We start from the raw sequence: 49,437 nt of genomic DNA, 5'->3' as shown, positions 1-49,437 counted from the left end.
GCGTGGTGGACTGCGGCAGCACGGCGCGATGCGTCGCTGCCTCCACCGGCTTCATGGAAACCAGGTCTCGGCCATTGAGGATGACAGTGCCGGTATAGGAGAGCTCGCCCGTCAGCGCCTTGAGCAGCGTCGTCTTGCCCGAGCCATTGGGCCCGACGATTGCCGTTACCTCGCCCGGCCGCGCAGTGAAATCGACATGCGACACGATGCGCCTGGAGCCGATCGCTACGGAGATGTCCTGGGCTTCGATCATCGGCTGCTTACAGATCAATGACGCCGCGCTTGCGCAGCAGGATCCACAGGAAGAACGGCGCGCCGGCCACTGCCGTGACGATGCCGATCGGCAGTTCGGCCGGAGCGACGATGGTGCGGGCGACCGCGTCGGCAAGCAGAAGCAGCGAGGCGCCGAGCAAGGCCGAGGCCGGCAACAGGTAGCGGTTTTCCGGACCGATGGCGAGGCGCAACAGATGCGGCACGACGATGCCGATGAAGCCGATGCCGCCACCGACAGCGACGGACGCGCCAACCGCCGCCGACACGCCGACGATGGCCGTGTATTTCAGCCGTTGGACCGGAATGCCGAGATGGCCGGCGGTCGCCTCGCCGAGCGCCAGCGCATCGAGGCCGCGCGACAGGAACGGCATCGTCGCCAATGCCAGCAAGATCACCGGCCCGACCGTGCCGATTTTCGGCCAAGTGGCGCCGCCAAGCGAGCCGAGCTGCCAGAAGGTGAGGTCGCGCAATTGCCTGTCGTCGGCCACGAAGACCAGTATACCGGTGAGCGCCATGGCAAGGGCGGCGATCGCCAGGCCGGCGAGCAGCATCGTGGCGACTGACGTCCGGCCGTGGCGCGTCGCAATGGCATAGAGCAGCAGCGTCACCGCCAGGCCGCCGAAGAAGGCTGCCAGCGGCAGGGCAAGCGTGCCGAGGGCGAGCGTGACAGGCGCAAGCCAGGTTGTGCCGAGCACGATGATTGCCACCGCGCCAAGGCTCGATCCGGCCGAGACGCCGATCAGGCCGGGATCGGCGAGCGGATTGCGGAACAGTCCTTGCATCACCGCGCCGGAGACGGCGAGCGCGGCGCCGATCAGCACGCCGAGCAGCACGCGCGGCATGCGGATGTCATAGACGATCAGCCGGTCGCGCGCGGCGAGCGTATCGGCCGGCACGCCTTCGGTCAGCCAGTCGCGTATGACGCGAACGGCGGACGCGTCCGAAGCGCCCGAGGTCAGCGACAGGAATATGGACAGGGCAAGCGCGACAGACAAAAGCAGGATGACGATCCTTGCCCGCGCCGAGCGGTCGCCATCGGCTGCCATCACCCTGCGCGCCGGCCCCGCAATCGACTGTTCGGCCATCACCGCTCAGTCCGCGACCTGATTGCCGTAAAGCGAGACGGCGAGGTCGTGGATCGCCTCAGCCGTGCGCGGCCCGAAGCCCAGCAGGTAGCCGCCATCCATGCTGATCAGCTTGCGAGCAGCTCCCGCGGGCGTCGAGGCGATCGAGGGTTTGGCGAACAGCTCATCTTCCGAGATCGGCGGACCGGCGTTCTTCATCATCAGGAGCACATCGGGCCTTGCGGTGACGATCGCCTCATCGGACATCTGCTTGTAGCCCGAAAAACCCTCGACCGCGTTGACGGCGCCGGCAAGCCTGATGATGCCGTCGCCAGCCGTATCGCTGCCCGCGGCCAGGATCTTGCCGCCCTGCATCGACAGCACGAACAGGACGCGCTTGCGCTCCTTGATCGCGGCCGTCTGCTTTTCGGCCGACTTCAGCTTCGCGTCCGTCTCCGCAGCGAGCTTCTCCGCCTTGGCCTCGACCCCCAGCGCCCTCCCGACGGTGCGGATCTTTTCGAGGATGCCTTCATGGCTGTAGCGCTCTGGCACCTCGATAAAGGGCACGCTCGATTTCTTCAACACGTCGACGGTTTCCTTCGGGCCGCTGCCATGCAGGGCTAGAATCCCCGATGGATTGACCGACAGAACGCCCTCCGGCGACAGCGCGCGCATATAGCCCACATCGGGCAATTTCTGCGCGGCTTGCGGGAAAGAGCTGGTCGAATCACGGGCGACGAGGTGACCTTCCTCGCCGAGCGCATAGACGATCTCGGTGATCGAGCCGCCGATGGAGGCAATCCGCGAGGTGTCGGAGAAGACGGCCCTACCTTCATCGGCTCCGGCAGGCAGAGCGGCGGCGGCAAGCAGAACGCCGATCAGCGGCGCAAGCGTAGAGCGGAAACGGTGAACGACACGCATCGAGTCTCGCCTCATGCAGCGGTCGGGCTGGGGATACGGGGCAGGTTCTCGGCCAGGAAGCGCCAGTCTTCGCGCTCGCCCTCGCCTTCATGGCGCTTGCCGAAGAACTGTATGATCATGCCCCCCTTGGCGTCATAAGCCTCGAGCGACGTGACATGGCCATCCTTGGTCGGCTTGCGCACCGCCCAGACTTCATGGATGTGATCGGTCCTCAGATGCAGGTGGAAGGTCTCGTCGAGCACGTTGATCCACGGCCCCATCGGCTTGACCGACTTGATCGGGCCGGAATGGATCTGGATGCAGCCGCGGTTGCCGACGAAGCACATGATCGGCATCTCGCCTTCGGCCGCGTGGTGAAACATGGCGCTGACGGCATCATTGTCGAGCAGCCATGCATAGTCCTGGCCGACCATGCGCACCGCCTCACGGCGGCTGAGCTTCAGCGTCTTCAGCATGCCGAAGAACTGATGCACGTCGGTCATCCGGCTCCAGCGGTCGCGGAGGTCGTCGATGCTGGCTACCGAGGCTTGCACCTCCACTTCGCCTTCCGGCGCGCTTGAGGCGATTGCGATCGTCGGCTCCTGGTTCGACGATTCAAGGCTCGCCATCAGCTTCTGGTAAGCATAGAGGTTCGAGGCTGCCCGCAGATGCACCTTGTGAACGGCCTCGCCGGCCGCATCGAAGAACTGCAGGCTGCGGCGGATCTCGCCCCCGTCGCGTTTCTCGACGGCAAAGCCATGTGCCCACACTTTCGGGAAGATGCGCAGGTCGATGTTCTCGCCGAGCACCATGGCGTTGTGATTGCCAGTGACGACCTTGTCGTAGACGCCGATCTTTTCGTGCACGGCGCTTTCGTTGCGGGTCAGCGCCATCACTTCGCCGACCGCTTCGAGGCCGCTCAGCAGGTCATTGACGCGCGGCTCGACGCGCACGGCGCCATGGCCGCAATGTGCCGCGACCAGCTCTGCTTCCGAAATGCCGAGTTGGGCCGCCAAATCGCGCTCGCGCATCTTCGGATTGTCTTTCTGCGAACCCCGGATCTCGTCCGGCGACGGCTTCACGCGTTGGTCCATATCGTCCACCTGCCCACTTTTTGTCTGCCCTGTTCGTCTGCCGATCGTGCTTACTTGTTGAGGATCAGCTTGCCCTGGCGGGTGATCTTCAGACGGTAGAGAGCACCATGATGTTCGATGCCGATCTCATGCTCGCCCTGGAACAGCGCGTTGCTGGAGAGCGTGCGCACTGACATCGCCACGCGGTCAAAACGCGCGGGCACGTCGTCGGAGCGGCGGCCGCGGTAGCGAAAGTCGCTTGGGTTATGGCTGTTCATCTCATTCGGTCCCTTTTTCCTGTGCCGGCCACCGGGCCGGTCGCCTCGTCAAATGCCGATTAAATTCTTGACTCGATTTCTCATGTTTACTAGTCCTGAATTACCGGACTAAATGAGTCAACATTTAAGACGCCGGACGCGATCAAAAATGCGAGCGAGCCCCGCGCCAGCCAGCATCGAGCCTGAGAATCTGGAGTTGGGGCATGGGGTTGGTGAATTGGGGACGGCCGACAGATCGGCCGATGGCGAAGGAAATGGCGGCCTTGCTGGCTGGCGCGGCGGCAATCGCGCTCTGTATGCCGGCGGCCAAAGCGCAACAGGCCACCCAGCCGGCGGCTGACCAGCAGAGCGACCAGACAAAGAAGACTGACCAGAAAAGTGCAGGCGACTCGACGCTGCTCGACAAGATCCTCGTCATTAGCCGCACCGGCGAGACGGCGATCCAGTCGCTGGCCTCGGCCAGCCATGTCGACAAGGAACAGCTTGAGCGCCGCATGGCGACGACGCCGAACGAGATGCTGCTTGGCGTGCCGGGAGTTGCAGTGCAGGCCGACGCGCGACGCGTCAGCTCCAGCATCAACATCCGCGGCCTGCAGGATTTCGGCCGCGTGGCGGTGATCGTCGACGGCGCCAGGCAGGATTTCCAGCGCTCCGACCACGGCACGCAGTCGACCTTCTATGTCGATCCCGAGCTCATCAAATCGGTCGACGTGATCCGCGGCCCGGTCGCCAATACCTATGGCTCCGGCGCCATCGGCGGAGTGGTGTTCTTCGAAACCAAGGACGCCGGAGATTTCCTCAAGCCGGAAGAGACCTGGGCCGGATCGCTGACCGGTCGCTATGAAACGAATGGCAAGGGCTGGACCACCAGCGCTAGCGGCGCCTATCGCTTCAACGAGAACTGGGACGTTCTCGGCAACATCGTCTACCGCGACTCCGGCGACTACAAGAACGGTGGCGGCGACACCGTTGCCGGCACCGGCTTCGACGTGCTGAGCGGCCTGCTCAAGACCACCATTCGCCCGACCGAGAACAGCGGGTTGAAGCTCGGCTGGGTCGGCTCGAAGGACGGGTGGACGGAGACCAGTGGCGGCGTTCCGGCCAACGATGTCGACCTGAAATCGAATACCTTCACCGCCCGCTACAACATCACCGACGATGCCAAAAGCTGGCTCGATCTCCACATCAACGCCTCTTACAACAAGACGCTTCTCGATCTGGCGACGCTCGTCCCGCAGAACCGTTTCGATCCGACGACCGGCCTGCCCGTGGTGCTGCCCGCCGGGTCGCTGTCGACTTTCGATGTCGGGACGACCGGCATCGACATATGGAACACGTCGCGATTCGAGACCGCCGGCATCGCGCATGAGTTGACCTACGGCGGTGACTGGGTCGGCGACGACGTCGAAACCGGGGGCACAGCCGGCGGCGACAGCTTCTACACGCCGTCAGGTAAGCGCAACGTCTCCGGCGCCTATGTCCAGGACAAGCTGACCTGGGAATGGCTGGAGGTCATCACCGGCCTGCGCTACGACAGGTACAGCCTGAAGGACTCCGAGCACGAGACATCAGGCGACCGGCTGTCGCCGCGCATCACCATCGGCGTATCGCCCTTGGAAAGCGCTGACCTCGCCGGCCTGCAGTTTTACGGCACCTATGCGGAAGGCTACCGCTCACCCTCGCTGACGGAGACGCTGATCAGCGGTAACCATCCGGCCGGCGTCACCTTCCCCTTCCTGCCCAATCCAAATCTCAAGCCTGAGACCGGCAAGACCGTCGAGTTCGGCGTCAACTACAAGCAGAACGACATTTTCGAAGGCGGCGACGCTCTGCGGCTCAAGGCCGCCTATTTCAACAACAATGTCGAAGACTATATCGACGGCGTCACGCTGTCGGCCTTCGACCCGACCAGCGGCTGCCCGTTCGGCCCCGGCATCCCGATCTGCTTCCAGTACCAGAACTTCGCCAAGGCCAAGATCAACGGTTTTGAACTGGAAAGCGTCTATGACGCCGGCTGGGGCTATGCGGGCTTCTCGGCCTCGATCATCAACGGCCACACCATCTCGTATGAGGGCGAGCGGGCCGACCTTGCCACCATTCCCTCCTCGCAGGTGACGGCGCAGCTCGGACTTCGCTTCCTCGAGGACAGGCTCACCGTCGGCGGTGAAGTGCAATATAACGGCAAGCCCAAGGGCAATCCGGTGGCCAAGGACTATACGCTGGTCAATGCCTTTGCCAGTTACCAGGCGACCGACAACCTCAAGCTCGACGTCCGCGCCGACAATCTGTTCGATGTCAAATACACCAATCCGCTCAACGCAAGCACGACTGCCGTCCTCTATGAACCGGGCGTCACGCTGAAGCTTGCGGCAACCATGCGCTTTGGAGGCTGAGAACCATGAACTTGACGACATCGCTCCGTCTCTTGACCTCGGCGCTGGCGATGTCGCTCGGCCCGGTGCCGGCGCGCGGCCAGTCCGCGCCAGCGCCGGCCCTTAATCTCGAACTCAACGCCGTGCAGCCTTCGGACAAGGGCTGCCGGCTGACCTTCGTCGTCAACAACGCGCTCGGCGCCGACCTGTCGAAGTCCGCTTTCGAAATCGCGCTGTTCAATGAGTCCGGCGTTGTCGACCGCCTCACCGTGCTCGATTTCAAGGACCTGCCGGTCGGCAAGACGAAAGTCACGCGCTTCGATCTCGCGGGCGCCGACTGCGGCAAGCTCGGCCGCGTGCTGATCAACAGCGCGACGGAATGCGCTGGAACCGGCGTCGAGCCGACGGCCTGCATGCGCGACCTGAAGACCTCGACTAAAACCGCCATCGCCTTCGGCGTATAGAGGTGGGGATTGCATCCGGCCCGCCAGGAGACGCCATGGCGTGGGCCATGGGCGGCAACCGATCTTGATTTGACAATTTCTTATCGCGTACAGCAGGTCTCGGCGCGAGACATGCAGGACATCAATCACTCCTCCGATGCAGGCAGCGAACCGGCGATCACGCCGGCCGAGCCGCTCATGCAGCCGCGGCACTCGGCCGGGCATCGCAAATGGCCGGTGGCGATCATCGCTTCCGGCCTGCTCCATGGCGCTGCGGCGGCCGCGTTCCTGTTCGCGCCTGCCGGGATATTCGACTCCATGGACGCGATTCGGGCCGAGGGCGCAGATCAGTCCGGCGCCAACGTCACCGGCAGCGCCCTGGACGACCAGTCGTCCGGCGCCGTGGATGTCACCTTGGTGCCCGATCTGCAGCCGGTGAAACGCCAGGCCGCGCAGCCCGCACCGCCGGTCGAAGCGCAGGAACCAGCAAGCGAACCCTCGACGCCTCAGCTTCCGCCGCAAGCCGTCAAGGAAGCCGCTTCCGCGCCGGATATCGTGGCGGCCACCAGCCCACGCCAGGATGACCAGACTGTCCCCGACGACAGCAAACCTACGCCCGCGACCGAACTGCAAAGCGCTGAAGCGCCCCTTGCCGAGCCTCAACAGCCACCGGTCCCCAGTGCGACATCGAGCGCCCCAGCCCCATCGGCAGCGGCAGACCAGACCAATGCAACCGGCGGCACGGCGGATGGCGATACACGCGACGCGCCTGTTGCCGCCAGCAAGGGCAAGAAACAGGCCGCTGCCGGCAATGCCCTGGAATCCCACTACAGCGGTGAAATCCAGAAGAAACTTGCGCGCGCCAACCGTCGCGTTTCGAAATCGATCCAGGCCAAGGCTCGCAACAACGCCAGGGTGGTTTTCGTCGTCGCGGCCGACGGCAGCGTCAGCGACCTGCAGCTCACTGAAAGTTCAGGGTCCGCCGAGCTCGATCAGTTCGCTTTGACGCTGGTGCGCAAGCAAGCCCCGTTCCCTCCCATTCCACCCGAGACCGGCAAATCAAGTTGGGTGTTCAAGGCGCGGATCGGCCCTTTTTAAAGCCTCCGCGATTTCATCGCCTGGACGAAGTCGGAGAACTTCCGCGCCGCCCATCGCAACGCCGGCACCGCCAAGGTGCATTATCTTGGCCACCCCGAGTTCGAAGGGTTTTTGGTCGTCGAGGGCGCCTGACCGCCGCTAACGCGGCGGCCTTCCCGCACCTGATTAGGTTGCCGCGAGCAGGCTGGCATTGCCGCCGGCCGCCGTCGTGTCAACGCAGACCGCGCGCTCATGCGCATAAGCCGCCGGATTAAGCACTTCGCCGACCAGCGGCACGATCGGCCCGGCGCGCTCGGCAACCACCTTGCGCACGATGCGCGCCGCTTCCGGCGTGCCGGAGAAGGCAACGACGTCGACGCGCAGCGAGCGTGCCTCGACCGGGTCCGGCCGGCCGTCGATCGCCGCCAGCGGCAGGCCCTTGCCGGTCAGCGCCGACAGCGCCGCCGGCGCGCCTGGCGCCACTGCCAGAACGGCATTGCCGGCGGCTAAAGCCTGGATTGTCTGCGCAAGCAGCGTCTCGGCATCCGGCCCGAGGCAGAGCACCCGTCCGCGCGGCGCCAGCGACAGCGTGTTGGCCTCGCCGGTCGGGCCCGGCAGGTCGACCTGCCCGAAATCGAGGCTCGCTGCGGCGGCGATGGCCGCAGCCCCCTTGCCGCGCAGATGTTTTCTCAGAATCGCCACGCGATCTGGTCGCGTCGACCAGCCGCCAAGCGTCGGGTCCGGCAGATTGTCGGCGAGTTCCGTCGCCGTCACCTTGTGACCGTCGCCGACTTCCGTGCCGGCTTGGGGGCCCTTGCGGAAGCGGCGCAGATAATGCGGCCCGCCGGCCTTCGGCCCGGTGCCGGACAGACCCTCGCCGCCGAAGGGCTGCGAGCCGACGACGGCGCCGATCTGGTTTCGGTTGACATAGATGTTGCCGGCATGGATGCCGTCGACGAAATGCTGGACGCGGCCCTCGATGCGGGTGTGCAGGCCGAAGGTCAGGCCGTAGCCCTTGCGGTTGATGCCGGCAATCACCGCGTCGATGTCGTCGGCGTCGAAGGTGGCGACATGCAGCACCGGACCGAACACTTCGCGCTCCATCTCCTCGATGCCTTTGACCCGAAAGACATGCGGCGCGACGAAGCGGCCGGCAGCCGGCGCTTCGAGCTTGGCGATGAGGCGCCCCTCCAGCCCCTTTTTCTTGCAGTAGTCGCCGATCGAGGCCTGCGCCTCATCGTCGATGACCGGGCCGACATCGGTCGAGATCAGCCACGGATCGCCGACATTGAGGGCTTCCATCGCGCCCTTCAGCATGGCCAGCATCTTCTTCTCGACATCCTTCTGCACGTAGAGCACGCGCAGCGCCGAGCAGCGCTGCCCGGCGCTCTGGAAGGCGGAGGCGAGGATGTCGCGCACCGCCTGCTCGGGAAGCGCCGTGGAATCGACGATCATGGCGTTCAGCCCACCCGTCTCGGCAATCAGCATGGCATCGGGCGCCGCCGTTTCGGCCAGCTGTTTTTCGATCAGCTTGGCGACCTCGGTCGAGCCGGTAAAGCAGACACCTGCGACGCGCGGGTCGGCGGTGAGCGGCGCTCCGACCGACGCACCGTCACCCGGCAGGAGCTGGATGATATCCTCCGGCACGCCGGCCTCGCGCAGCATCTCGACGGCGCGGAAGGCGATCAGCGGCGTCTGCTCGGCGGGCTTCGCGATCACTGAATTGCCGGTGACGAGCGCCGCCGCGATCTGGCCGGTGAAGATGGCCAGCGGGAAATTCCACGGCGAGATGCAGACGATCGCGCCACGGGCTTCAGTGCCCGCTTCGGCATTCGCCGCCTCGGCCGCATAGTAACGCAGGAAATCGACCGCCTCGCGCACTTCGGCGACGCCGTCGGCCAACGACTTGCCGGCCTCTCGAGTGGCCAAAGCGAAGAACTCGGCGGCATTGGCCTCGTAGAGGTCGGCGGCGCGGTTGAGGATCGCGGCGCGCTCGGCAACCGGGCGTTTTGCCCAGGCCGGCTGCGCCTCCACAGCGATGCGAACGGCCGTCGCGACCTGCTTGGCCGCCGCCTCATGCACGGTGCCGACGACCTCATCGGGCTTGGCCGGGTTGACGATCTGGCGCGGCTTGCCGTAGCCGGCGGCGCGCGTGATCGGCTTGGCATGCCAGCGATCCGCTCCCGCGAATTCCGCCCGCGCCCTGTCGATGGCTGCAAGAGTCACCGCATCACTGATGTCGAACCCTTTTGAATTGCGCCGGTGGGCGCCGAAGATCGCGGCGGGCCGCGCGATCGCCGGATTGGCGGCGGGGCCTTGTTTCTCTACAGCTTCCAGCGGGTCGCGGGCGATTTCTTCCGGCTCGACCTCCTCGTCAGTCAACTGGTGGACGAAAGAGGAGTTGGCGCCGTTTTCCAAGAGCCGCCGCACCAGATAGGCGAGCAGGTCGGAATGCGCACCGACCGGCGCGTAGATGCGGCAGCGCGTCCTTTCGGCCTTGCGCACCGTCTCGTGCAGCGATTCGCCCATGCCGTGCAGACGCTGGAATTCGAAGGAGTCGCGATCCTTCGCCATCGACAGGATGGCAGCCACCGTGTGCGCGTTGTGGCTGGCGAATTGCGGGTAGATGCGGTCGGTCATCGACAGCAGTTTTCGCGCGCAGGCCAGATACGAGACGTCGGTGTTGGTCTTGCGGGTGAAGACCGGATAGCCGGCAAGCCCAAGCGTCTGTGCCCGCTTGATCTCGGTGTCCCAATAGGCGCCCTTCACCAGCCGCACCATCATCTTGCGGTCGTATTTTTTGGCAAGCGCATAGAGCCAGTCGATGACGAAGGCCGCGCGCGGGCCATAGGCCTGGACGACGACGCCGAAACCATCCCAACCGGCAAGCTCCGGTTCGGCGAGCACGCGTTCGATGACGTAGAGCGACAGATCGAGCCGGTCGGCCTCTTCGGCATCGATGTTGAGGCCCATGCGCGAATGCCGCGCGGCAAGCGCCAGCGACAACAGCCGCTCGGCCATTACCGGCAGCATCTTCTCCTTCTGCGCCACCTCATAGCGCGGATGCAGTGCCGAAAGCTTGACCGAAATGCCGTGGTTGTAGCGAATGTCCGGGCCATTGGACCCCGCGTCGAGCGAGGAAATCGCATCCGCATAGGCGCGGTGATAGCGCAGCGCATCAGCCTCGGTGCGGGCCGCCTCACCCAGCATGTCGAAGGAATAGAGATAGCCCTTCTGCGTCATCGGACGGCCGCGCTTGACCGCTTCGGCGATGGTGCGGCCGAGCACGAACTGCTCGCCCATTTCGCGCATCGCCGCCGCCACGGCCTTGCGGATGACCGGCTCGCCGAGCCTGCGCACCATGGCGCGCAGCGTGCCTTCGATACCGCCCTCGCCTTCATCGAGCACGCGGCCCGTCAGCATCAGCGCCCAGGTCGAGGCGTTGACGAAAATGGAACTCGAGCTGCCCGAATGCGCCGACCAGTCATGGGGCGCGATCTTGTCGGCGATGAGATCGTCCATCGTCTCGGCATCGGGAACGCGCAGCAGCGCCTCGGCGAGACACATCAGCGCCACGCCTTCCTTGGTCGACAGGCCATAGGCCGAAAGAAAAACCTCCATCAGCCGAGGGTCGCTCGAGCCGCGCACCGCGCGCACCAGATCGGCCGCACGCGCCGAGATCGCCTTGCGCTCTTCCGCCGAAAGCCCGGCAGCCGCGGACAGTCGCCTCACCGCCTCGTCTTCGTCGGGCAAATAGTTGGCGCGGATCTGCTGGCGGATGGCATCGAGCGGCATGTCGGATCCTGAGAGCAAGCGTTAGCGAGCGGGTCTGGCGGTCGCCGGACCGATTGGCGCAAGCTAGCACAGCTGGGAGCCCAGGTCGGTCCAAAGAAATCGACAAGATAGTCCATTCGAGCTATCGTAGCCGCTCAACTCCCGTCATTTTGACCATAAGATCGATGTACGAAGACCAATTGGACCGCATTGACCGCAACATCCTGGCCGCGCTCGGGCGCGACGGCCGGCTTTCAATGTCCGAGCTGGCTTTGAAGGTCGGGCTGTCGAAGACCCCGGTGCAGGCCCGTGTGAAGCGTCTTGAGAAGGAGGGCTACATCAGAGGCTATCGCGCGATCATCGACCGGGAGCGCATGGGCGAAGGCCATGTCGCCTTCGTCCAGGTGAAGCTGTCGGATACGCGCTCGGCGGCGCTCGACGCGTTCAACCGCGCGGTGCAGGGCGTGCCGGAGATCGAGCAATGCCACATGATGGCGTCGAGCTTCGACTATCTCCTGAAAGTCCGCACCACCGATATCGCCGCCTACCGCCGCGTGCTCGGCGAGCGCATTTCGGGCCTTCCCCACGTGGCACAGACTTCGACCTTCGTTGCGATGGAGACGGTGAAGGATCGCTAGCGCAACTCCAGGAAAGATGCCTAGCGGTTTTCCGTCCGGGATCGCGCAAAATTAAGGCTCTACTCCGACAGAGTCTTCAGAAACGCCACCAGAGCCGCGCGCTCGCGATCGGAAAGCTCGAGCGGGTGGATCTCCGAAACGCCGTCAACGCTGGGCGCCGCTTTCGAATAATGCGCCACCACCTCGTCGAGGGCCGAGAACTGCCCGGCATGCATGTAGGGCGCACGCGTAGCTGCCCCCCTGAGCGACGGCGTCTTGTAGGCGCGCACGAGTTGCTGCCCGTCCTTCACCATGAAGCGCAATTCGCGGCAGGCGCTTTCATCGCCGTCGCGGAACTTGCCGAAGCAGTTGAACGGGTCCGCCTGCACTTGAGCCACGGCATCGACCCGGCCGCGGTCGGGCGGCAGATCCTTGACCGGCGGCACGCCGGTGTTGTGGAACGAACTGTCGGTGAAGCGCGGCCCGTTATGGCAGGTCACGCAATTGGCTTTGCCGATGAACAGCTTCAGCCCGAGGATCTCTTCCGGCGAGAAGGCAGCATCGCCTTGCGGCTTGGTGCCGGTCGCGAGGTCGATCGCGAAGCGGTCGAAACGCGTCTGCCCAGGTTCGATCGAGCGCTCGAAGGCCGCGATTGCCTTGCCGATATTGGCAAAGACGCGGTTGACGTCTTCGGCCTGCCTGGCGGGCATGGCGTTCCATGCCGCCTTTTCGGCCTCGGTGCCGAGCGGGCTGGCATTGGCCGGCACGGTGGAAAGATCGGGCAGCGGCCCGAAAATGCGCTCATAGCGCTCGCCGAACCGCTCCTTGATGTAATGCGCGAAGGCCGCGCGGTTGCCGGCCTGCTCCAGCGGGTTTTCGAGCGGCGTCAGCGCTTGCGCCCACAAACTGTCGCGGCGTCCGTCCCAGAAGAACCAAGGATCGCGCGCCACGCCGGCCAGCGGCATGGTTCGGCGATTGGTGTGGCCGACGCCGACCGCCCGCGGCAGGTCGTCCTGGAACTGACGGTCGATCTTGTGGCAGGTCGAGCAGGACACGGTGCCGCCGCGGCTCATGCCGACATCGAAGAACAGCGTCGATCCGAGCGCTGCAGCGGCCGGCACATCGGCATACTGGTTCGTCGTGTCCGCTTTGAGCGCCGGCAGCGTGTTCAACGCCAGCGAGGCGATGGTCTTCTTCTCGGCGTCGCTGAACTCGGGCTCGCCGCAACCGCCAAGCAAAGCGAGCGCGACCAGAGCGGACAGGCTTGCGAGGCGGAGAAGACGCTTCATCGGCCGCTCACAACAGAATGTTGAAGACGACTGAATCGGAACCCGCCGCCGCGGAGATCGCGAAGCGCAATTGCCACCAGCCGCTCATGGTGAATTTCACGCCGTCGATGCGGTAGCGTCCCGACCCCATATAGTCGGTCGCCTGCGGGCTGGTCGGCAGGCCGTGATTGTGCTGCGGCATGCCGCCGGAAACGGTGATCGCGGCGCCCTCCACCGGAGCGCCGGCGGCGGTCTTCAGCGTCAGCAACCAGGATTGCAGCTCGCCCTGCCGAATGACGCCGCGCTCCGGCTCGAAGCTCGCAACGAACAGGCCGCTCGCCGTCTTTTTCGAACGCGACGTATCGGGGCCTGGTGCCGAATGCGGCGCCGTCAGATAGACGACTGTCAGGATGCCGACCAGCAGGGCAGCAAGACCGAGACCCGCAAGAATGTAACGCCATATCGATGCCAAACCGGCTCCTCTTCGGCTGATAACGTCACAGGCTGCGCGCAGCATCCCGTCCGCCTGTGGGAAATCGCTTCTGGCGCAAAAATCGGCCTGCGCCAAGCATGGCGCTGCCGGCTGCAAAAAGCTACAGCACCAAAGCTTTAGGAGGACAAGTCATATGGAAGCCAATGGTGTCACGTCGATCGGCGAATGCATGCTCGAACTGTCGGGCCAGGCAGGACCGAACTGGCGTATGGGCTTTGCCGGCGACACCTTCAATACGCTATGGGCGCTGCATGCGCTCAGCCCCGGCCGGCCCGCGACCTATGTCTCGGCCTTTGGCGACGACCCTTTTTCCCGCGATCAGATCGCGTTCTTAGCCCAGAACGGCATCGGTATCGGCAGCAGCCCTGTCATTGCCGGCGCAAGGCCGGGCCTTTACGCCATCACGCTCACCGGAGCCGAGCGCGCATTCACTTATTGGCGAAGCGATGCTGCCGCGCGCCAGCTTGCCTCCGATGCAGCGGCACTGGCAAAAAGCCTTGAGAACCAGGCGCTTGTCTATTTTTCCGGAATCACCTTGGCAATTCTGGATGATGCCGCGCGCAAAACCCTGCTTTCGGCCGTCGCGACAGCACGCGCGGCGGGTTCGCTGGTCGCCTTTGACCCGAATTACCGTCCCCGGCTGTGGCCGAGCCGTGAAACCGCTGAGGCTGCGATCTTGGAAGCGCTCGCCGTCGCGGATATCGCATTGCCCACTTTTCCGGATGAGCAGATGCTGTTTGGCGATGAGACGCCGCATGCGACGGCGGAGCGACTTGGGACGTTGGTCGGCGAGGTTGTCGTCAAGAACGGCGAGCAGCCGGCATTGATTGCCGTGGACGGCGCCTCGGCAACAATCGAGGCAGTGCATGTCGCCTCGCCTGTCGATACCACCGGCGCCGGCGATTCCTTCAACGGCGGCTATCTCGCCGCCCGGCTTGCCGGTCACGCCCCAGTCGACGCGGTTCGGCGCGCGCATCGGGTAGCTGCGGCCGTCGTACAGGTACGCGGCGCGCTCGCGCCGTTCGAGATTCTAAGAACAGCCTTTGAAACCTAGCTAGGGAGCCGGAACCTGTATTCCGTCACCTGATGGTAGATCTGGCCCGGCCAAAGCGTGGCCTGTGGGAAATAGGGCCGGTTCGGCGCGTCGGGCCAGGTCTGCGCTTCGAGGCAGAAGCCTGAAAAGGCTTTGTAGCCGCGCCCGTCCAGCCCAGGGGAGGACGGCGCGACATACTGGCCGATATAGAGCTGCAGGCCGGGCTCGGTGGTCCAGACCTCCATTTCGACGCCGGAACTGGCCCCCTGCACCCAGGCTGCCTGATGCAGCGGTCCACGGCCGGAGGCGAGGCAGTAATTCAGATCGTAGGGAAGCTGCTCGCCTTCCGATTCCATGCGCAGCGGCCGCGCCTGGCGGAAGTCATAGGCCGTGCCGTCGACGGGCTTCACCGCGCCGGTCGGGATCATCTCTGCGTCGACGGGCGTATAAGCGCCGGCATTGACCATCAGTCGGTGGTCGAGAATGTCGCCCGCGCCCCCGTCGTCGAGATTGAAGTAGGAGTGCTGCGCAAGATTACAAAGCGTCGGCTCCTCGCATGTGGCGGTCAGTTCCATGCTCAGCGTGCCGGGGATCTTCAGCCGGTAGGTGCATGTGACGTCCAGCGCGCCTGGAAAGCCCATCGTCCCGTCGGGATCGTGCAGTGTCAGCGTCACGAAATCGCGCCCGTGCAGCGAGACCGACCATGGCCGGTGGAAATAGCCCTCCGAGCCGCCATGCAGCGTGTGTTTCCCTAGAAAATTGCGCTCGGTCTGGTAGCGCTTGCCGGCGATGGTGAAGCGACCATCGCGAATGCGGTTGGCGAAGCGGCCGACGACGGCGCCGAAATAGGCGCGGTCGGTCTCATAGGGCTCGAACTGGTCGTAGCCCAACACCAGCGGCGCATCATGGCCGGCGAGCCGCAGATCCTGGATGATCGCGCCGAGCCCGATGATGTTGGCCGTGAGACCACCGCCACGGATGGTGAAGCGGCGAACGGCCTCGCCCGCATGCGTCGTGCCGAAGACCTCGCCGTCCTTCATCGCTGTGCCCGAAAACGTCAGTTCATTGATCTGTGGGCTACGCCGGCCGTCTCCGGCAAGGGCAGGCCTGATGCCTGCCCCACCAGTCGAGCGTCGTCAGAGGCCGAGGCCGCCGAGGCAGACATATTTGGTGTCGAGATAGTCCTCGATGCCCTGATGTCCGCCTTCCTTGCCGAGGCCCGATTCCTTGACGCCGCCGAACGGCGCCTCGGGCGTGGTGATCAGGCCTTCATTGACGCCGACCATGCCGTATTTCAGCCCTTCCATGACGCGGAAGGCGCGGCCGAGATCGCCGGTGTAGAAATAGCAGGCGAGGCCGAACTCGGTGTCGTTGGCCAATGCGATCGCTTCTTCCTCGGTCTCGAACTTGAACACCGGGGCGACCGGCCCGAAGATCTCTTCCTTCATGAAGCGCATCTTGGGCGTGGCGTCGGCGATGACCGTCGGCTGGAAGAACGAGCCGCCGAGCGCATGGCGATTGCCGCCGGCAACGACCTTGCCGCCCTTCGAGGTGGCATCGGCGATCAGTTCCTCGACCTTCTCGACCGCTTTCTCGTCGATCAGCGGCCCCTGCTGCACGCCTTCTTCCAGGCCGGAGCCGACCTTCAGACTGTTGCTGGCAGCGGCCAGCTTCTCGACGAACTTGTCATAGATACCCGCCTGGACGAGGAAGCGGTTGGTGCAGACGCAGGTCTGGCCGGAATTGCGGTACTTCGCGGTGATGGCGCCGGTGACGGCGCGATCGATGTCGGCATCGTCGAAGACCAGGAACGGAGCATTGCCGCCGAGTTCCATCGACACTTTCTTGACCGTCGTCGACGACTTCTGAATCAGGATCTTGCCGACCTCGGTCGAGCCGGTGAAGGTGATCTTCTTGACCAGCGGGTTGGCGCAGATCTCGTCGCCGATCTCGCCTGCCGAACCGGTCAGGATGTTGATGACGCCCTTGGGGAAGCCGACCTCTTCGGCGAGCGCGCCCCAGGCGAGGCCCGAATAAGGCGTCTGCGAGGCCGGTTTGACCACGGCCGTGCAGCCCGCGGCCAGCGCCGGTCCGACCTTGCGGGCGAGCATCGAGGACGGGAAGTTCCACGGCGTGATGGCGGCAATGACGCCGACCGGCTCCTTCGTCACCAGGATGCGGCGGTCGCCCCAGGGCGACGGCACGATGTCGCCATAGGTGCGGCGGCCTTCCTCGGCGAACCAGAGGATATAGCTCGCGGCCGAGCCGATCTCGCCCTTGGATTCGAACAGCGACTTGCCCTGCTCGATGGTGAGCAACTCGGCCAGGACGTCCTGATTGTCCATCATTGCGTCGTGCAGCTTGCGCAGAAGCTTCGAGCGCTCGAGCGCGGTAGTCTTGCGCCAGCTCTTGAATGCTTCATCGGCGGCCTCGATGGCGCGGCGGGTTTCGGCCTTGCCGGCCTTCGGCACGGTGCCGATCTTCAGGCCGGTCGCCGGATTGTTGACGTCGATGGTCTGCCCGCTGTCGGCCTGCACCCATTCGCCGTTGATGAGATTGGCCTGGCGCATGAAATGACTGGTTTTCTGAAGCATGGTCTGGCCTCCGTTTCGGCGCGCTGATCGGCCGTTTTTCTGGATATTCGGGGCGTGCAAGGCTGCACGCCGGCGCATTGCTCTTACCTAGGGAAAGCCCGGCAAGCAATCACAAGATGGCATATGGGGGTTGGGCCAGCAAAAACGAGCGCTAGCCGAACACGTGCAGGACCACCGTCAGCCAGAAGGATGTGGTGAGCACCGCGCTGGCCGTGGCGATCGTCATCTGGTTGGACGCCAGCGCCTGGCCGGTGTTGAATTGGACGGCGATGAGATAGGAATTGATGCCGGAAGGCAGTGCCGCCACGACGACGGCGACCTTTGCCGTCAGCGGCGGCAGGCCGAGCAGCCAGACCGCGAGCAGCACCAAGGCCGGCATCAGGAAGAGTTTCAGCGCCGACAGCGCGAGCGCCGGGCGGATGTTGCCGGATATGCCGAAGCGGCACAGGCTGAGCCCCATCGCAAACAGCGCCACCGGCCCGGCCGTATCGGCCAGCGCGTCGACCAGCCGCCCGATCAGCGGCGGCATCGGCGCGCCGGTGAAGCGCCAGGCGAGCCCCGCGAGAATGCCAATGATGAGCGGGTTGACGAACAGCCGCCTGAGGAAATTCCGGATGACGCGCAGCGGATGCACGGACTCTTCGTCTTGACGGCCGAACATCTCGAACAGCACGATTGACGCCATCATCATGACAGGCAGGTGGATCGAGACCAGCAGCGACAGCACCTCGAAGCCGCTGGTGCCGAATATGCCGAGGATGAAGGGCGCGCCAAGCAGCACGACATTGGAATAGGCCGAGGACACGCCGCCGACGATGCCGGCACGGGCATCGCGGCCGAAGAGGCGCGTCATGACCAGGTGCCCGGCGGACCAGGTGACGGCAACCGCCGCAAAATAGGCGCTCCACAGCGACCATGGCGCCAAGCCATGGAAATCGGACTTCACCATCGTCTGGAACAAGAGCAGCGGCATAGCCACGTTGACGGCGAATTCGGATATGCCCTCACCACTCACCGCCTTCAGATAGCCGGTAAGGCCGGCGAAATAGCCGAGCGCAACGAGACTGAAGACGAAGAGGACGGTTTCGGTGAGCGGCGTCATTGTTCGGGCGGAGACATCTTTCCCGTGATAGGCAAGCCCCGAGCGCTGTGCAATCGGCCGTTCTCCGGCCGACCGTTGGTCCTCTGCTTGTTTTTCAGCCGGCTTTGCGGTCCCTATATGCCGATCATGGCCCCGGCCTCTCCCGGCCGCCATAAGGACTTCACATGCTGCGACTTGCCCTGGCGCTTTTCCTGCTTGCCGTTCCCACCCTCGCCCACGCAACCGACGCCGGCTGGGCGCTGCTGCGCGATGGCGGCCATATCGTCCTGCTTAGGCATGCCTTCGTCACCGGGACCACCGATCCGGCGAATTTCGACATCGGCAATTGCGCCACCCAGCTCAACCTGTCCGAGCGCGGCAAGCAGCAGTCAAGCCGCATCGGGGCGCTGTTTGCGGCGCGCGCGGCGCCCATCGAGCGTGTGCTCTCCAGCCGCTACTGCCGCTGCCTTGACACCGCCCGCATCGCTTTCGAGGCCGAACCGAAACCATTTGCGCCGCTCGACTTGCTCAAGACCGATTCGGCTGAGAAGGCCGCTCAGATGGAGGCGGTGATGAAGGAGATCCGGGGCTATTCCGGCTCTGACAATCTGGTGCTGGTCACGCATCTGGAAAACATCCAGGCGCTCACCGGCGTCTCGCCGCGCGAGGGCGAGGCCGTGGTCGTGGCGCCTAATGGAGACGGCCTCAAAGTGCTCGGCCGCGTCACCTTCTGACGGCATAGGTCTGCCCAGCTCAGTACTGTGGCCGAAATGCCACAGCCGCAAGAAGCCGCAAGCCCCCGCGATAATGCCGCTTGCGACAAGCCGTCGCAGGGTCTATAGGCGCGCTCCCGGTCACGAAAACCGAAGCGAGCACAACGGTTGGAGCTTTCGTCTCCGCCCGCGCAGCGGCTTTGCCGCGCTGTGTACGGCGCCGTTTCGGAGTGTTGGGATCGCCGATGTAGCTCAGAGGAAGAGCGCCGGATTTGGGTCCGGAGGTCAGGGGTTCGAGTCCCTTCATCAGCACCACGGATAGCTCAGTTTGGTTAGAGCGTCAGACTCATAATCTGATTGTCGAAGGTTCGATTCCTTCTCCAACGGCCTGTTAAGCCGACACCTTTGGGTGGTGTTATCCAAAACGGTCCGGGGACCGGAATGCAGAAGACCTGACGGACGGTATCGAACGGTCCGATGCCATCGGCTCGCGGCCAGGCTCGCGGTGACGATCAAGGCGCGGCAATGCCGGCAAAGGAGCCTTCGGGCGCCGGCGCCCGCCTTGCCGCCCCGCGATCCGCTCCCGAAGGCCCGCCGCCTGGCGATGCCACCGGTCTCCGGATCATCCGTGCCGGGAAACGAAACGAGAAACGAAAGGACGATCGACGCATGACGTGACGCCTCGCATGGGGCCATGCCCGACAGGAGTAAAGACAATGAAGACCATTCTCGAAAAGGTTCTGGGACGCCAGCGCGTCCTCGTGAAGGAAAATGAACGTGCCGTCGCCCTCTACAAGGGCGAGATCCAGGCTGTCCTGATGCCGGGCGAACATTGGCTCGACAACCGGCGCGGAAACCTGGAAATCTCCAGGCACGACCTGAAGAACCCGGAATTCGTTTCGGCCTACGAGAAGGCATTGTTCGACAAGCTCCCGGATGCGGCCGCGCGTCACTTCACCGTGGTTCGCACCGGGCGCACCGACATTGCCGTGATCGAGCGCGACGGCGCCCTTCATGCCGTTCTCGCTCCGGATCGCAAGCTCGTGCTGTGGACGGATGCCGGCCCGTGGGCGGTGACCTCCGTCGACGCGGCGGCCGATCTGGCCGTCGATCCGGCCTTGATGCGCCGGATCGGCCAGGCCCGAAAGGCGGAACACATGTTCCTGCATCCGGTCGCGGACGGGCAGGTCGGTCTGCTGTTCGTGGACGGCGTCTACACCCGCACGCTTGCCGCGGGTGTGCACGCCTTCTGGAATGTTGGGCGCATGGTCCAGGTGAAGGTCGTCGACCTCAAGCGGCAGTCGCTTGATGTCGCCGGGCAGGAAGTGCTGACCAAGGATCGCGTGACGATCCGCGTCAACATCGCCGCCGAATACCGGGTCGTCGATCCGGTGACGGCGGTGAGCACGGTGAAGGACTTCTCGGAAGCCCTCTACCGCGCCCTGCAGTACGCCTTCCGCAAGACGCTCGGCGCGCTCACCCTCGACCAGATCCTCGACAAGAAGATCACGGTCGATGAGGAGGCAGCCGCCAAGGTGCGTTCCGACATGGCCGCGATCGGCCTCGAGGTCAGCGATATCGCGCTTAAGGATGTGATCCTGCCGGGCGAGATGCGCGAGATCCTCAACCAGGTGGTTTCGGCCGAGAAGCAGGCCGAGGCCAACGTCATCCGCCGCCGCGAGGAGACGAACGCCACGCGTTCGCTGCTCAACACGGCCAAGGTGATGGCCGAGAATCCGGTGATGCTGCGGCTGAAGGAGCTTGAGGCTCTCGAGGCCATCGCCGGCAAGGTCGAGCGCCTGACTGTCCACAACGGGACGGGCGGGCTGCTCAACGATCTGGTCAAGCTCCGCGAAGGCTGAGCTTACGCTGCGTAAAATGGGAAGGGCCGCCGGTTGCCCGGCGGCCCTTCTTGCGTCCACAAAGCCGGCATCCCATCTGCGCCCGGCGTGTCAGGCCTTTTCCTGCCCGGAAAAACCGATTAGACAGCGCCAAAACAAGATGCGGACAGATTCCGCCCGCAACCGAAGGAAGAGCCCTTGTCCACCACGTTCGAGAAAGTCGCCAAGATCATTGCCGACACCAGCGAGATCGATATCGACACCATCACGCCCGAAAGCCATACCATCGACGATCTCGGCATCGACAGCCTCGATTTCCTCGACATCGTCTTTGCCATCGACAAGGAATTCGGCATCAAGGTGCCGCTCGAGAAGTGGACGCAAGAGGTTAATGACGGCAAGGCTTCGACCGACGACTACTTCGTCATGCAGAACCTGTGCGCCAAGATCGACGCGCTGGTCGCGGCCAAGGCCGCCTGAAGAGCGCGACCTTGCCCCGCCTCCAGCCTGACCAGCAAAGCCGCTCATGAGCAGCCCGCGCGACGTCGTCATCACCGGCATCGGCCTTGTCTCTTCCCTGGGAGAAGGACCAGACGCGCATTGGCAGAAGCTGACCCGGCCGGGCGTTGAGCCGGTGCTCGATGCGACGCGCTTTGCGCCCTACACAATTCATCCCCTGCCCGAGATCGACTGGAACCTGCAGATCGCCAAGCGCGGCGACCAGCGCCAGATGGAGACCTGGCAGCGGCTCGGCACCTATGTCGCCGGCCTGGCGCTGGACGACGCCGGCATCAAGGGCAATGACGAGCTTTGCGCGACCATGGACATGGTTGTGGCGGCCGGCGGCGGCGAGCGCGACGAGGCCGTGGACAGCGCGATACTCGCAGCATCCGAGAGCCGCAACGACCGCGACGTGCTGCTCAACGAGAAGCTGACCACGGAGTTGCGGCCGACGCTTTTCCTCGCCCAGCTTTCCAATCTGCTCGCCGGCAACATCTCCATCGTGCACAAGGTCACCGGCTCGTCTCGCACCTTCATGGGCGAGGAAGGCGCCGGCGTCTCGGCTGTTGAGACGGCCGCCGCGCGCATCCGCTCGGGCCAGTCGACCCATGTGCTGGTCGGCGGCGCGTTCCAGACCGAGCACTCAGACATGCTGCTCGGCTATGAACTCGCCGGCTATCTGCATCGCGGCCCGTGGAGACCGGTCTGGCAAAGACAGGGCGCGGAAGGCGGCGGCGTGGTGACGGGCTCGGGCGGCGCTTTCTTGGTGCTCGAACAGCGCGAGCATGCGCAGAGCCGCGGTCGCAAGATCTATGCTGAGCTCGGCCCTGTGGTTTCCGGCCGGGCCCGGCGCCGGCGCGGCGAGCTGAATGCCGACATCGCCGCTTTGCTGAAGCAGGCGGCGCTGCCCGCCGGCGAATTGCTGACGATTTCCGGTGCCTCCGGCGCCCATGCCGCCACGGCGGCCGAAAAGGTGGCACTCGATGCCAACCCGGCGCTTGCAGTGCGCGCCTTCTCGACGCTCACCGGCCACATGAAGGAAGCGCAGTTCCCCTTCGCCGTGGCGCTTGCCGCGCTCGCCGTCGACCGCAAGGCCCCCTACCCTGTCTTCGATGCCACAGTGGAGCAGCCATTCGAAGGCGCCCCCAGCTCCGTCCTTGCAACGGCTGTCGGCTATCACCAATTCGAGGGCCTGGGGCTGATCAAGGCCGCTTAGAGCGAGACAGACAGAACATGGCCAATCTCCGCGATCACATGGGCAGGCCGATCGTTGCCGTGACCGGCATCGGCGTGGTGACTTCGCTTGGCGTCGGCAAGGCCGACAACTGGGCGGCGCTGACCTCAGGCAAATCCGGCATCCATCCGATCACCCGCTTTCCCGTCGATCATCTGAACACCCGCATCTCCGGCATGGTCGATTTCCTGCCGTCGAGCTCCAAGGGTGCCAGCCCCCTCACCTACGAGCTGGCCGAGACGGCCGCCCAGGAAGCGGTGTCGGAGGCCGGCCTCGATTCCGGCGATTTCGGCGGCCCGCTCTTTCTCGCCTCGCCGCCGGTCGAGCTCGATTGGGCCGACCGCTTCTCGCTCTACAATTCCGACAAGAAGGAAAGCGGTTCCGAGAGATTGCTGCGCGTGGCGCGCGGACTGAAGGAGCTCGGCATTTTCGAGACCACCCAGTTCGGCTCGATCGCCGATCGCCTGGCCGATCGTTTTGGCACGCGCGGCCTGCCGATCACGCTGTCGACAGCCTGCGCGTCAGGCGCCACCGCCATCCAGCTCGGTGTCGAGGCGATCCGCCGCGGCGAATGCGACAAGGCGCTGTCGATCGGCGCCGACGGCTCCGCGACGGCCGAAGCCCTGATCCGCTTCTCGCTGCTCTCGGCGCTCTCCACCCACAACGACATTCCCGAAAAGGCCTCGAAACCCTTCTCCAAGGACCGCGACGGTTTTGTCCTTGCCGAAGGTTCCGGCGCGCTGGTGCTGGAATCGCTGGAAGCGGCACTTGCCCGGGGAGCCACCATCCTCGGCATCATATGCGGCTGCGGCGAGCGCGCCGACGACTTCCACCGCACCCGCTCCAAGCCTGACGGTTCGCCGGCCATCGCCGCGGTACGCGCCGCCCTTGCCGATGCCGGCTTAAGCGAAGACGAGATCGACTACGTCAACGCGCACGGCACCTCGACGCCGGAAAACGACAAGATGGAGCATCTGTCGCTGTCGACCGTGTTCGGCGAGCGGATCGGCTCGATGCCGATCTCGTCGAACAAGTCGATGATCGGCCACACGCTGTCCGCCGCCGGCGCGGTCGAGGCCGCGTTCTCGCTGATGACCATGCGCGAAAGCGTCATCCCGCCGACCATCAATTACGACAATCCTGATCCGGCAATCGTGCTCGACGTGGTGCCAAACAAGAAGCGCAACGCCGAGGTCGGCACGGTTCTGTCGAATTCCTTCGGCTTCGGCGGCCAGAACACCTGCCTTGTCATGGCGCGGGAACCGGTCTAAGCGGACGTTTTCCCGCTCCCAAAGCACCGACAGGCCAAATGCGCGCATTGCAACTTATCGAGGACCGCCGCCTTGAAACGGTGGACCTTCCGCCTCCCCCGCCGCCTTCGCAAGGTGAAGTGACGCTCCGCATCAAGGCGGTGGCGCTCAACCATATCGACGTCTGGGGCTGGCGCGGCATGGCTTTCGCCAAGCGCAAGCTGCCGCTGGTCGTCGGCGCCGAAGCCTCGGGCGAGGTCGAGGCGGTCGGACCCGGCGTCTCCACCCTGCTGCCGGGGCAACTGGTGTCGATCTACGGCGCGCGAACCTGCGGGCTCTGCCGTGCCTGCCGCGAGGGCCGCGACAATCTTTGCGAGCACGTCTCCGGCGTCCACGGTTTTCATCTCGACGGCTTCGCGCAGGAAAAGATCAACCTGCCTGCCCGTCTCCTGGTGCCTGCGCCGCCCGGTGTCTCCGAGATCGGCGCTGCCGTCGCACCCGTCACCTTCGGCACGGTCGAGCATATGCTGTTCGACAACGCGAAACTGGAGCCCGGTGAGACCATCCTCGTCCATGCCGGCGGCTCCGGCATCGGCTCCGCAGCCATCCAATTGGCGAAGCGCATGGGCTGCACGGTCATCACTACGGTCGGCTCGAACGACAAGATCGACAAGGCGAAGGCGCTTGGCGCCGACCATGTCATCAACTATCGCGAGGATCGCTTCGAAGGCGTGGTGCGCAAGCTGACGAAGAAGAAGGGCGTCGATGTCGTGTTCGAGCATGTCGGCGCCGACACCTTTGCCGGCTCGATGCTGTGCCTGAAGCGCGGCGGCCGCCTCGTCACCTGCGGCTCGACCTCCGGCGTCTCGACGCAGGTCAACCTGATGCAGCTTTTCCAGCAACAGCTGAAGCTGCTCGGCTCCTTCGGCTGCCGCATGGAGAACATGGCCGATGCCATGCAGAAGATGGCGGCCGGTCTCGTCGCGCCCGTGATCGACACCGAAGTCGGCTTCGACGACATCGACGCCGCGCTGAAGCGCATGGAAGGCCGCGACGTCTTCGGCAAGATCATTCTTCGCGTTTCCTAAGACAAGATGGTCGGCAAGGTGCTCAAGAAAGCCCGCCGGGACTTCATGTTCCGCTATGGCCGGCGGCTACGCCAAATGGAGCACTGGCTGGTGGCGCGGCTTGCCATGGCGATCATCGGCCTGCTGCGCCTTTTGCCGCCTGACAGCGCGCTCAACTTCGCCGACCGCGTCGCCCGCCGCATCGGGCCGACGGTCGGACGGCACAGGGTAGCCGTCAACAATCTGCGCCTTGCCTATCCGCAAAAGAGCGATGCCGAAATCGAGGCCATCGCGTCCGACATGTGGGGCAACATGGCCCGGCTTGCCGCCGAATACATCTTCCTCGATGCCCTCTTCGATTTTGACCCGAATGCCGCCAAGCCGGGCCGGGTCGAGGTCAGCGGTATCGAGCATTTCGTCGAAATCGCAGGCGAAAAGAAGCCGCACATCCTGTTCACCGGCCATCTCGGCAATTTCGAGCTTTTGCCGGTCGCCGCCGCCACCTTCGGCATGAACATCACGGCACTGTTCCGCCCGCCCAACAATCCCTACCTTGCCGACTACATCCACTCGACACGCCGCTCGAGCATGGGAGGCCTGCTGCCGTCCTCGACCGGCGCATCGTTCGCCCTTGCCGCCATCCTGGAAAACGGCGGCAATATCGGCGTGCTGGTCGATCAGAAATTCACGAACGGCGTCGAGACGACCTTCTTTGGTCGCCCCTGCCAGAGCAATCCCGTGCTGGGCATGCTCGCCCGCCACTATGACTGCGATGTCTATCCGGCGCGCTGCGTCAGGCTGCCGGGAAACCGTTTCCGATTGGAAATCGAAGACAAGCTCGACTTGCCGCGCACCGAAACCGGCAGCGTCGATGTTCACGCCACCACGCAGCTGCTCGCCGACGTCGTTGAGCGCTGGGTGCGCGAGGATCCCGGACAGTGGATGTGGTTCCACAAGCGCTGGGAGATGAGCGGCCGGCGACGTAAGCGGCGTGAGCGGGCCAAGATCAGCTAAAGCGGCCCAGAACGTTCAGATCGCTTTCGTCTGGATCAAACGCTGAACCGCTAGGAGATAGCTTTCTGCTAGCCGTGTTGCGTGCCATGCGCAACGAAGGGCCGCGAGGACTAAGTCCACGCGGCTCCAGGTTCTGCTGTCTCAAAGCGGAGCGGGGATGGTGAAGTTCGGCCGGAACGTATCCATCGTGGCACCGTTGCGATCCTCGGAAAGCAGTGTGTCCGAGCCGAAGCTTGCCCGCAGGCCAACCACGTATTTGTGGATGTTCACGCTGCCTGAAGCCTCCGAGATGGTCAGGTGATCCAACTGGTAGCGCCCGAATACCGACCACGGCGTCCCATCGAACCTGTATGTAGCCTGCAAGGCGGCTGTGACAGTATCGAGGTGGCCGCCATCCGCGGAAAGCCTCGAGAAGCCGAGTTCGCCATCGAAACGGAGATTGTCCTGGGCGAAGAAGCGCACCACTCCACGGCCGCCCCAGTTGTCCAAATGCTCCGAAAAGCCGCTGGCCCGCAACTGGCCATAATAAATTTGGCCGTAGATCGTCACGTTGCCGAAATAGGCCTGAGCCTCTGGACCGACAGTGAAGGTATAAAGGTCTAAGTCACCGATGCCGTTATCGCCGCCAAATCCGTTTATCGTCGCAAATCCACCCAGCGCATATGAGCTCGGATCGCGCCAGTAGCCATGGATCGCACCGCCGTAGCTGTAGATGTTCGTGCCTTCGACCCAAAGCGAATCGATCACCCCGTCAGTCTGGATGTTCCAGCGGGCGTCGATCGGGAAATTCACCCGAACAGCGCCGCCGGCAGTCGTGCCATCCGAGTCGTCCCCGGGGGTCGCGAAATAGAGACCTCCGAGATAGATTTCGCCATAACCTGATATATGCGGCTGCGCGAGTTCCTGGTCCAGAAGAACGGGTGCATCGGCAGCAAAAGCCGAGGTTGCGGTTGCCGCGATCGCAGCGCTCAATAGAAATCGATACATTAAAGTCCCCAAGCAGCCAGAACAACGCTTGTACTTACCACTGCGCCGTCATGCAAACCAGCTTCGGCGATGCTCACGCTAGTATAAGCTGTTTGTTTTCGAAGCATGTGCGGCATTGCTGCAACGCTCCGAGCAGGCGCAGCCATCAAATGCTGCCTGCGGGCCTAGGCAGCCCTCTCCGGCCCGTTTCAATCGGTGACGACGATTCGCGTGTTGCCGTAGCCGGCTTCCTTCACCATCGAATAGAAGGTCGCGGCATTGGCCGTATGCAGGCGCACGCAGCCATGCGAGGCCGGACGCCCGAGATACTTCACGGCGCCGGTGCCGTGAATGGCGTAGCCACCGCGGAAGAACACCGAATACGGCATCGGCGAATTGTCGTACTTGCGCGAGTACCACATCCGCGCGGTCCATTGCGGCCGGTAGCTGCCGCGCGGTGTGAAGTAGCCCCTACGGGCCGTCGATACATTCCAGCGATACAGCACCTGGCCGTATCTGCTGACGGTCATCGTCTGCGTCGAGACGTCGATATTGGCGACCAGCGAAGCCGCCCGGCTTGCGATCGACGTGCCGAGCAACGTGGTTGCCAGCACGGCCGCCATGAGGCTGGATTTTTTCATGCGATGAACCCCCTTCGATTGCCCCCTGCCATCACGTGGTTCTTTTCCATCATTTTTGCCGGCAGGTGCGTTAAGTACCACACACTCCTTGACAAATTCGCCAATTCGATTCGCGAATTTGAATGATTTCCCGTCATAGTTGCTGGGCCGCCACCCACTCTCAACGGTTTAAGCGCGAGCCTGCCCTCAATCATTGTCCGGCAACCGCGAAAGGCAGCTTGCAAAAGCGCCGCGTTGCTTTTTCAATCGGCAGGATGAATGAACGACTCCTCCGGGCCGTCGATGACCGGGTCGACGACCTGATAGCGCTGACCGCCGAGCTCATCCGCTTTCCGACCGTCAATCCGCCCGGCGAGGCCTACCGGCCATGTGCCGAGTATCTCGGCGCACGCCTCAAGAAGCTCGGCTTCGAAACCGAATTCATTCGCGCAGAAGGCACGCCCGGCGACACCGACCGCTACCCGCGCGTCAATGTCGTCGCCCGCTTAGACGGCCGCTCGCCCGGTGCCTGCGTCCATTTCAACTCGCATATCGACGTGGTCGAGGCCGGCGAAGGCTGGACCGTCGATCCTTTCGCCGGCCTGGTGAAGGAAGGTAGGGTCTACGGCCGCGGCGCCTGCGACATGAAAGGCGGGCTGGCGGCTTCTGTCATTGCCGCCGAAGCCTTCATGGAGGTCTACCCCGACTTTCCCGGCGCCATAGAGATATCCGGCACGGTCGACGAGGAATCCGGCGGGTTCGGCGGCGTCGCCCATCTGGCGAAGCTCGGCTATTTCTCGAAGCCGAAGGTCGACCACGTCATCATCCCCGAGCCGCTGAACAAGGACCGCATCTGCCTGGGCCATCGCGGCGTCTGGTGGGCCGAGATCGAGACCAAGGGCGAGATCGCGCATGGCTCGATGCCGTTCCTCGGTGACAACGCGGTGCGCCATATGGGCGCCGTCGTGCAGGCCTTCGAGGACGAGCTTTTCCCGGCGCTCGACCGCAAGGTGACGCGCATGCCGGTGGTGCCCGAGGGCGCCCGGCGCTCGACCATGAACATCAATTCCGTGCATGGCGGCCAGACCGAGGATTTCCGGCCGGGACTGCCCTCGCCCAACGTGCCGGATTCCTGCCGGCTGACCATCGACCGCCGCTTTCTGCTCGAGGAAGACCTCGCCACCGTCAAGGGTGAAGTCACCGGCATCCTCGACCGGCTGAAGCGCGAGCGAGAAAAGTTCGACTACGAGATCCGCGACCTGATGGAGGTGCTGCCGCTGATGACCGAGCGCGACGCGCCGGTGGTGAAAGCCGTCGCGAGGGGCATCATGGAAATCTTCGACCGCGAGCCGGAATACGTCATCTCGCCCGGCACCTACGACCAGAAGCATGTTGCCCGCATTGGCCAGATCTACGACTGCATCGCTTATGGCCCCGGCATCCTCGATCTCGCGCATCGGCCGGACGAATGGGTGGGCATCGCCGACATGGTGGACGCGGCCAAGGTAATGGCGATCGGCCTCAACGTGCTGCTGCGCGGTACGACCGGCTGATCGGGAAAAACATTTCCCTTGGCGCCACCCGGCAGCACGAAACGCAATTTACTCACAGGCCAAATCACGCTTCTATCGGCTGGGCTTGTCCGTTTGACCGCATGGGAGTTCGGCAATGAAACTGTGGAAGACCATTTTGGCCGCCGCTGTGCTTACTTTCGCGGCCGCCACGTCGGCATTTTCGGCCCGTACCGACCTCGTCATCGGCATTCCGCTCGAACCCCCGCATCTCGATCCGACCGCGGGCGCCGCCGCCGCCATCGACGAGGTGCTCTACGCCAATGTCTTCGAAGGTCTCACCCGCATCGGTCCGAACGGCGAGGTGATCCCCGACCTTGCCGAAAGCTGGACCATCTCGGATGACGGCAAGATCTACACTTTCAAGCTGCACACCGGGGTGAAATTCCACGACGGCAGCGATTTCAGCGCCGATGACGTGAAATTCTCTCTCGACCGTGCCCGGGCCGACAATTCGGTCAACGCCCAAAAGGGGCTGTTCGCGCAGATCGACAAGGTCGATGTCGTCGATCCGGCGACGGTGAAGGTCACGCTGAAAAACCCGCAAGGCTCCTTCCTGTACAATATGGGCTGGGGCGACGCGGTGATCGTGTCACCGAAATCGGCCGACACCAACAAGGAAAAGCCGGTCGGCACCGGCCCCTTCAAGTTCCAGAGCTGGGCCAAGGGCTCGTCGATCACGCTTGTGAAGTCAGATAATTACTGGGGTGCCCCGGTTGCGCTCGTCAAGGTCGAGTTCCGCATCGTACCCGATGCCGCCGCGGCCGTGCCGGCGCTGCTTTCCGGCGACATCCAGGCCTTCCCCTTCTTCGATCCCGACAGCGTCTCTCAGGTCAAGGACGATCCGCGTTTCAAGGTGGTGATCGGCTCCACCGAAGGCGAGACGATTCTTTCGATCAACAACAAGAAGCCGCCCTTCGACAAGCTCCAGGTGCGCCAGGCCATCTCCTTCGCGCTCGACCGCAAGGCGATCATCGACGGCGCCTCGGCGGGCCTCGGCGTGCCGATCGGCTCGCATATGTCGCCCGCCAACAAAGACTATGTGGACCTCACCGGCCTCTATCCGCACAATGTCGACAAGGCCAAGGAACTGCTGAAGGAAGCCGGCCTAGAAAAAGGCTTCAAGGCGACGCTGAAGCTTCCGCCGCCGTCCTATGCGCGGCTTGGCGGCGAGATCATCGCGTCCGAGCTTCGCGATGTCGGCATCGATCTGGAGATCATCCCCGTCGAATGGGCGCAATGGCTGGATCAGGTCTTCACCAAGAAGGACTACGACCTCACCATCGTCTCCCACACCGAGCCGAACGACATCGATATCTATTCGCGCAAGGACTATTACTTCAACTACGACAACCCGGCCTTCGACGCCATCATCGCCAAGCTCAACCTGACCTCGGACGAGGCGAAGCGGAAAGAGCTGCTGGCAGAGGCGCAGAAGATCCTGGCCGACGACGCCGTGGTCGGCTTCCTTTACGAGTTGCCGAAGGTCGGGGTCTGGGACGCGAAGCTGCAGGGCCTGTGGGAGAATGCACCGATTCAGGCCAATGACCTTACCAAGGTGAAGTGGACGGATTGACGGCCGGCGCGGTCGCCTGATCGCCTCCCATGCCCACCTATCTCCTCAAGCGCCTCATCATCGCGGCCATCACGCTGGTGCTGGCCTCGATGGTGGTGTTTGCGGTCATGGAAATCCTGCCTGGCGACCCGGCGCGCCTGATGCTGGGCTTCAACGCCAGCGCCGACCAGGTCGAGCTGTTGCGCAACCAGATGGGCCTGAACGCGCCGCTTGTCCTGCGCTACCTGCACTGGGCGGGCGGGTTGCTCAGCCTCGATTTCGGTCGCTCCTACACCTATTCGGTTCCCGTCATCGACCTCGTGGGTGAGCGCGTCGTCGTTTCTCTGCCGCTGGCGCTAATCGCGCTGGCGCTGTCGACCGTCATAGCCATTCCGGTCGGGGTGTTTTCCGCCGGCCGCCAGGGCCGGGCCGGCGACACAGTCGCCATGGGTGCTGCCCAACTCGGCGTTGCCGTGCCGAATTTCTGGTTCGCGCTGATGCTGATCTATCTCTTCGCCGTCTGGCTGCGGCTGGTGCCGGCGGGTGGGTTTCCTGGCTGGGGCGCCGGGATCTGGCCGGCGGTAAAATCGCTGCTGCTGCCGGCGGTGGCGCTGGCGCTGCCGCAGGCGGCGATCCTGGCGCGCGTCGCCCGCTCGGCGCTGATCGAGGTGCTCAACGAAGACTATATCCGCACCGCCCGCGCCAAGGGTCTGCCCTACCGCGCCGTGCTCTGGCGCCACGCGCTGCGCAACGGCATGATCCCGGTGCTCACCATTCTCGGCCTGCAATTCGCGTTCCTGCTTGCCGGCACCATTATCATCGAGAATGTCTTCTATCTGCCGGGGCTTGGACGGCTGGTGTTCCAGGCCATCACCCAGCGCGACCTGATCGTCGTCGAGAGCGTCGTCATGCTGCTGGTCGCCGCCGTGATCGCCGTCAATCTGCTGGTCGACTTCTCCTACGCCGTTGTCGATCCGCGGCTCAGGGGCCGGCAATGACGGTGCGCGTCGACCTGCCCGAGGAAACGCTTGCCGGGGTTCTGGCCAAAGCCTTCGGCAACCGCTCTTTTCTGATCGGCTTCGCCATCACGCTGCTGGTGGCCGCGATTGCGCTGCTCTCCTTTGTATGGACGCCCTACGACGTCACCAAGCTGGTGATCGCAGACAAGACGCAGGCGCCCTTGTGGACGCATTGGTTCGGCACCGACCATTTCGGTCGCGACATCCTTTCGATGATCATGGTCGGCGCACGCAACTCGATCGCGGTGGCGCTGGTGGCGGTCGGTATCGGCATGGGCATCGGCGTGCCGCTCGGCGCCTTCGCGGCGGCGCGGGGCGGCCTTGCGGACGAGGCGCTGATGCGCATCAACGATCTCGTCTTCGCCTTCCCGGCGCTGCTGTCGGCGATCATGATCACGGCCATTTTCGGCCCGGGCGCCGTCAACGCCATCATCGCCATCGGCATATTCAACATCCCGGTCTTTGCGCGCGTGGCCCGCGCCGGCGCCTTGGCGATCTGGCCGCGCGAATTCATCCTCGCCGCACGGGCTGCCGGCAAGGGCATGACGCAGATTTCTATCGAGCACATCCTGCCCAACATCGCGACACTGCTGCTGGTACAGGGCACGATCCAGTTTGCGCTGGGCATCCTCGCCGAAGCGGGGCTTTCCTATGTGGGACTGGGCGCGCAGCCGCCAATGCCGAGCTGGGGCCGCATGCTGTTCGACGCGCAGACGCGGATGGTGACGGCGCCGTGGATGGCGATCTTTCCCGGCATGGCGATCATCGTGACCGTGCTTGGGCTCAACCTGCTCGGCGACGGCATCGCCGACATCCTCGATCCGAAATCGCGGCGGCGGCGATGAGCCTGCTCCAGATCGAGAACCTGTCGCTTGTCATCGGCGGAACGCCGATCCTGAAGCAGGTCGAGCTTGCGATTGCGCCTGGCGAGGTGGTCGGCCTGGTCGGCGAATCCGGTTCCGGCAAATCGATGACGGCGCTGACGATCATGAGCCTGCTGCCGCATCTAGCTCAAGCCAGCGGACGCGTCACTTTCGACGGCATCGACCTCCTTGCAGCGAGCGAGGACCAGATGTGTGCGCTGCGCGGCGACGACATCGGCATGGTTTTCCAGGAGCCGATGACGGCGCTCAATCCAGTCAAGACCATCGGCGAGCAGGTGGCCGAGGGCATTCGCTGGCACACCAGGGCGGGCCGCGCCGAGGCCGAGGATCGAGCGCGAAAAATGCTCGACCGTGTCGGCCTGCCGGAAGCCAAGTTCCCGCTGTCGCGCTACCCGCATGAGCTCTCCGGCGGACAGCGCCAGCGCGTCGTCATCGCCATCGCCTGCGCGCTGAAGCCAAAACTGCTGATCGCCGACGAGCCGACCACGGCGCTCGATGTGGTGCTGCAGGCGCAGATCCTCGACCTGCTCCGCGACCTCGTCAGCGAAAACCGCATGGGCCTGCTGCTCATCTCGCACGATCTCGCGGTGGTGACCGAGATGGCCGACCGTCTGACCATCCTGCGCCATGGCGAAGTGATGGAAGCCGGCGACACCGCGCGCACGCTGTCGGCACAACACCACCCCTACACGCGCGAGCTGGCGCTGGCTTCCATGCATGTGCCGGCGCGGCCCAAAAAACACCTTGCCGGTTCGGCAAAGCCGCTGCTCGAAGTCGAAGGCCTGAGCCGCGACTATCCGGGTCGGCGCAAATCCCTGTTCCGGGCGGCAGAGCCGATCCGCGCCGTCGACGATGTATCGCTAACCATCGAGCCGGCCCAGTCGGTAGCCCTCGTTGGCCGTTCCGGCTGCGGCAAATCCACGCTCGCCCGCATGATCCTGGCATTGGACAAGTCGACGGCGGGCTCAATCCGCTTTCGCGGCGAGACCATCACCGGCAAGTCAGAGGCCGAGCTGAAGCCGGCCAGGCGCGACATGCAGGTGGTCTTCCAGGACCCTTACGGCTCCTTCGATCCACGCCAGAAGGTCGAGAAGCTGGTCGCCGAGCCGTTGCATCTCCTGGAGACTCAGCCGTCGAAAGCCGAGCGGCGCGAGATGGTCGCGCATGCGCTGCATGAGGTCGGACTCGGCCCGCGCGACATGGACAAATACCCGCATGAATTCTCGGGCGGCCAGCGCCAGCGCCTGTCGATCGCCCGCGCCATCATCACCCGCCCGAAACTGGTCGTCGCCGACGAGCCGGTCTCGGCGCTGGATGTGTCGATCCGCGCCCAGATCCTCGACCTCTTCGCCGAGCTTAACCAGAAGCTCGGCATCGCCTATCTGTTCATCACCCATGACCTGACGGTTGCCCGCGCCATGTCGGACGAGGTGCTGGTCATGCATGAGGGCAAGATAGTCGAGCGCGGCAGGACGGCCGATGTGCTCGACAGCCCGCGCTCGGAAGCCGCGCAGGCGCTGGTCGCGGCGGCGCCGGACCTTCACCGTGCGATAGCGCGACGCATGCAGGAACAAGGGTAAGCGGCGAGCCCGCGCTCAGCCCTCCGGTTTGACCAAATCCACCGGGCTGATGTCGAGCAGGTCGAGCGTGCGACGCAGCAGCTTCACCTCGCTCTCGGCAAGCTTGGAATCCGCCTTCGCGATCTCGGCCATGTGGCGCGCAAGCAGCTTTCGCCGCTCGACATCGAGGTCGCGGAACAGCGCGATCGCTTGTGAGCCGTTGGTCTCGTAGCCGTAGTCGTTGAGATATTCGACGACGCTGTCGATCGAGGCTTCGGGAATGCCAAAGGCTTCCTTGCAGATGTGCCGGAAGGCGACCATCTCGCTCTCCGACACCGCGCCGTCGGCCAGGATCATCCGGAACAGCATCAGAAGCTCGGCCGACAGCACCGGATCGTCCGCTACCTTGCGCACGCCCGGGTCGCCGTCGAAGATCGAGCGTATCTGGTCGAGCAGCGCCATCGCCGTAAGCCTCCCTTTGCGATTCCGTTGAAATTGTTAGCGTGGAATCGGTCTTGCGCAAACTGTCTAAGCATGATGGAAGCAGCCGTCCCCCGCCTTGACCCACAGCCCGATGATCGACCTTACCTTGCAGACTGTCTTCATGCTCACCGCAGCCGCTTTCGCGGCGGGCTTTGTCGACTCGATCGCCGGCGGTGGCGGCCTGATCACCATCCCGGCGCTGCTCCTGGCGGGCTTCTCTCCGGTGGCAGCGCTCGGCACCAACAAGCTGCAGGGCATGTTCGGGTCCGGCTCGGCCACGATCCATTATGCCGCCAATGGCCAGGTCGATCTGCGCCGACAACTGCCTCCCGCGCTGCTGGCCCTTGTTGGCGGCGCCATCGGCGCCCTGCTGGCGACGATCGTGCCCGGCGACTTCCTGCGTGCCCTTTTGCCGGTTCTCCTGATCGCGATCGCTCTCTACTTCGCGTTCAAACCCAACATGAACGACGTTGACCGCGCAGAACGTCTGTCGCCGCTCCTCTTCGGCCTAACGATTGTGCCTGCCATCGGCTTGTACGACGGTCTGTTCGGCCCAGGCACGGGCTCGTTCCTTATGCTCGCCTTCGTCAGCCTTGCCGGCTATGGTCTGCTCAAGGCGACCGCGCACACCAAGCTGCTCAATTTCGCCTCCAACATCGGCGGCTTCGTCGTCTTCGCCGCCGTCGGCCTCATCGACTGGAAGATCGGTCTGATGATGGGTGTCGCCCAGTTTCTGGGCGCCCGCCTCGGCGCAGGCCTCGCCATCAAAATCGGCGCAAGACTGATCAAGCCGCTGCTGGTGATCGTGTGTGTAGCGCTGGCGGTGAAGCTGCTTGCCGACCCGGCCAATCCCCTACGCCAACTCATTGGTGTGTGACTGTCCTGCTGGTAGAATTCGGGTGTTGCGAATCATGTTGGAGGGACCAGACATGAATCTTAGTGCGCCCACGCAGATCGTGTTCATTATTTCGTTGGTCATCGCCGTCATTGGCCTTCTCGCCGCTCTCGGCCTTCTTGCGTTCATTCCTCTCGCGTCGGTGTGGATCATGCTCATCGCCTATGTCGTGCTCGCCGGCGGCTGTCTGATGCGCGGCGCTTGACGCAATTCCAGGAAAAGTGTGCAGCGGTTTTCCGTCCGGAATTGCGTTAACCGCCAACACCAATCTCAGGCAACTCGGGGCGCCCGGCCTTGCCGGGCGCTTTTGATTTTTGCGAGCGTGTTCTGCTAGGCTCGCGGCATGTCCGACGAGACGGAGCGCCATCGGCAGGATACTCGCTCTCCCGCCCTCCATTTCGAGATGGTGCGGCGCAAACCCGCCGCTTCTCTCGCAGGCATCGTCACGGATATCTGCGGCTACCGGGAAATACGGCCAGGCCATTTCCGCATGGTCGAATATGCCTCGCTGACCGTACCGCTGGTGATCAGCTTCGCCGGAGCCTTCGCCATCGGGCTCGGCCGCAGCCCGGGCGACAACGATCGCTATGCCAGCTTCGCCGCCGGTCTCTATGCCGGCCCGGTCATGATCGAATCCTTCGGCGCCGCCTGCTGTGTCCAGGTCAATTTCACGCCGCTCGGCGCCAGGCAATTCTTCGGCCTGCCGATGAGTGAGTTGCGAGACCGCTTGGTCGGGTTGGACGATGCGATGGGCTTTGATGGCATCGCGCTGCGCGAACAACTCGGCGAAGCGTCGGATTGGGACAAGCGCTTCGACATTGCCGAGGGTTTCATCGCAGGCCGCCTCGCGGACGCGCATGCGCTTTCGCCCGAAATCGCCTGGGCCTACCGGACGGTCATCGCATCGGGCGGCCGCACCCGCATTTCGGCGCTCGCCAGCGAGATCGGCTGGAGCCGCAAGCATCTGGCGGCGAAATTCACCGACGCGATCGGCATCGGCCCGAAGACATTGTCACGCATCCTGCGCTTCAACCGCGCGCTGTCGCTGTCGAAGCGGCAGGACGACAACTGGGCCGGCATTGCCGCCGATTGCGGCTACGCCGACCAGGCGCATCTGGTGCGCGAATTCCGTCAGCTTGCCGGCGAAACGCCGTCCGGGCTCGCCGCACTGATCTAAGCCTCAGGCGAGGTAACATTTCTTCAAGACGTGGAAACCGCCTTCGCACAGACTGGCATTCATTCAACCGCCACAGGGATATTGTCATGCCAACAACAAACGAAGCACCCCGTCTCTATCCAGCCCTGCGATACAGGAACGCCGCTACGATGATCGACTGGCTCAGCGAGGCCTTCGGCTTCGAACTGCGCTCCCGTTATGGCGATGGCGACATCGTTCACCACGCGGAACTGACCTTTGGGTCCTCGATGATCATGCTGGGCACCGCGCGCGACGACGATTACGGCAAGATGGTCGGCGAGCCCGGCGGTGGCGGCGGCAAGTCCATCTACATCGCCGTCGATGACGCCGATGCCGCCTATGCCAAGGCGAAGAAGGCCGGCGCCAGGATCACCCAGGAACTGGTCGACCGCGACTATGGCAGTCGCGAGTTCATCTGCCTCGACCCCGAAGGCAATGTCTGGTCCTTCGGCACCTACTGGCCGAAGGCGGGCGAGAAGGCGTAGTTGCTATCCGCGCCGGCATTTGCGGCTGGCGAAAACGCCTGAACTTCGTCATCCACGGGCGGAGCGGGAGCGAAGCGGACGCGAAGACCCGAGGATGACGATGCGACGGAAGCTTTCGCTAATGGCAAGCGTATGCGCATCGACGGGAGGACCTACCGCGCCAGCCCGAAAAGCGCATCGCAGTCGAGATGCTTCTCCAGCTCGGCCGCGACCTCGTCCAGCGCCTTCTCGACCTCGGCGCGATAGTCGATGCCCCCATCCTTGACCCCGAGGCTCGCAAGGTAGGCCGCGCGAAAAGCGTCCGCTGCAAACAGCCCATGCAGATAGGTGCCGATAACCTTGCCATCGGCGGAGACCGCGCCGTCCTCGAAGCCGTTGATGATCGCCGAAGGCCGCGCCGTGTCCGGGCCGGTGGTGCGGCCGAGATGGATCTCGTAGCCTTCGAGCGGCAGGCCGAACTGCACCGAATGAGCGCTCGAGTTGCGCACCGTTTTTTCCGGTTCCATCACCGTCTCGATGTCGAGCAGGCCAAGGCCCTCCGTCTCGATGACGCTGCCTTCGATGCCATTGGGGTCGCGAACCTTGCGGCCGATCATCTGATATCCGCCGCAGATGCCGACGACATGGCCGCCGCGTTTGCGGTGCGCGGCAAGGTCGCGATCCCAGCCATTCTCGCGGAATTTTATCAGATCGCCGATGGTCGATTTCGAGCCCGGAATGACCACCAGCCCGGCATCTTCCGGCAGCGGCTTTCCCGGCGGCACGAACACCACCTCGACCTGCGGCTCGGCCTTGAGCGGATCGAGATCGTCGAAATTGGCGATCCGCGCCAGCATCGGCACCGCCACCTTCAGTGCCCGCCTTTCGCCCGAGGCAAGGCGCTCGAGCACAACCGAATCTTCGGACGGCAGCCTTGCCGCGGACTTCAGCCAGGGCACGACGCCGAAACAGCGCCAGCCGGTAAACTTGCCGATGGCACTGACCCCATCGTCGAATAGCGAGACATCGCCGCGGAACTTGTTGATGAGATAGCCAGCGATCATGCGCCGGTCTTCCTCCGGCAGGATCAGATGCGTGCCGGCGACGGAAGCAATGACGCCGCCGCGGTCGATGTCGCCGATAAGCACCACCGGGACGTTGGTACGCGTGGCAAAGCCCATATTGGCGATGTCGCGGCTTCTAAGGTTGATCTCGGCCGGCGAGCCGGCGCCCTCGACGATGACGAGGTCGGCGTCCTCGCCGACCTTCGCCCAGGAATCGAGCACCGCATCCATCAGCCTTGCCTTCATCGCCTGATAGTCGCGCGCCCGCGCCTCGCCAAAAACCTTGCCCTGCACCACCACTTGCGAGCCGATGTCGCTTTGCGGCTTGAGCAGCACCGGGTTCATGTGCACGGTCGGCCTCACCCCGCAGGCCAGCGCCTGCAGCCACTGCCCGCGGCCGATCTCGCCGCCGCCGGTCTTGTTGTTGCCGGGGATGTCGGCGACGGCGGCGTTGTTGGACATGTTCTGCGGCTTGAACGGCCTGACCTTCAGTCCGCGTTTTTTTGCTGCCCGGCAGAGCCCCGCCACCAGCACCGTCTTGCCGACATCCGAGCCAGTGCCTTGCAGCATGATCGCCCTCGCCATCAGCCCCTGCCCTCCGAGCCGATGATCGATTTCTGCGCGAGCGGTCCACCTCGCCAGATATAGAGCGCCATCAATGGCTCCTTGCCGGTACGCATGGCGTGATTGACGTTGGACGCATGGTGGATGATTTCGCCCGCCGCTCGAACCCGAAAGCCGGCCTCGCCCATGCGCCACTCGGTGCCGCCGGTCAGCGGAATGTAGATCTCCTCGGCGGTGTGGTGATGGTCTGGGTAGACACTGTCGGGCCCGAGGATCAGCAGGCCGCCGGCGACCTCGTCATTGACGAAATGCCCCCGCGTGCCGAACACCTCCAGCCAGCCGTAATTGTCGATGAAGAGCTGTCCGAAATCGGCAGCGGTATAAGTCTGCCCCCAGCACAGCTCGTTGCGATGGTCCGCGATGAACCGCGTCAGCGGCCCGGCGTCCCGCGGCGCAAGCTCCGCAATCCGATCGAGATGGCGAAGGCAACGAAGCGCACGTGGTTCGCGCGAACGAGAGGGCATGTGCCAATCGATGCGCGCGACGGCGTCCGCAACCAGATCGCTGTCGATGCCGGCGAGATAGAAGTGGAACCGGTCCAGCAGCTGATCGAAAATTGTCGGCACGCAAGACTCCGTTGATCAATCCATGCACAGCCGGTCCGCGGCGGGCTGGGTTGCGCGGCGGCATCATTGGTCTAGATTGATCGCTGCGCAAAGCCAAAAACGACAGGCCACAAGGCCTGAAACGACAGGGAGCACGCCATGGACGCGGCAGTCGATGCGGGCACTGGCCAATTCGAACTCACCGAGCAACAGCGCGCCATAAAGGAGATGGCTGAGGCCTTCGCGGCCGATCGGGTCGCGCCGAACGCGCTCGACTGGGACCGGGCAAAGCACTTTCCGGCCGACGTGATCCGCGAGACAGGGCCGCTCGGCCTGGGCGGCATCTATGTCCGCGACGATGTCGGCGGCTCGGCGCTCGGTCGGCTCGATGCGGTGCTGATCTTCGAGGCGCTGGCGCATGCCGATCCGGCCTTCTCCTCCTTCATCTCCATCCACAATATGGCGGCCTCGATGATTGACCGCTTCGGCAGCGACGAGCAGCGCCGGCGCTTCCTGCCGAAGCTGACCACGATGGAATGGCTGGCGAGCTATTGCCTGACCGAGCCCGGCTCCGGCTCGGATGCCGCCGCCTTGAAGACGAGAGCGGTGAGGAGCGGCGGCGACTATATCTTGAACGGCGCCAAGCAGTTCATCTCGGGGGCTGGCGACAGCGACCTCTATGTCGTCATGGCGCGCACCGGCGGCGACGGGCCCAAAGGCATTTCGACCCTGGTGGTGCCCAAGGATGCGCCCGGCCTCTCCTTCGGCGCCAATGAGCATAAGATGGGTTGGCATATGCAGTCGACCCGCCAGGTCATCTTCGAGGATTGCAAGGTGCCGGTCGAGAACCTGCTTGCCACCGAAGGCGCGGGCTTCGGCATCGCCATGGCCGGGCTCGACGGCGGCCGGCTCAACATCGCCGCCTGCTCGCTGGGCGGCGCGCAGTCGGCGCTCGACAAGGCGCTCGCCTACACGAGCGAGCGCAAGGCCTTCGGATCGAAGATCAACCAGTTCCAAGCCCTGCAGTTCAGGCTGGCCGACATGGAGACGGAGCTGCAGGCGGCCCGCATCTTCCTCTATGCCGCCGCCTCGAAGCTCGATCTCAAGGCGTCGGATGCCGGCAAATGGTCGGCGATGGCCAAGCGCTTCGTCACCGACATCGGCTTCGACGTCGCCAACGAGGCGCTGCAGTTGCATGGCGGCTACGGCTATCTGCACGATTACGGCATCGAGAAGCTGGTGCGTGATCTGCGCGTCCACCAGATCCTCGAAGGCACCAACGAGATCATGCGTGTCATCATCGCGCGAACGCTGATCGGCCGCTGAAGCAGCAAATTTCGGGAGACAACGATGGCAACGATCGCCTTCATCGGCCTTGGCAATATGGGCAACCCAATGGCTGCCAACCTCGTAAAGGCGGGGTTTGCGGTGCAAGGCTTCGACCTCGTGCCGGAGAACCTCACGATCGCAAAAGAGCATGGCGTCACCGTCATGGCCAATGCCGTCGCCGCGGTGAAGGACGCCGACGTGGTGATCACCATGCTTCCCGCCGGCAAGCATGTGCTGTCGGTCTACGAGGACATCGCGCCCAAGGCGAAGAAAGGCGCCTTGCTGATCGATTCCTCGACCATCGATGTCGAATCGGCACGCAAGGCTCACGCCATTGCCGCCAGGCACGGCTTGCCTTCGATCGACGCGCCTGTGTCCGGCGGCACCGGCGGCGCGACCGCCGGCACGCTCACTTTCATGGCCGGCGGGTCGGACGCAGCATTCGCCTCAGCCGAGCCGATCCTGAAGCCGATGGCCGGCCGCATCGTTCATTGCGGCGGTGACGGCGCCGGCCAGGCCGCCAAGATCTGCAACAACATGATTCTCGGCATTTCGATGATCGGCGTCGCCGAAGCCTTTGTGCTCGCCGAGAAACTCGGCCTGTCGCACCAGGCGCTGTTCGACGTCGCCTCCACCTCCTCCGGCCAGTGCTGGTCACTGACCACTTACTGCCCGGTGCCCGGCCCTGTTCCGGCGTCGCCCGCCAACCGCGACTACAGGCCGGGTTTTGCTGCCGCCCTCATGCTCAAGGACCTGAAATTGTCGCAGGAAGCCGCGCAAAGCGCCGGCGCCGTGACGCCTCTGGGCGCCGAGGCGACGCAGCTCTACGCGCTGTTCAATGCGCAGGGCAACGCAGGCGCCGACTTTTCCGGCATCATAAATTTCCTGCGCGGCGATCAAACCTAAGCAGCTGCTTGCAAAGGGTTATTAGCCAAATTTTTCGACAGAAATCCGGCAAATTTAGATTTGCTTAAGGTCTCGCTAACTCACCGGTAACGATGTGCCTTTAAAACGGACTGCGAGGCGGACATCGCAACCGCCCGGCGCTCCGGATCAGGTCTCGCGTACCGGAGCCCGTAAGTTTCGCAGGTCTCGAGTAGCGAAACGCCATGCGTATCTGGCAAAGCCGCGTTCCCTTCTGGGACGCGGTTTTTGCGTCTGGGCAAGGCTTCGCTGCAGATTCGGGTCGCCGGGCACCCTCCAGCAAGGGCGCCCGGCTGTGTTTTCTCAGCGCTTCCGCAAATCCGCCTCCGCAAGGTCGAGCGCCTTGGCGATGCGCTCGCAGGCCATGTCGATGGTGTCGCGCGTCCAGATCAGCGGCGGCGACAGTATCATCGTGTCGCCGGTGGCGCGCAGCATCATGCCCTGCGAGATCGCGTGATCGCGCACGACGACCGCCGCACTTCCCGACGGCAGGTATCGTTCCTTGGTCGCCTTGTCCTTGACGATCTCTATCGCACCCATAAGACCGATCGAGCGCACCTCGCCGACCAGCCTGTGGCCGGCGATGCGCTCCTGCAGCGCCTGCGCGAAATAGGGACCGGTGTCGGTCCTGACGCGCTCGACCAGACCTTCCCGTTCAATGATCTCGAGGTTCTTCAGGGCCACCGCGCACGCGACCGGGTGACCGGAATAGGTGTAGCCGTGGTAGAACTCGCCGCCCTTTTCGACGAGCGTCCTGCTGATGCGGTCGCCGACCAGGAGCGCCGACAGCGGCTGGTAGCCGGAGGTCAGCGCCTTGGCGGTGGTGATGGTGTCGGGCTGGACGTCAAAGGTCTGCGCCGCGAACCATTCGCCGGTGCGGCCATAGCCGGTAATCACCTCGTCGAGCATCAAGAGCACATCGTATTTGCGGCAGATGCGCTGCACCTCCGGCCAGTAGCTGATCGGCGGGATTTTCACACCGCCCGCACCCATCACCGGCTCGCCGATAAAGGCGGCGACCTTGTCGGCGCCGGCTTCGAGGATGGCGTCCTCGACGGCCTTGGCGGCGCGCAGGCCGAAATCGTGGTCGCTTTCGCCGGGCAGCGCGAGCTCATAGGCATAGGGCATCATCACATGGACGATGTTCGGCACCGCGCCGCCGAGCTGCTTGTGCATGGGCTCCATGCCGCCGAGCGAGGTGCCGGCGATCGTCGAGCCGTGATAGGCCATCTTGCGCGAGATGATCCGGTTCTTCTCAGGCTTGCCTTCGAGCGCCCAATAGTGGCGCACGAGCCGCAGCGCTGTGTCGTTGGCCTCGGAGCCGGACGAGCCGTAGAAGACCTGACCGACATGCTCCGGCGCCAGTTCCGCCAGCTTCTGCGACAGCAGCACCGGTGTAGGCGTCGAACACTTGAAGAAGGAGTTGTAGTAGGGCAGCTCCTTCATCCGGGCGTAGGCGGCCTCCGCCAGTTCGTCGCGGCCGTAGCCGACATTGACGCACCAGAGGCCCGCCATGCCGTCGAGGATTTCCGTTCCGTCGGAATCATAGATGAACGGCCCTTTGGCGTGGGTGATGATGCGAGAGCCCGCTTCACGCAGTTCCTTATGGTCGGTGAAGGGATGGAGGTGATGCGCGGCATCGATCTGCTGAAGCTGCTTCAGCGAATAGTTCTGATAAGTCATGGGTTTGTCTTTCCTCTTGAATCAATCCGGCGGTGGCCGGGGCGGATTCGTCAGAGGAAACGGGGCGGCGAATAGCCGATGCGGGCGCACAGCCGCAAAAGCTCGGCGCGCAGCGTGCGCGGTGACGGCGTCACCGCGACCCCGAAGGCGCCTGATGTGCTGATGCGGACCATGGCGGCACATTAAGCCGCCAACGGCCACCAATTCAAGCTGGACCGGCAAGCGTGCGCTGCAGAAAGACGTAGCGCATCGCCGTCTGCGCGGCCTGGGGCCGGCGATCGCCGCGCCCGCCATGGCCGCCTTCGGTCTCTTCGAAGAACAGCGTCTTGCCGTGACCGGCGGCCTGCAGCCGCGCCGCCATCTTGCGCGCATGCCCCGGATGGACGCGGTCGTCCGCGGTCGAGGTCATCAGCAGCACCGGCGGATAGACGGCACCGGTCGCCACACGCTGATAGGGCGAATAGGCGGCGAGCCATGCCGCCTCCTCCGGCTTTGACGGATCGCCATATTCCGCCATCCACGAGGCACCGGGCGGCAGTTCGGTGTAGCGCAGCATGTCGAGCAGCGGCACGTCGATGAGGACGGCGCCGAACAGCTCCGGACGCTGCGTCAGCGAGACGCCGGTCAGCAGGCCGCCATTCGAGCCGCCCTGAATGCCGAGTTGTGCCGCCGTGGTGATGCCGCGCCTGACCACATCCTCGGCGACCGCGGCAAAATCATCGAACGCCTTCTGGCGCTTACCCTTGAGCGCCGCCTGATGCCACGCCGGGCCGAACTCGCCGCCGCCGCGGATATTGGCCTGCACATAGGCATTGCCCTTGTCCAGCCAGAGCCTACCGCGGATCCCGGCATAGCCGGGCAAGAGCGGCACTTCGAAGCCGCCATAGCCATAGAGCAGAGCCGGCACCGGTCCCGTCTGGTCGCGCCGCCTGACGACGAAATACGGGATCATCGTGCCGTCCTTCGAGCGCGCCTCGAACTGCTCCGAAACATAGGGCGATGCATCGAAGCGCGGCGGCTGCGATTTCACGGTTTGAAGCGAGTCGCCATTGTCGTCTGACCAAATGATCGAGCTCGGCGTCAGGAAATCGGTGAAGGAGAAGGAGACGCTGGAGCCGAAATGCTCGGCATGGCTGATGCCGACATTGCCGTTGTCGGGCAGGTCGACCGGCTTCACCGACCAGCCATTGCCGGTGCGGTCGCAAACGACGACCTTGCCGCGCACATTGTCCATCAGGTTGATGAACAGCCGGTCCTGCGTCCTCGCGAGACCTGCGATTGAAACGCGGGGCTCCGGTTTGAGCAGCGTCTCGACCGGTTCGAACAAACCGGTTTCAATCCAGCGGTCGAAATCCACGGAATAGAGCCCATCCGGCAGGCAGCGCGTGCCGTCCGGCGCCGTCCACGGACTGCGGACGCCAAAGACGAGCTGTCCCTTGAAGATCGCCGTGTCGGTCGCGTCGTCGGGCAGCGGGATGCGCCGGTTCTCGCCCGAAGCCATCCGCAGAAAACTGTGCGAGGTGAAGAAGTCGATGGTCTTGCCGAGCATGACATGTTTCTTGTCGCCATCGAACTCCACGCCGCCGCCGACCGCGAGATGATTTTTTTCGCCCTCGAAGATCGACGTTGCCTTCTCCAGCTTCGTGCCGCGCCGCCAGAGCTTGATCACCCGCGGATAGCCTGACTGAGTTTTGTCCTCGTCCTCGAAAGCCGCCGAGACGATCACCGTATCCCTGTCCAGCCAGGAAAAGCCCGACTTCGAAGCCGGTGCCCGAAACCCGTCCTCGACGAAGGATTTGGTCGCAATGTCGAACTCGCGCATCTCGCTGGCGTCGCCGCCGTCCGGCGACATGAACAGCAGGCAGCGGTCGAAATCGGGATAGAGCCGGCTCGCGCCGCCGAACACCCATTTCACGCCTTCCTTGGCCGAGAGCTGATCGAAATCGAGAATCGTTTCCCATTCCGGCTTGTCGGTCTTGTAGGAGGCGACTGTCGTGCGGCGCCACAAGCCCAGCGCGTTGGTCTTGTCCTGCCAAAAATTGTAGACGTAACCGGCGAGCGCCGAACCGACCGGGATATTGTCCTCGGCCGTCATCAGGTCGAGCGCGGTCTCGAATGCCGCCTGATAGGATGAATCGCCCTGCAGTTCGGCGACAGTCGTCGCATTCTGGCGATGGACCCAGTCGAGCGCTTCCTTGCCGTTGCGATCCTCCAGCCACAGGAAAGGATCCTCGACCGGCAATTCAGGCTGGGTTTGGGTCATCGGGCTGGTCATGCGGGTCTCCGGGTCTCGCGGTCCTGCCTACATCGCGTTCGCCGCGCCAACATTCAAGGGCAGCGCTGCCTGCGCTCAGCCAGCCGGCCCTACATCACCCGCCGGCGAATGACGGTGGCTACAACCAGCGCCGCGCAGATCGCGCCGAGCGTCACCGGAAGCCCTGCGGCGCCGATCAGGTCCATCACACCGCCGGTCAGCGGCGGCACGAGGATGCCACCGACGCCCCACATCAAGGAGAAGGAGGCATTGCCCGCGACCAGCGCCGAGCCGGTAAAACGCTCGCCGAGCTCGATGATCGACATCGTGTAGATCCCGTAGGAAACCGCGCCCCAGATGAAGACGCAAGGCCAGATCAGCGGCGTCTCGATGAGCGCCGGCAAGAGCGCGCAGCCAAGAACCGTCACCGAGACACAGCCGAATCGCACGAGGCGCGCCGTCAGTCTTTCGGCGAGCAGGCCGAGCGGCACCTGCATGGCGATGTTGCCGGCGATCATCGTCGACAGCAGCGCCGACATGCGCGTCTCGGGAATGTCGAAGTGGGCGCCATAGACAGGAAGCAGCGCCAGCACCGACTGCTCGAAACCGGCGGCGGCGACGACCGCCGACAGGAGCAGCCAGGCGAGCGGCATGAAGCCCAGCACAGAAACTTTTTCACCTGCCTCGTCGACCCTAGGCAGACGTTTCACCACGACCGCCAGGCAGGCGCCGCAGAAAAGAAAAGCAAAGATGCCGACCAGAAAAGGCGGCCAACCCTCCGTGCCGACCGCCAGCAGGCAGAGCGGTCCGGCCGCGAACCCAGCCGAGATGATGGTCGAATAGATGCCCATGACGCGCCCGCGCCGCGACGGCGGCGCCAGCGCGATCACCCAGATTTCGCTGAGCACATAAAGCGGATTGGTGACCACGCCGACCAGGAAGCGCAGTGGGAACCACAAATAGACGTCCTGCGTCCAGCCGATCAGCGCCAGCACCAGTGCCGAGAGCCCGGCGCAGGTGAGCGCAGTGCGCCCTGCTCCGAACCGGCGCGCCAGCCCCGGGATCAGTGGCGAGGACAGGATGAAGCCGACCGGCGTCATTGCCGCCGACAGGCCGATCACCGCCGGCGACACGCCCTGACGCTGCAGGATGAAGCTCAGCAGCGGATAAGAAAGCCCCTGCGCGATGGCGAACACCGACACGGTCGCGATCACGCCGGTGATCGCGGCCCACTGCACCGTCTCGCCGGTCTCTGATTTCGCCAGAGCCATCATTCCTGCTCCATTCAACGGAGGCTTAGCCGCTGCCCGCGACAGCCGTAAGGGCCAACCGACGGCAAGGGCGCATGTTCCAGCCAATCCTTGTCAGGAACGCCGGCAGGGAATGCTTTGGCGGCGGCAATTCGGCGGGCCAATCTGCCCTTCCGTCATGTCGCTTCCCTCGCCCTAGTGGTCGCCGCCTCCTTACCGGCAGCATTGCCGCCGGTCCATTATGCCGACCACTTTCGCATCCCCACGAGGCCTCTCATGACCGCCGCCCTTCATCCCGCCGAACCGGCCTTGGCAACAGATCGCGCCCGCCGCGGCGGCCGTGCTGGCAAACGCGCCGGCGGATCGGCAGCCTTCGAGCAGCCGCCGTTCCGGCAGCTTAAGAACCCGCTGGTGCCCACCAGGCTGGTGTCCGACGACGAACTGGAATCGATCCACCTCGCCTCGCTGCGCGTTTTGAAGGAGATCGGCGTCGACGTGCTGCATGACGAAGCCCGCCGCATCATGAAGGCGCATGGCGCCGACGTTCGCGAAGGCAGCGAGCGCGTTCGCTTCGACAGCGACATGATCCTCGAGCTCATCGCGCACTGTCCGCCGGAGTTCACGCTGCACGCCCGCAACCCGGCGCACAATCTGCGCTTCGGCGGCAACAACGTCATCCTGTCGATGATGGCCTCGGCGCCCAACTGCTCCGACCTCGACCGCGGCCGCCGCCCCGGCAACCAGGTCGACTACCGCAATTTCCTGCGCCTGGCGCAGATGCACAACATCCTGCAGTGCACCGGCGGCTATCCGGTCGAGCCGATCGACATCCATCCCTCGGTCCGGCATCTCGAATGCATCCGCGACCTCGCCACGCTGACCGACAAGGTCTTCCACATCTATTCGCTCGGCAAGGAACGCAATGTCGACGGCATCGAGATCGCCCGCATCGCGCGCGGCGTCAGCCGCGAGCAGCTGATGGAGGAGCCGTCGGTCTTCACCATCATCAACACCAATTCGCCGCTCAAGCTCGACGTGCCGATGATGGAAGGCATCATCCAGATGGCCAGCATGGGCCAGGCGGTGATCGTCACGCCGTTCACGCTCTCGGGCGCCATGGCGCCCGTCACCATCGCCGGCGCGCTGGTGCAGCAGAATGCCGAGGCGCTCTCCGGCATCGCCTTTGCCCAGATGGTGAAGAAGGGCGCGCCGGTCGGCTATGGCGGCTTCACCTCCAATGTCGACATGAAGTCGGGCGCACCGGCCTTCGGCACGCCCGAATACATGAAGGCGCAGCTCGCCGGCGGCCAGCTTGCCCGCCGTTACAATATCCCCTACCGGACCTCCAACACCTGCGCCGCCAACACGGTCGACGCTCAGGCCGCCTATGAAAGCGTCTTTTCGCTCTGGGGCGCCATCCAGGGCGGCGGCAATCTGATGATGCACGGCGCCGGCTGGCTGGAAGGCGGCCTGCGCTGCTCCTACGAAAAGACCATCCTCGACATCGACCTCCTGCAGATGGTGGCCGAATTTCTCACCCCGCTCGATCTCTCCGAAGACGCGCTCGGCTTCGACGCCATCCAGTCGGTCGGCCCGGGCGGCCATTTCTTCGGCACCCAGCACACGCAGGAGCGCTACAAGACAGCCTTCTACTCGCCGATCGTCTCCGACTGGCGCAATTTCGAGACCTGGACCGAGGCGGGCTCGCCGACGGCGCTGGAACGCACCAACAAGGTGTGGAAGGAGCGCCTCGCGGCATACGAAGAGCCCTATATGGACCCTGCCATCCGCGAGGAACTCAACGACTTCGTCGAGAAGCGCCGCGCCGAAGGCGGCGCGCCGACCGATTTTTGATCTTTCACGCCCCGCTCACTCGATTCAGTCTCTGCAAAAACGGACCTATCTTCATGAAATCCCATGTTAAAGCGGTTGTCATCGGCGGCGGTGTCGTCGGCTGCTCGGTGCTCTACCACCTCGCCAAGGCCGGCTGGACCGACATCATGCTGATCGAGCGCTCGGAGCTGACCTCCGGCTCGTCCTGGCACGCGGCGGGCGGCTTCCACACCCTGAACGGCGACCCGAACGTCGCCAAGCTGCAGGCTTATACCGTCCAGCTCTACAAGGAGATCGAGGAGCTTTCCGGCCAGTCCTGCTCGCTGCATCTGACCGGCGGCGTGATGATGGCCGATACCCCCGAGCGCATGGATTTCCTGCGGCTCGCCCACGCCAAGGGCCGCTATCTCGGCATGGATACCGAGCTGATCACGCCGTCGGAAGCCAAGGCGATGTTCCCGCTGATGGACGAGAAGAATTTCGTCGGCGCCATGTGGGATCCCGTCGAAGGCCATCTCGACCCCTCCGGCACGACCCACGCCTACGCCAAGGCCGCGCGAAAACTCGGCGCCGAGATCGTGCTGCGCAACCGCGTCGTCGAGCTGACGCAAGAAGCCGACGGCACCTGGAACGTCGTCACCGAGCAAGGCACGGTGAAAGCCGAGCATGTCGTCAATTGCGGCGGCCTGTGGGCGCGCGAGATCGGCCGCATGGTCGGCGTCGAGCTGCCGGTGCTGGCGATGGAGCACATGTACCT

Annotated in this window: 45 protein-coding genes, 2 tRNA genes and 1 pseudogene; 28 read left to right on the top strand and 20 right to left on the bottom strand. The window is 64.3% G+C overall.

What is annotated here, in order from left to right; all coding sequences use genetic code 11:
* From EOA32_RS03845 to hemP, 5 genes are all read right to left on the bottom strand, one after another.
* Positions 1-253, bottom strand: a 253-nt coding sequence (locus tag EOA32_RS03845; protein WP_128370930.1) for an ATP-binding cassette domain-containing protein, incomplete at its 3' end; no start/stop codon positions are given.
* A 7-nt stretch (positions 254-260) separates the two neighbouring features.
* Positions 261-1,358, bottom strand: a complete 1,098-nt coding sequence (locus EOA32_RS03840; protein ID WP_128370929.1) for an iron ABC transporter permease — start codon at positions 1,356-1,358, stop codon at positions 261-263.
* Between the two features lie 6 nt (positions 1,359-1,364).
* On the bottom strand, positions 1,365-2,258 hold the full coding sequence (locus EOA32_RS03835) for a hemin ABC transporter substrate-binding protein (protein ID WP_128370928.1): 894 nt from the start codon (positions 2,256-2,258) through the stop codon (positions 1,365-1,367).
* Between the two features lie 11 nt (positions 2,259-2,269).
* Positions 2,270-3,331, bottom strand: a complete 1,062-nt coding sequence (locus tag EOA32_RS03830) for a hemin-degrading factor (RefSeq protein WP_128370927.1) — start codon at positions 3,329-3,331, stop codon at positions 2,270-2,272.
* A gap of 50 nt (positions 3,332-3,381) precedes the next feature.
* The gene (gene hemP, locus EOA32_RS03825) at positions 3,382-3,588 is read right to left on the bottom strand and encodes a hemin uptake protein HemP (protein WP_066999851.1); all 207 of its coding nucleotides are present in this window, start codon (positions 3,586-3,588) and stop codon (positions 3,382-3,384) included.
* 203 nt (positions 3,589-3,791) lie between these two features.
* On the opposite strand from hemP, the gene EOA32_RS03820 reads away from it, so the two are divergent.
* The 4 genes and pseudogenes from EOA32_RS03820 to EOA32_RS03805 form a co-directional block, all read left to right on the top strand.
* The gene (locus EOA32_RS03820) at positions 3,792-5,981 is read left to right on the top strand and encodes a TonB-dependent hemoglobin/transferrin/lactoferrin family receptor (protein WP_128370926.1); all 2,190 of its coding nucleotides are present in this window, start codon (positions 3,792-3,794) and stop codon (positions 5,979-5,981) included.
* A gap of 5 nt (positions 5,982-5,986) precedes the next feature.
* Positions 5,987-6,424 carry a hypothetical protein gene (locus EOA32_RS03815; protein ID WP_067329442.1) on the top strand — a complete coding sequence of 146 codons (438 nt, stop codon included), beginning with the start codon at positions 5,987-5,989 and terminating at the stop codon, positions 6,422-6,424.
* 216 nt (positions 6,425-6,640) lie between these two features.
* The gene (locus EOA32_RS03810; protein WP_245430662.1) at positions 6,641-7,501 is read left to right on the top strand and encodes a TonB family protein; all 861 of its coding nucleotides are present in this window, start codon (positions 6,641-6,643) and stop codon (positions 7,499-7,501) included.
* A gap of 9 nt (positions 7,502-7,510) precedes the next feature.
* A pseudogene (locus tag EOA32_RS03805) lies at positions 7,511-7,633 on the top strand (antibiotic biosynthesis monooxygenase); the annotation flags it as partial.
* A gap of 33 nt (positions 7,634-7,666) precedes the next feature.
* Here EOA32_RS03805 and putA read toward each other — a convergent pair.
* Positions 7,667-11,275, bottom strand: a complete 3,609-nt coding sequence (gene putA, locus EOA32_RS03800; RefSeq protein ID WP_128370924.1) for a bifunctional proline dehydrogenase/L-glutamate gamma-semialdehyde dehydrogenase PutA — start codon at positions 11,273-11,275, stop codon at positions 7,667-7,669.
* A 164-nt stretch (positions 11,276-11,439) separates the two neighbouring features.
* Between putA and EOA32_RS03795 the strand changes: the two genes are divergently transcribed.
* Positions 11,440-11,892 carry an Lrp/AsnC ligand binding domain-containing protein gene (locus tag EOA32_RS03795; protein WP_066999833.1) on the top strand — a complete coding sequence of 151 codons (453 nt, stop codon included), beginning with the start codon at positions 11,440-11,442 and terminating at the stop codon, positions 11,890-11,892.
* 59 nt (positions 11,893-11,951) lie between these two features.
* Here the strand turns inward: EOA32_RS03795 and EOA32_RS03790 are convergent, their stop codons facing one another.
* Entirely contained in the window at positions 11,952-13,160 is a 1,209-nt protein-coding gene (locus tag EOA32_RS03790) for a cytochrome c peroxidase (protein WP_066999830.1), read from the bottom strand.
* Between the two features lie 7 nt (positions 13,161-13,167).
* A complete protein-coding gene (locus EOA32_RS03785) occupies positions 13,168-13,611 on the bottom strand; it encodes a FixH family protein (protein WP_066999827.1) in 444 nt (147 codons plus the stop codon).
* A 154-nt stretch (positions 13,612-13,765) separates the two neighbouring features.
* On the opposite strand from EOA32_RS03785, the gene EOA32_RS03780 reads away from it, so the two are divergent.
* The gene (locus EOA32_RS03780) at positions 13,766-14,686 is read left to right on the top strand and encodes a sugar kinase (RefSeq protein WP_128370923.1); all 921 of its coding nucleotides are present in this window, start codon (positions 13,766-13,768) and stop codon (positions 14,684-14,686) included.
* Here EOA32_RS03780 and EOA32_RS03775 read toward each other — a convergent pair.
* From EOA32_RS03775 to EOA32_RS03765, 3 genes are all read right to left on the bottom strand, one after another.
* Positions 14,683-15,705: an aldose epimerase family protein gene (locus EOA32_RS03775; protein WP_066999822.1), complete on the bottom strand. Its 1,023-nt coding sequence runs from the start codon at positions 15,703-15,705 to the stop codon at positions 14,683-14,685. The two genes, EOA32_RS03780 and EOA32_RS03775, sit on opposite strands and share 4 nt — an antisense overlap.
* A 96-nt stretch (positions 15,706-15,801) precedes the next feature.
* On the bottom strand, positions 15,802-17,259 hold the full coding sequence (locus tag EOA32_RS03770) for an NAD-dependent succinate-semialdehyde dehydrogenase (protein ID WP_128370922.1): 1,458 nt from the start codon (positions 17,257-17,259) through the stop codon (positions 15,802-15,804).
* Between the two features lie 151 nt (positions 17,260-17,410).
* Entirely contained in the window at positions 17,411-18,361 is a 951-nt protein-coding gene (locus EOA32_RS03765; protein WP_128370921.1) for an AEC family transporter, read from the bottom strand.
* A 164-nt stretch (positions 18,362-18,525) separates the two neighbouring features.
* Between EOA32_RS03765 and EOA32_RS03760 the strand changes: the two genes are divergently transcribed.
* The 9 genes from EOA32_RS03760 to EOA32_RS03720 all read left to right on the top strand — a co-directional run bounded on the left by EOA32_RS03760 (position 18,526) and on the right by EOA32_RS03720 (position 25,960).
* On the top strand, positions 18,526-19,074 hold the full coding sequence (locus tag EOA32_RS03760; protein WP_066999807.1) for a histidine phosphatase family protein: 549 nt from the start codon (positions 18,526-18,528) through the stop codon (positions 19,072-19,074).
* A gap of 220 nt (positions 19,075-19,294) precedes the next feature.
* Positions 19,295-19,368: transfer RNA gene (locus tag EOA32_RS03755), tRNA-OTHER, on the top strand.
* A tRNA-Met gene (locus tag EOA32_RS03750) sits at positions 19,369-19,437 on the top strand.
* 332 nt (positions 19,438-19,769) lie between these two features.
* Positions 19,770-20,915, top strand: a complete 1,146-nt coding sequence (locus EOA32_RS03745; protein ID WP_128370920.1) for a slipin family protein — start codon at positions 19,770-19,772, stop codon at positions 20,913-20,915.
* Positions 20,916-21,092: 177 nt separating this feature from the next.
* Positions 21,093-21,374, top strand: a complete 282-nt coding sequence (locus EOA32_RS03740) for an acyl carrier protein (RefSeq protein WP_066999801.1) — start codon at positions 21,093-21,095, stop codon at positions 21,372-21,374.
* 46 nt (positions 21,375-21,420) lie between these two features.
* Positions 21,421-22,611: a beta-ketoacyl-ACP synthase gene (locus EOA32_RS03735; RefSeq protein WP_128370919.1), complete on the top strand. Its 1,191-nt coding sequence runs from the start codon at positions 21,421-21,423 to the stop codon at positions 22,609-22,611.
* Positions 22,612-22,628: 17 nt separating this feature from the next.
* A complete protein-coding gene (locus EOA32_RS03730) occupies positions 22,629-23,900 on the top strand; it encodes a beta-ketoacyl-ACP synthase (protein WP_128370918.1) in 1,272 nt (423 codons plus the stop codon).
* 38 nt (positions 23,901-23,938) lie between these two features.
* A complete protein-coding gene (locus tag EOA32_RS03725; RefSeq protein WP_066999792.1) occupies positions 23,939-24,967 on the top strand; it encodes a zinc-binding dehydrogenase in 1,029 nt (342 codons plus the stop codon).
* Between the two features lie 6 nt (positions 24,968-24,973).
* Positions 24,974-25,960 (top strand): lipid A biosynthesis lauroyl acyltransferase, encoded by a 987-nt coding sequence (locus EOA32_RS03720; RefSeq protein WP_128370917.1) that lies wholly within the window; start codon positions 24,974-24,976, stop codon positions 25,958-25,960.
* A gap of 141 nt (positions 25,961-26,101) precedes the next feature.
* Here the strand turns inward: EOA32_RS03720 and EOA32_RS03715 are convergent, their stop codons facing one another.
* Both EOA32_RS03715 and EOA32_RS03710 read right to left on the bottom strand, forming a co-directional pair.
* Positions 26,102-26,932: a hypothetical protein gene (locus tag EOA32_RS03715; RefSeq protein ID WP_128370916.1), complete on the bottom strand. Its 831-nt coding sequence runs from the start codon at positions 26,930-26,932 to the stop codon at positions 26,102-26,104.
* 203 nt (positions 26,933-27,135) lie between these two features.
* Complete coding sequence (locus tag EOA32_RS03710) at positions 27,136-27,567, bottom strand: L,D-transpeptidase (RefSeq protein WP_066999783.1); 432 nt, start codon at positions 27,565-27,567, stop codon at positions 27,136-27,138.
* A 254-nt stretch (positions 27,568-27,821) separates the two neighbouring features.
* On the opposite strand from EOA32_RS03710, the gene EOA32_RS03705 reads away from it, so the two are divergent.
* The 5 genes from EOA32_RS03705 to EOA32_RS03685 all read left to right on the top strand — a co-directional run bounded on the left by EOA32_RS03705 (position 27,822) and on the right by EOA32_RS03685 (position 34,155).
* Complete coding sequence (locus EOA32_RS03705) at positions 27,822-29,099, top strand: acetylornithine deacetylase/succinyl-diaminopimelate desuccinylase family protein (protein WP_128370915.1); 1,278 nt, start codon at positions 27,822-27,824, stop codon at positions 29,097-29,099.
* Positions 29,100-29,214: 115 nt separating this feature from the next.
* Positions 29,215-30,693, top strand: a complete 1,479-nt coding sequence (locus tag EOA32_RS03700) for an ABC transporter substrate-binding protein (protein ID WP_128370914.1) — start codon at positions 29,215-29,217, stop codon at positions 30,691-30,693.
* A gap of 29 nt (positions 30,694-30,722) precedes the next feature.
* Positions 30,723-31,670 (top strand): ABC transporter permease, encoded by a 948-nt coding sequence (locus EOA32_RS03695; protein WP_128370913.1) that lies wholly within the window; start codon positions 30,723-30,725, stop codon positions 31,668-31,670.
* Positions 31,667-32,536, top strand: coding sequence for an ABC transporter permease (locus tag EOA32_RS03690; RefSeq protein ID WP_128370912.1), 870 nt, complete (start codon positions 31,667-31,669; stop codon positions 32,534-32,536). Before EOA32_RS03695 ends, EOA32_RS03690 begins: the two co-directional genes overlap by 4 nt.
* Positions 32,533-34,155 carry a dipeptide ABC transporter ATP-binding protein gene (locus EOA32_RS03685; protein WP_128370911.1) on the top strand — a complete coding sequence of 541 codons (1,623 nt, stop codon included), beginning with the start codon at positions 32,533-32,535 and terminating at the stop codon, positions 34,153-34,155. The genes EOA32_RS03690 and EOA32_RS03685 overlap by 4 nt, the downstream gene beginning before the upstream one ends.
* A 15-nt stretch (positions 34,156-34,170) precedes the next feature.
* Here EOA32_RS03685 and EOA32_RS03680 read toward each other — a convergent pair whose 3' ends face one another.
* Positions 34,171-34,596 carry a TerB family tellurite resistance protein gene (locus EOA32_RS03680; protein ID WP_066999766.1) on the bottom strand — a complete coding sequence of 142 codons (426 nt, stop codon included), beginning with the start codon at positions 34,594-34,596 and terminating at the stop codon, positions 34,171-34,173.
* Positions 34,597-34,708: 112 nt separating this feature from the next.
* On the opposite strand from EOA32_RS03680, the gene EOA32_RS03675 reads away from it, so the two are divergent.
* The 4 genes from EOA32_RS03675 (at position 34,709) to EOA32_RS03660 (ending at position 37,195) form a co-directional block, all read left to right on the top strand.
* Complete coding sequence (locus tag EOA32_RS03675) at positions 34,709-35,494, top strand: TSUP family transporter (protein ID WP_128370931.1); 786 nt, start codon at positions 34,709-34,711, stop codon at positions 35,492-35,494.
* A 52-nt stretch (positions 35,495-35,546) separates the two neighbouring features.
* Positions 35,547-35,717 carry a hypothetical protein gene (locus EOA32_RS03670; RefSeq protein WP_082980616.1) on the top strand — a complete coding sequence of 57 codons (171 nt, stop codon included), beginning with the start codon at positions 35,547-35,549 and terminating at the stop codon, positions 35,715-35,717.
* 138 nt (positions 35,718-35,855) lie between these two features.
* Entirely contained in the window at positions 35,856-36,689 is an 834-nt protein-coding gene (locus tag EOA32_RS03665) for a helix-turn-helix domain-containing protein (RefSeq protein WP_066999761.1), read from the top strand.
* 86 nt (positions 36,690-36,775) lie between these two features.
* The gene (locus EOA32_RS03660) at positions 36,776-37,195 is read left to right on the top strand and encodes a VOC family protein (protein WP_066999758.1); all 420 of its coding nucleotides are present in this window, start codon (positions 36,776-36,778) and stop codon (positions 37,193-37,195) included.
* 152 nt (positions 37,196-37,347) lie between these two features.
* Here EOA32_RS03660 and EOA32_RS03655 read toward each other — a convergent pair whose 3' ends face one another.
* Both EOA32_RS03655 and EOA32_RS03650 read right to left on the bottom strand, forming a co-directional pair.
* Positions 37,348-38,823 carry a cobyric acid synthase gene (locus tag EOA32_RS03655; RefSeq protein ID WP_095778482.1) on the bottom strand — a complete coding sequence of 492 codons (1,476 nt, stop codon included), beginning with the start codon at positions 38,821-38,823 and terminating at the stop codon, positions 37,348-37,350.
* Positions 38,823-39,428 (bottom strand): dimethylsulfonioproprionate lyase family protein, encoded by a 606-nt coding sequence (locus EOA32_RS03650; protein ID WP_066999751.1) that lies wholly within the window; start codon positions 39,426-39,428, stop codon positions 38,823-38,825. The genes EOA32_RS03655 and EOA32_RS03650 overlap by 1 nt, the downstream gene beginning before the upstream one ends.
* A gap of 138 nt (positions 39,429-39,566) precedes the next feature.
* Between EOA32_RS03650 and EOA32_RS03645 the strand changes: the two genes are divergently transcribed.
* Both EOA32_RS03645 and mmsB read left to right on the top strand, forming a co-directional pair.
* On the top strand, positions 39,567-40,733 hold the full coding sequence (locus tag EOA32_RS03645; RefSeq protein WP_066999748.1) for an isobutyryl-CoA dehydrogenase: 1,167 nt from the start codon (positions 39,567-39,569) through the stop codon (positions 40,731-40,733).
* A gap of 24 nt (positions 40,734-40,757) precedes the next feature.
* On the top strand, positions 40,758-41,642 hold the full coding sequence (gene mmsB, locus EOA32_RS03640) for a 3-hydroxyisobutyrate dehydrogenase (RefSeq protein WP_128370910.1): 885 nt from the start codon (positions 40,758-40,760) through the stop codon (positions 41,640-41,642).
* A gap of 321 nt (positions 41,643-41,963) precedes the next feature.
* On the opposite strand, the gene EOA32_RS03635 is transcribed toward mmsB, so the two are convergent.
* The 4 genes from EOA32_RS03635 to EOA32_RS03620 form a co-directional block, all read right to left on the bottom strand.
* Positions 41,964-43,343 (bottom strand): aspartate aminotransferase family protein, encoded by a 1,380-nt coding sequence (locus tag EOA32_RS03635; protein WP_128370909.1) that lies wholly within the window; start codon positions 43,341-43,343, stop codon positions 41,964-41,966.
* A gap of 50 nt (positions 43,344-43,393) precedes the next feature.
* Positions 43,394-43,516 (bottom strand): capsid protein, encoded by a 123-nt coding sequence (locus EOA32_RS03630; protein WP_066999731.1) that lies wholly within the window; start codon positions 43,514-43,516, stop codon positions 43,394-43,396.
* Positions 43,517-43,548: 32 nt separating this feature from the next.
* Positions 43,549-45,618, bottom strand: coding sequence for a prolyl oligopeptidase family protein (locus EOA32_RS03625; RefSeq protein ID WP_128370908.1), 2,070 nt, complete (start codon positions 45,616-45,618; stop codon positions 43,549-43,551).
* Positions 45,619-45,707: 89 nt separating this feature from the next.
* Complete coding sequence (locus EOA32_RS03620) at positions 45,708-46,868, bottom strand: MFS transporter (protein WP_128370907.1); 1,161 nt, start codon at positions 46,866-46,868, stop codon at positions 45,708-45,710.
* A 255-nt stretch (positions 46,869-47,123) separates the two neighbouring features.
* Here EOA32_RS03620 and EOA32_RS03615 point away from each other — a divergent pair, with 255 nt between their 5' ends.
* On the top strand, positions 47,124-48,701 hold the full coding sequence (locus tag EOA32_RS03615; RefSeq protein WP_128370906.1) for a trimethylamine methyltransferase family protein: 1,578 nt from the start codon (positions 47,124-47,126) through the stop codon (positions 48,699-48,701).
* Between the two features lie 53 nt (positions 48,702-48,754).
* On the top strand, positions 48,755-49,437 hold a 683-nt coding region (locus tag EOA32_RS03610; protein ID WP_145971271.1), incomplete at its 3' end, for an FAD-binding oxidoreductase.

It is taken from the genome of Mesorhizobium sp. M1A.F.Ca.ET.072.01.1.1, from assembly GCF_004023325.1.
Classification (GTDB): domain Bacteria; phylum Pseudomonadota; class Alphaproteobacteria; order Rhizobiales; family Rhizobiaceae; genus Mesorhizobium.
The sequence above is the reverse complement of the archived record's forward strand: the minus strand, read 5'-3'. Positions and strand labels throughout refer to the sequence as shown.

What these genes read in the sequence shown, in the direction of transcription:
- EOA32_RS03765 (WP_128370921.1), bottom strand. Translation starts at nt 18,361, where the DNA reads ATGACGCCGCTCACCGAAACCGTCCTCTTCGTCTTCAGTCTCGTTGCG.
- EOA32_RS03670 (WP_082980616.1), top strand. Translation starts at nt 35,547, where the DNA reads ATGAATCTTAGTGCGCCCACGCAGATCGTGTTCATTATTTCGTTGGTC.
- EOA32_RS03630 (WP_066999731.1), bottom strand. Translation starts at nt 43,516, where the DNA reads ATGGTCCGCATCAGCACATCAGGCGCCTTCGGGGTCGCGGTGACGCCG.
- EOA32_RS03770 (WP_128370922.1), bottom strand. Translation starts at nt 17,259, where the DNA reads ATGCTTCAGAAAACCAGTCATTTCATGCGCCAGGCCAATCTCATCAAC.
- hemP (WP_066999851.1), bottom strand. Translation starts at nt 3,588, where the DNA reads ATGAACAGCCATAACCCAAGCGACTTTCGCTACCGCGGCCGCCGCTCC.
- EOA32_RS03725 (WP_066999792.1), top strand. Translation starts at nt 23,939, where the DNA reads ATGCGCGCATTGCAACTTATCGAGGACCGCCGCCTTGAAACGGTGGAC.
- EOA32_RS03835 (WP_128370928.1), bottom strand. Translation starts at nt 2,258, where the DNA reads ATGCGTGTCGTTCACCGTTTCCGCTCTACGCTTGCGCCGCTGATCGGC.
- mmsB (WP_128370910.1), top strand. Translation starts at nt 40,758, where the DNA reads ATGGCAACGATCGCCTTCATCGGCCTTGGCAATATGGGCAACCCAATG.
- EOA32_RS03830 (WP_128370927.1), bottom strand. Translation starts at nt 3,331, where the DNA reads ATGGACCAACGCGTGAAGCCGTCGCCGGACGAGATCCGGGGTTCGCAG.
- EOA32_RS03820 (WP_128370926.1), top strand. Translation starts at nt 3,792, where the DNA reads ATGGGGTTGGTGAATTGGGGACGGCCGACAGATCGGCCGATGGCGAAG.
- EOA32_RS03645 (WP_066999748.1), top strand. Translation starts at nt 39,567, where the DNA reads ATGGACGCGGCAGTCGATGCGGGCACTGGCCAATTCGAACTCACCGAG.
- EOA32_RS03795 (WP_066999833.1), top strand. Translation starts at nt 11,440, where the DNA reads ATGTACGAAGACCAATTGGACCGCATTGACCGCAACATCCTGGCCGCG.
- EOA32_RS03780 (WP_128370923.1), top strand. Translation starts at nt 13,766, where the DNA reads ATGGAAGCCAATGGTGTCACGTCGATCGGCGAATGCATGCTCGAACTG.
- EOA32_RS03710 (WP_066999783.1), bottom strand. Translation starts at nt 27,567, where the DNA reads ATGAAAAAATCCAGCCTCATGGCGGCCGTGCTGGCAACCACGTTGCTC.
- EOA32_RS03660 (WP_066999758.1), top strand. Translation starts at nt 36,776, where the DNA reads ATGCCAACAACAAACGAAGCACCCCGTCTCTATCCAGCCCTGCGATAC.
- EOA32_RS03620 (WP_128370907.1), bottom strand. Translation starts at nt 46,868, where the DNA reads ATGGCTCTGGCGAAATCAGAGACCGGCGAGACGGTGCAGTGGGCCGCG.
- EOA32_RS03720 (WP_128370917.1), top strand. Translation starts at nt 24,974, where the DNA reads ATGGTCGGCAAGGTGCTCAAGAAAGCCCGCCGGGACTTCATGTTCCGC.
- putA (WP_128370924.1), bottom strand. Translation starts at nt 11,275, where the DNA reads ATGCCGCTCGATGCCATCCGCCAGCAGATCCGCGCCAACTATTTGCCC.
- EOA32_RS03695 (WP_128370913.1), top strand. Translation starts at nt 30,723, where the DNA reads ATGCCCACCTATCTCCTCAAGCGCCTCATCATCGCGGCCATCACGCTG.
- EOA32_RS03680 (WP_066999766.1), bottom strand. Translation starts at nt 34,596, where the DNA reads ATGGCGCTGCTCGACCAGATACGCTCGATCTTCGACGGCGACCCGGGC.
- EOA32_RS03840 (WP_128370929.1), bottom strand. Translation starts at nt 1,358, where the DNA reads ATGGCCGAACAGTCGATTGCGGGGCCGGCGCGCAGGGTGATGGCAGCC.
- EOA32_RS03745 (WP_128370920.1), top strand. Translation starts at nt 19,770, where the DNA reads ATGAAGACCATTCTCGAAAAGGTTCTGGGACGCCAGCGCGTCCTCGTG.
- EOA32_RS03815 (WP_067329442.1), top strand. Translation starts at nt 5,987, where the DNA reads ATGAACTTGACGACATCGCTCCGTCTCTTGACCTCGGCGCTGGCGATG.
- EOA32_RS03655 (WP_095778482.1), bottom strand. Translation starts at nt 38,823, where the DNA reads ATGGCGAGGGCGATCATGCTGCAAGGCACTGGCTCGGATGTCGGCAAG.
- EOA32_RS03735 (WP_128370919.1), top strand. Translation starts at nt 21,421, where the DNA reads ATGAGCAGCCCGCGCGACGTCGTCATCACCGGCATCGGCCTTGTCTCT.
- EOA32_RS03760 (WP_066999807.1), top strand. Translation starts at nt 18,526, where the DNA reads ATGCTGCGACTTGCCCTGGCGCTTTTCCTGCTTGCCGTTCCCACCCTC.
- EOA32_RS03615 (WP_128370906.1), top strand. Translation starts at nt 47,124, where the DNA reads ATGACCGCCGCCCTTCATCCCGCCGAACCGGCCTTGGCAACAGATCGC.
- EOA32_RS03690 (WP_128370912.1), top strand. Translation starts at nt 31,667, where the DNA reads ATGACGGTGCGCGTCGACCTGCCCGAGGAAACGCTTGCCGGGGTTCTG.
- EOA32_RS03790 (WP_066999830.1), bottom strand. Translation starts at nt 13,160, where the DNA reads ATGAAGCGTCTTCTCCGCCTCGCAAGCCTGTCCGCTCTGGTCGCGCTC.
- EOA32_RS03705 (WP_128370915.1), top strand. Translation starts at nt 27,822, where the DNA reads ATGAATGAACGACTCCTCCGGGCCGTCGATGACCGGGTCGACGACCTG.
- EOA32_RS03700 (WP_128370914.1), top strand. Translation starts at nt 29,215, where the DNA reads ATGAAACTGTGGAAGACCATTTTGGCCGCCGCTGTGCTTACTTTCGCG.
- EOA32_RS03675 (WP_128370931.1), top strand. Translation starts at nt 34,709, where the DNA reads ATGATCGACCTTACCTTGCAGACTGTCTTCATGCTCACCGCAGCCGCT.
- EOA32_RS03625 (WP_128370908.1), bottom strand. Translation starts at nt 45,618, where the DNA reads ATGACCAGCCCGATGACCCAAACCCAGCCTGAATTGCCGGTCGAGGAT.
- EOA32_RS03685 (WP_128370911.1), top strand. Translation starts at nt 32,533, where the DNA reads ATGAGCCTGCTCCAGATCGAGAACCTGTCGCTTGTCATCGGCGGAACG.
- EOA32_RS03665 (WP_066999761.1), top strand. Translation starts at nt 35,856, where the DNA reads ATGTCCGACGAGACGGAGCGCCATCGGCAGGATACTCGCTCTCCCGCC.
- EOA32_RS03730 (WP_128370918.1), top strand. Translation starts at nt 22,629, where the DNA reads ATGGCCAATCTCCGCGATCACATGGGCAGGCCGATCGTTGCCGTGACC.
- EOA32_RS03635 (WP_128370909.1), bottom strand. Translation starts at nt 43,343, where the DNA reads ATGACTTATCAGAACTATTCGCTGAAGCAGCTTCAGCAGATCGATGCC.
- EOA32_RS03775 (WP_066999822.1), bottom strand. Translation starts at nt 15,705, where the DNA reads ATGAAGGACGGCGAGGTCTTCGGCACGACGCATGCGGGCGAGGCCGTT.